Source organism: Kitasatospora sp. NPDC059648 (assembly GCF_042734825.1).
Taxonomy (GTDB): Bacteria; Actinomycetota; Actinomycetes; order Streptomycetales; family Streptomycetaceae; genus Kitasatospora.
Genome location: NZ_JBHWDU010000024.1, coordinates 57,672 through 99,852, shown reverse-complemented (window position 1 = coordinate 99,852; position 42,181 = coordinate 57,672). Strand labels below are relative to the sequence as shown.

At 72.8% G+C, this 42,181-nt stretch carries 37 protein-coding genes, 3 tRNA genes and 1 pseudogene; 31 read left to right on the top strand and 10 right to left on the bottom strand.

Annotated features, from left to right (window positions below; all coding sequences use genetic code 11):
* Positions 1–92, bottom strand: a pseudogene (locus ACFV1W_RS17255) (roadblock/LC7 domain-containing protein); the annotation flags it as partial.
* Positions 93–102: 10 nt separating this feature from the next.
* On the bottom strand, positions 103–3,813 hold the full coding sequence (locus tag ACFV1W_RS17250) for a nitrate- and nitrite sensing domain-containing protein (protein WP_380417349.1): 3,711 nt from the start codon (positions 3,811–3,813) through the stop codon (positions 103–105).
* A 590-nt stretch (positions 3,814–4,403) separates the two neighbouring features.
* Here ACFV1W_RS17250 and ACFV1W_RS17245 point away from each other — a divergent pair.
* The 6 genes from ACFV1W_RS17245 to ACFV1W_RS17220 all read left to right on the top strand — a co-directional run bounded on the left by ACFV1W_RS17245 (position 4,404) and on the right by ACFV1W_RS17220 (position 7,829).
* Entirely contained in the window at positions 4,404–4,670 is a 267-nt protein-coding gene (locus ACFV1W_RS17245) for a hypothetical protein (protein WP_380417347.1), read from the top strand.
* Positions 4,671–4,945: 275 nt separating this feature from the next.
* Positions 4,946–5,746, top strand: a complete 801-nt coding sequence (locus tag ACFV1W_RS17240; RefSeq protein ID WP_380417345.1) for a fumarylacetoacetate hydrolase family protein — start codon at positions 4,946–4,948, stop codon at positions 5,744–5,746.
* The gene (gltX, locus tag ACFV1W_RS17235) at positions 5,739–7,262 is read left to right on the top strand and encodes a glutamate--tRNA ligase (protein WP_380417343.1); all 1,524 of its coding nucleotides are present in this window, start codon (positions 5,739–5,741) and stop codon (positions 7,260–7,262) included. The genes ACFV1W_RS17240 and gltX overlap by 8 nt, the downstream gene beginning before the upstream one ends.
* 250 nt (positions 7,263–7,512) lie before the next feature.
* A tRNA-Gln gene (locus ACFV1W_RS17230) sits at positions 7,513–7,584 on the top strand.
* A 48-nt stretch (positions 7,585–7,632) separates the two neighbouring features.
* Positions 7,633–7,705: transfer RNA gene (locus ACFV1W_RS17225), tRNA-Glu, on the top strand.
* A 49-nt stretch (positions 7,706–7,754) separates the two neighbouring features.
* Positions 7,755–7,829: transfer RNA gene (locus ACFV1W_RS17220), tRNA-Gln, on the top strand.
* A 140-nt stretch (positions 7,830–7,969) separates the two neighbouring features.
* Here the strand turns inward: ACFV1W_RS17220 and ACFV1W_RS17215 are convergent.
* The gene (locus ACFV1W_RS17215; protein WP_030246527.1) at positions 7,970–8,683 is read right to left on the bottom strand and encodes an IclR family transcriptional regulator; all 714 of its coding nucleotides are present in this window, start codon (positions 8,681–8,683) and stop codon (positions 7,970–7,972) included.
* A 231-nt stretch (positions 8,684–8,914) separates the two neighbouring features.
* Between ACFV1W_RS17215 and leuC the strand changes: the two genes are divergently transcribed.
* The 4 genes from leuC (at position 8,915) to ACFV1W_RS17195 (ending at position 12,322) form a co-directional block, all read left to right on the top strand.
* Positions 8,915–10,345, top strand: a complete 1,431-nt coding sequence (gene leuC, locus ACFV1W_RS17210) for a 3-isopropylmalate dehydratase large subunit (protein WP_380417341.1) — start codon at positions 8,915–8,917, stop codon at positions 10,343–10,345.
* Positions 10,346–10,348: 3 nt separating this feature from the next.
* Positions 10,349–10,945: a 3-isopropylmalate dehydratase small subunit gene (gene leuD, locus ACFV1W_RS17205; protein ID WP_380417339.1), complete on the top strand. Its 597-nt coding sequence runs from the start codon at positions 10,349–10,351 to the stop codon at positions 10,943–10,945.
* 182 nt (positions 10,946–11,127) lie between these two features.
* Positions 11,128–11,478 carry a hypothetical protein gene (locus ACFV1W_RS17200; protein ID WP_380417337.1) on the top strand — a complete coding sequence of 117 codons (351 nt, stop codon included), beginning with the start codon at positions 11,128–11,130 and terminating at the stop codon, positions 11,476–11,478.
* 133 nt (positions 11,479–11,611) lie between these two features.
* Complete coding sequence (locus tag ACFV1W_RS17195; RefSeq protein WP_380417335.1) at positions 11,612–12,322, top strand: HU family DNA-binding protein; 711 nt, start codon at positions 11,612–11,614, stop codon at positions 12,320–12,322.
* Between the two features lie 225 nt (positions 12,323–12,547).
* Here the strand turns inward: ACFV1W_RS17195 and ACFV1W_RS17190 are convergent, their stop codons facing one another.
* Positions 12,548–12,772 carry a hypothetical protein gene (locus ACFV1W_RS17190; protein ID WP_380417334.1) on the bottom strand — a complete coding sequence of 75 codons (225 nt, stop codon included), beginning with the start codon at positions 12,770–12,772 and terminating at the stop codon, positions 12,548–12,550.
* Positions 12,773–12,854: 82 nt separating this feature from the next.
* Positions 12,855–13,538, bottom strand: a complete 684-nt coding sequence (cofC, locus tag ACFV1W_RS17185; protein WP_380417332.1) for a 2-phospho-L-lactate guanylyltransferase — start codon at positions 13,536–13,538, stop codon at positions 12,855–12,857.
* A 230-nt stretch (positions 13,539–13,768) separates the two neighbouring features.
* Here cofC and ACFV1W_RS17180 point away from each other — a divergent pair, with 230 nt between their 5' ends.
* From ACFV1W_RS17180 to ACFV1W_RS17170, 3 genes are all read left to right on the top strand, one after another.
* Entirely contained in the window at positions 13,769–14,602 is an 834-nt protein-coding gene (locus ACFV1W_RS17180) for a lysophospholipid acyltransferase family protein (RefSeq protein WP_380417331.1), read from the top strand.
* Between the two features lie 14 nt (positions 14,603–14,616).
* Positions 14,617–15,600, top strand: coding sequence for an NAD(P)H-dependent glycerol-3-phosphate dehydrogenase (locus ACFV1W_RS17175; RefSeq protein WP_380417361.1), 984 nt, complete (start codon positions 14,617–14,619; stop codon positions 15,598–15,600).
* A 163-nt stretch (positions 15,601–15,763) separates the two neighbouring features.
* Entirely contained in the window at positions 15,764–16,909 is a 1,146-nt protein-coding gene (locus ACFV1W_RS17170) for a D-alanine--D-alanine ligase family protein (protein WP_380417329.1), read from the top strand.
* Between the two features lie 75 nt (positions 16,910–16,984).
* On the opposite strand, the gene ACFV1W_RS17165 is transcribed toward ACFV1W_RS17170, so the two are convergent.
* Both ACFV1W_RS17165 and ACFV1W_RS17160 read right to left on the bottom strand, forming a co-directional pair.
* Positions 16,985–17,503, bottom strand: a complete 519-nt coding sequence (locus ACFV1W_RS17165) for a DUF3515 domain-containing protein (protein WP_380417327.1) — start codon at positions 17,501–17,503, stop codon at positions 16,985–16,987.
* Between the two features lie 19 nt (positions 17,504–17,522).
* Positions 17,523–17,756 (bottom strand): Lrp/AsnC family transcriptional regulator, encoded by a 234-nt coding sequence (locus ACFV1W_RS17160; RefSeq protein WP_380417325.1) that lies wholly within the window; start codon positions 17,754–17,756, stop codon positions 17,523–17,525.
* A 229-nt stretch (positions 17,757–17,985) separates the two neighbouring features.
* Between ACFV1W_RS17160 and ACFV1W_RS17155 the strand changes: the two genes are divergently transcribed.
* The 3 genes from ACFV1W_RS17155 to thiD all read left to right on the top strand — a co-directional run bounded on the left by ACFV1W_RS17155 (position 17,986) and on the right by thiD (position 20,983).
* On the top strand, positions 17,986–18,951 hold the full coding sequence (locus ACFV1W_RS17155; RefSeq protein ID WP_380417323.1) for a thiamine-phosphate kinase: 966 nt from the start codon (positions 17,986–17,988) through the stop codon (positions 18,949–18,951).
* 184 nt (positions 18,952–19,135) lie between these two features.
* Positions 19,136–20,161 (top strand): ATP-dependent 6-phosphofructokinase, encoded by a 1,026-nt coding sequence (locus ACFV1W_RS17150; protein WP_380417321.1) that lies wholly within the window; start codon positions 19,136–19,138, stop codon positions 20,159–20,161.
* Between the two features lie 24 nt (positions 20,162–20,185).
* The gene (gene thiD, locus ACFV1W_RS17145) at positions 20,186–20,983 is read left to right on the top strand and encodes a bifunctional hydroxymethylpyrimidine kinase/phosphomethylpyrimidine kinase (RefSeq protein ID WP_380417320.1); all 798 of its coding nucleotides are present in this window, start codon (positions 20,186–20,188) and stop codon (positions 20,981–20,983) included.
* 201 nt (positions 20,984–21,184) lie between these two features.
* Here thiD and rpmB read toward each other — a convergent pair whose 3' ends face one another.
* Entirely contained in the window at positions 21,185–21,370 is a 186-nt protein-coding gene (gene rpmB / locus ACFV1W_RS17140) for a 50S ribosomal protein L28 (protein ID WP_014138233.1), read from the bottom strand.
* Between the two features lie 249 nt (positions 21,371–21,619).
* On the opposite strand from rpmB, the gene ACFV1W_RS17135 reads away from it, so the two are divergent.
* From ACFV1W_RS17135 to mutM, 10 genes are all read left to right on the top strand, one after another.
* Positions 21,620–23,302, top strand: a complete 1,683-nt coding sequence (locus ACFV1W_RS17135) for a DAK2 domain-containing protein (RefSeq protein ID WP_380417319.1) — start codon at positions 21,620–21,622, stop codon at positions 23,300–23,302.
* 70 nt (positions 23,303–23,372) lie between these two features.
* Entirely contained in the window at positions 23,373–25,598 is a 2,226-nt protein-coding gene (gene recG, locus ACFV1W_RS17130) for an ATP-dependent DNA helicase RecG (protein ID WP_380417317.1), read from the top strand.
* Positions 25,599–25,701: 103 nt separating this feature from the next.
* Complete coding sequence (locus ACFV1W_RS17125) at positions 25,702–26,235, top strand: hypothetical protein (RefSeq protein WP_380417316.1); 534 nt, start codon at positions 25,702–25,704, stop codon at positions 26,233–26,235.
* A 337-nt stretch (positions 26,236–26,572) separates the two neighbouring features.
* Positions 26,573–27,157, top strand: coding sequence for a 16S rRNA (guanine(966)-N(2))-methyltransferase RsmD (rsmD, locus tag ACFV1W_RS17120; protein WP_380417314.1), 585 nt, complete (start codon positions 26,573–26,575; stop codon positions 27,155–27,157).
* Between the two features lie 49 nt (positions 27,158–27,206).
* Entirely contained in the window at positions 27,207–27,698 is a 492-nt protein-coding gene (gene coaD, locus ACFV1W_RS17115) for a pantetheine-phosphate adenylyltransferase (protein ID WP_380417312.1), read from the top strand.
* Positions 27,699–27,905: 207 nt separating this feature from the next.
* Positions 27,906–29,135 carry an ATP synthase F0 subunit B gene (locus ACFV1W_RS17110; RefSeq protein WP_380417311.1) on the top strand — a complete coding sequence of 410 codons (1,230 nt, stop codon included), beginning with the start codon at positions 27,906–27,908 and terminating at the stop codon, positions 29,133–29,135.
* A gap of 173 nt (positions 29,136–29,308) precedes the next feature.
* Positions 29,309–29,977 carry a YceD family protein gene (locus ACFV1W_RS17105; RefSeq protein WP_380417309.1) on the top strand — a complete coding sequence of 223 codons (669 nt, stop codon included), beginning with the start codon at positions 29,309–29,311 and terminating at the stop codon, positions 29,975–29,977.
* Between the two features lie 2 nt (positions 29,978–29,979).
* Positions 29,980–30,153 carry a 50S ribosomal protein L32 gene (rpmF, locus tag ACFV1W_RS17100; RefSeq protein ID WP_030056747.1) on the top strand — a complete coding sequence of 58 codons (174 nt, stop codon included), beginning with the start codon at positions 29,980–29,982 and terminating at the stop codon, positions 30,151–30,153.
* Between the two features lie 20 nt (positions 30,154–30,173).
* Positions 30,174–30,962 carry a ribonuclease III gene (gene rnc, locus ACFV1W_RS17095; RefSeq protein ID WP_380417307.1) on the top strand — a complete coding sequence of 263 codons (789 nt, stop codon included), beginning with the start codon at positions 30,174–30,176 and terminating at the stop codon, positions 30,960–30,962.
* A 54-nt stretch (positions 30,963–31,016) separates the two neighbouring features.
* Positions 31,017–31,895, top strand: a complete 879-nt coding sequence (gene mutM / locus ACFV1W_RS17090; RefSeq protein WP_380417305.1) for a bifunctional DNA-formamidopyrimidine glycosylase/DNA-(apurinic or apyrimidinic site) lyase — start codon at positions 31,017–31,019, stop codon at positions 31,893–31,895.
* 23 nt (positions 31,896–31,918) lie between these two features.
* Here mutM and ACFV1W_RS17085 read toward each other — a convergent pair whose 3' ends face one another.
* Positions 31,919–32,839: a hypothetical protein gene (locus tag ACFV1W_RS17085; RefSeq protein WP_380417304.1), complete on the bottom strand. Its 921-nt coding sequence runs from the start codon at positions 32,837–32,839 to the stop codon at positions 31,919–31,921.
* Between the two features lie 313 nt (positions 32,840–33,152).
* On the opposite strand from ACFV1W_RS17085, the gene ACFV1W_RS17080 reads away from it, so the two are divergent.
* The 5 genes from ACFV1W_RS17080 to ftsY all read left to right on the top strand — a co-directional run bounded on the left by ACFV1W_RS17080 (position 33,153) and on the right by ftsY (position 40,810).
* A complete protein-coding gene (locus ACFV1W_RS17080) occupies positions 33,153–34,505 on the top strand; it encodes a hypothetical protein (RefSeq protein ID WP_380417302.1) in 1,353 nt (450 codons plus the stop codon).
* A 319-nt stretch (positions 34,506–34,824) separates the two neighbouring features.
* Positions 34,825–35,124 carry an acylphosphatase gene (locus tag ACFV1W_RS17075; RefSeq protein ID WP_380417300.1) on the top strand — a complete coding sequence of 100 codons (300 nt, stop codon included), beginning with the start codon at positions 34,825–34,827 and terminating at the stop codon, positions 35,122–35,124.
* A gap of 411 nt (positions 35,125–35,535) precedes the next feature.
* Positions 35,536–35,739 (top strand): hypothetical protein, encoded by a 204-nt coding sequence (locus tag ACFV1W_RS17070; RefSeq protein ID WP_270143783.1) that lies wholly within the window; start codon positions 35,536–35,538, stop codon positions 35,737–35,739.
* Positions 35,740–35,897: 158 nt separating this feature from the next.
* Positions 35,898–39,509 (top strand): chromosome segregation protein SMC, encoded by a 3,612-nt coding sequence (smc, locus tag ACFV1W_RS17065; protein WP_380417299.1) that lies wholly within the window; start codon positions 35,898–35,900, stop codon positions 39,507–39,509.
* Between the two features lie 56 nt (positions 39,510–39,565).
* Complete coding sequence (gene ftsY / locus ACFV1W_RS17060) at positions 39,566–40,810, top strand: signal recognition particle-docking protein FtsY (protein ID WP_380417297.1); 1,245 nt, start codon at positions 39,566–39,568, stop codon at positions 40,808–40,810.
* Positions 40,811–41,009: 199 nt separating this feature from the next.
* Here ftsY and ACFV1W_RS17055 read toward each other — a convergent pair whose 3' ends face one another.
* Positions 41,010–41,684 (bottom strand): bifunctional DNA primase/polymerase, encoded by a 675-nt coding sequence (locus ACFV1W_RS17055; protein ID WP_380417296.1) that lies wholly within the window; start codon positions 41,682–41,684, stop codon positions 41,010–41,012.
* Positions 41,685–42,181: the final 497 nt, after the last annotated feature.

Below are 42,181 nucleotides of genomic sequence, written 5' to 3'. Positions count from 1 at the left end.
TCCGCGGAGACCACCACGGTGTGGGACACCCCGGGGGTGTTGTCCACGAAATTGGTGATCAGCCAGTTCAGGTTCTGTGCGGCCTGGCTCATCTGGTTCAACTCAACGCTCCTGGTGATCTGCGCCGTTGCCGTCGGTCCGGCCACCGAAACTATCGAATCCGGACGGCTGGGCACCATGCTGGAAGCCCGGCGGGTTGGCGGCCTGCTCGGCCCCGGCCCGGCGGCCCTGCTGGATGCCGCGGCGCAGGTTGGTCAGGCGGCCGCGGACCTCCTCGGGGGCCCGGGAGACCTGGGGACCGGTCAGCGGTGAGGCCTCGGCGGTGCCGGAGACCAGGTTGGCCTGCGGGGTCCGCCGGGGGAGGCCGGACATGGTGACACCGCTGGTCGAGGGCTCGCGGACCTGCTCGGCCCGGCGCCAGCGCTCGTCGTTCGCGGACGGGCGCCACGGCGCGTCACCGGCGCCCGGCTGCGGCTGGCCCTGCGGGGCCTGCTGCTGCGGGGCCTGGGGCTGAGCCTGCTGCGGCCGGTCCTCCTGCTGGAACTCCGGCGCGGTGGTGCCGGGCCGACGCGGCTGGTACGGCCGGGGCCGGGCCTGCTGCGGGCCCTCGGCCTGCTGCGGGTACCAGGGCTGCTGGCCGGTGGCCTCGGACGGACCGGTCGGCAGCGCCATCGGCTCCTGCCGCTGCTGCTGGACCGCCTGCTGCTGGACCGGCTGCGGCTGGGCCGGGTTCGGCACGTTCGGCAGCACCGGCTCCACCAGGCCGAGGCCCAGCGGGTCACGGGGGTCGATCTGGCTGGCCTCGAAGCGCGGCCGGGCGAACTGCTGGGTGCTCTCCGCCGGCGCCGGCTCGGCCGACGGCAGCGGCTGGGGCTGCTGCTGCGGGGGCAGCTGCTGCTGGCGGCCCTGCTGCGGCGCGTTCGGACCGGGCTGCTGCGGGCGGCGCTGGCCCGGCTGGCCCTGCGGGCCCTGCCCCTGACGGACCGGGGCACCGGGGCCCTGACGGCCGGGGGCGCGCTGCGGCAGGCCGTCCTGCGGACGGTTGCCCGGACGGGCACCCTGCTGCGGGGCGCCGGGCCCGCCCGGACGGCCGTGCTGCGGCTGCTCGCCGGTCTGCGGGACCGGGGCACCCGGACCGGCGTCGGGGCGCGGGCGCTCCTGGCCGGGGCGGCCCTGGCCACGGCGCGGCAGACCGTTCGGGCCGCCCTGCGGCGGCCCCTGTCGGCCGGGGGCGCGCTGCGGCAGACCGCCCTGCGCCGACTGCTGCGGCTGTCCCTGCGGAGCCTGCTGCTGCGGGGCCTGCTGCTGCGGAGCCTGCTGGGTCTGGCGCGGCTGCGGCTGCGGCTGTCCCGGCTGGCCGGGCGCCTGCTGGCCCTGGCCGCGCCGGCCGGGCAGACCGGCGCCCTGGCCGCGGCCCTGCTCCTGCTGGCCCGCCGACATCGGGTTCTCGCGCAGCGACTGGCCGACCCTGCGGGTCGGCAGTCCGCCCAGCCCGCCGGCGCGGCCGCCGGGCGCACCCGGGCCGGTCGGCGCGGCAGGGCCCGCGGGAGCGGCCGGGGCGGCGGGACCGCCCTGGCCGAGCTGCGGACGGCCGCCCTGAGGGGCACCGCCGGACGGACCCTGGCCGAGCGCGGCCGGACCGTTCTGACGGCCGGGCGGCACCTGGCGCTGCTGACGCGGCGTCGGGGCGACCCCGCGCTGCTGCTTGCCCGGGCCGCCGGAGCCCGCACGGCCGGGGGCCCGGCGCTCGGCGGAGTTGGTGACGTCGACCGGGAGCATGACCAGCGCGGTGGTGCCGCCGGAGTCGCTCGGGCGCAGCTGGATCCGGATGCCGTGTCGCAGGGACAGGCGGCCGACCACGAAGAGGCCCATGCGGCGGGAGACGGAGACGTCCACCGTCGGCGGGTTGGCCAGGCGCTCGTTGATGTCGGCGAGGTCGTCGGGGCTGAGGCCGATGCCGGTGTCGTGGATCTCGACCAGCACCCGGCCGTCGGGCAGGGCGTGACCGGTGACCCGGACGCGGGTCTGCGGGCTGGAGAACGAGGTGGCGTTCTCCAGCAGCTCGGCGAGCAGGTGGACGAGGTCGTTGACGACGCGGCCGGCGACCTCGGCCGACGGCACGGCGGCGAGTTCGATGCGCTCGTACTGCTCCACCTCGGAGGCGGCGGCACGGAGCACGTCGACCAGCGGGACGGGGCGGGTCCAGCGGCGGCCCGGGTCCTCACCCGCGAGGACGAGGAGGTTCTCACCGTTGCGGCGCATGCGGGTCGCGAGGTGGTCCAGCTTGAACAGGTTGGCCAGCTGGTCCGGGTCCGCCTCGCGGCTCTCCAGCTCGGAGATCAGCGACAGCTGGCGCTGGATGAGGCCCTGGCTACGGCGCGAGAGGTTGGTGAACATCGCGTTGATGTTGCCTCGCAGGAGGGCCTGCTCGGCGGCGAGGCGGACGGCCTCGCTGTGCACCATGTCGAACGCGTGGGCCACGTGGCCGATCTCGTCGGTCGAGTCGACGGCGACCGGCTCGACCGTGGTGTCGACGTCGTGCGGGTCGCTCTCGGAGAGCGTCTTGACCAGCTCGGGCAGGCGCCGCTCGGCGACGTCCTCGGCCGCGGTCTGCAGACGGGTCAGCGAGCGCACCATCGAGCGGGCGATCAGACCGGCGCCGCCGAGGGCGACGAGCAGGGTCAGGGCGACGGCGGCACCGATGATCAGGGCCTCGGTGTCGGCCTGGGACTGCAGGTCCTGGGCCTTTCCGTCGAGGTCCTCGATCAGCTTGGACTCGATCCGGCGCTCGGCGGTGATCTTGGTGCTGGCCTTCTCGTACCAGTCCTTGTACGTGACCGGCTCGGTCTGGTGGATGCCGCCGGGCTGGAGGATCGAGCGCGAGTAGCGGTCGGCCTCGGCGATCACCGTGTTGTAGCTCAGCTGGCCGCGCAGGTTGTCCAGGTCGTGCGCGGAGTAGATGTTGTTGAAGCCGTTGAGCGCGTTGTCGTACGTGGTGCGCAGGCGGATGCCGAAGGACTCGTCGCTCGCGCTCAGGTCCGGGCTCTTGGGATTGGCCAGACCGGCGCTGATCAGCGCGCGCTGCTGGGAGGTGGCGTCCTTGGCCAGCGAGAACTGCTGCAGGGCGCGGGTGGAGACCAGCAGGTCCTTGTTGTCGGAGGCGAGCGCGATGTCCTGGGTGATGTCCAGCAGGTCGCGGATGATCACGTCGTACGCGGTGATCGTCGCCTGGATGTTCTGGTTGTTCTGGTACGGCGTGTTGCGCGCGTCCGCGATCGAGTTCAGGTCCTTGCGGATCTGGAACAGCAGCGCCTTCCCGCCGGAGAGTTCGAGGTTCTCGAACTTGTCCGAGGAGGTGGTGAAGGTGCGGCTGAGGTCGTCGGTCGCCTTGCGGGCGGCGACGATCTCGTCGTCCAGCGGGTCGTTCGGCTTGTTCGTGATGTAGCCGGCGCTGATGTCGCGCTCGGTCTGCAGGGCGTCCGCGAGGTTGGTCGCCTTCTTGGCCAGGTCGGACAGGTTGGCCATCTGGGCGAGTTGCTGCGAGTTCTCCAGCGAGGTCTGGATGCGCAGCCCACCGAGGACCAGCGAGACCAGGACGGGCAGCGCGAGCAGGGCGATCAGTCGGGTGCGGATGCGCCAGTTGCGCATCGCGAGCCGGCTCAGACCGGTGGCGCGGCGCCTGGTCAAGGTCGTCCGGAGCTTGTCCCGGGCGGACTTGCGCTCCTGGCCGTCATCCTCCGGGCGGCCTGGGGCCTCGGGCGCCATCGGGTCGGTCGGACCACCGGCGGCCGCCGCCTGCTGAGGGGCTGCCACAGGCTCGCGCGACTCCGGGTCACCCGCGGCGCCGCTACCCCTTTTGAAACGTCCCTGCACTGGCGTCGCAACCTCTGGACCGGGCGTCCCGCCGCGTCGCCACGGCCTGGACGGTGTCGAGTTTCCATCCGCACCCCGGCCGGTCCGGGAGAGCGGGTCGCCGGGGTGGACTGCTCCCTACCCACGGTCCGTGGCATTCCAGCACAGCGAGGGAATCCCAACAAGGGCCGCCGGAACCGACCGCCGGGTACTACCGAACGCACGCGGGGTCTCACTGACTGTGGGGTAACCGGACCGGAATACCACCTTTTTCGGACACTCGCCGGATACATGCCAACGTAGCCCGAGATCGAAAAGAGTCGCAGACCTGCCGGAATAACCGTTCCGCGTGGAATGTCGGGAATTTCCGGTGCGGCGGAATGTCGGATATAAGTGATTTGCGCATCAATTTGTGAGCAATGTCACAGACGAATGTGTAGCTTTGGTCACGGCGTCTGTGGAATGAGATCTCGTAACCTGGCTGTCTCCGGAGCACGGCCCTGATCAGCCTGCCCAGAACCCCTCCGAATCAATCGGAATCACTCCGGCCGGTGCAGATCCCTGGCGGTCCGCCCGGCCACGACCACGAGGTGCTCTCGATGTCCCTGGCGAAGAAGGCCACCAAGTCCACGCTGTCCTGCCGCTCGACGGCGAACCCGCGCCGGACCACGCTGGCCTCGGTCGAGGACTTCAGCAAGATCCCGGGTGCCCGCAAGCCCGAGGACGTCGTCACCTACGGCACGGAGCTGCCGGCCGTCACGGCCAACCCGCGCCGCACCCAGCTGATGGTCGCCCCGGTCGTCACCGTCCTGGACTGATCCGGCCAGCGCTCCGCCGAGGGCGCCGTGGACCCGCACCGCCGTGGTCCACGGCGCCCTCGGTCGTTGCTCGCCCGCTCGCCTCCGGCCGCTCCTGGACCGGCGGCCCGGGGCGGGTCCTCCCCAACCGGGGTGAACAGGGGCAAAGCGGTCGCGAGGGGCCCCACGCGATAGCCTGGACGTCGATTGACGGGGCCGCGCCCGGTGCGGGCGAGGCGCCCGAGCAGCGCCCGGGGGCGCCCCGGGCGGCCGACGAAGCGAGGGGTAGCCCAGCCGTGCGCATTGCCAGGTTTTCCGTCCGGGAAGGGAGCCCTGCCGCCGGCAGCGTCTCCTTCGGCGTGGTCGAGGGGGACCCTTCCCAGCCCGACTCGCTGGTCGTCCACGAGCTGGCCGGCCACCCGTTCGGCCAACCCCAGCCCACCGGCGAGAGCTATCGATTCCAGGACGTCAGGCTGCTCAGCCCGATGCTCCCCAACAAGATCGTGGCGGTCGGCCGCAACTACGCGGCGCACGCGGCCGAGCTGGGCAACGACGTCCCGGACGTCCCGCTCACCTTCTTCAAGCCCTCCACCTCGGTGATCGGCCCGACCGAGAACATCGCGTACCCGCCGTTCTCCTCGGACGTCCACCACGAGGCCGAACTCGCCGTGGTGATCGGCCGGATGTGCCGCGAGGTGCCGCTGGACCGGGTGCCCGAGGTGATCCTCGGCTACACCTGCGCCAACGACGTCACCGCGCGGGACGTCCAGCAGCGCGAGGGCCAGTGGGCGAGGGCCAAGGGCTTCGACACCGCCTGCCCGCTGGGGCCGTGGATCGAGACCGACCTCGACCCGGGCGACCTCGCCATCACCTGCACGGTCAACGGCGAGCTCCGCCAGACCGGCCGCACCTCCCTGATGATCCGCTCGGTCGCCGAGCTGATCGTCCACATCTCCGAGGCCATGACGCTGCTGCCCGGCGACGTCATCCTCACCGGCACGCCCGCAGGGGTGGGCCCGCTCAACGTCGGCGACGAGGTCGCCGTCTCCATCGAAGGCATCGGCACTCTCACCAACAAGGTGATCAAGCGTGGCTAGTGAAAACCTCAGCGGCTCCGCCGCGGGCAACCCGGCCGTCCGGGTTCGCTTCTGTCCGTCCCCGACCGGCAACCCCCACGTGGGCCTGGTCCGCACCGCCCTCTTCAACTGGGCCTTCGCCCGTCACAACGGCGGCACGCTGGTCTTCCGGATCGAGGACACCGACTCCGCCCGCGACTCCGAGGAGTCGTACAACCAGCTGCTCGACGCCATGCGCTGGCTCGGCTTCGACTGGGACGAGGGCCCGGAGGTCGGCGGCCCGCACGCGCCGTACCGCCAGTCGCAGCGGATGGACATCTACGCCGACGTCGCCCGCCGCCTGCACGAGGCCGGCCACGCGTACCACTGCTACTGCAGCACCGAGGAGCTGGACGCCCGCCGCGAGGCCGCCCGCGCGGCCGGCAAGCCCTCCGGCTACGACGGGCACTGCCGCGACCTGACCGACGACCAGCTCGCGGTCTTCAAGCTGGAGAAGCGCGAGCCGATCCTGCGCTTCCGGATGCCCGACAGGACCATCTCCTTCGACGACCTGGTCCGCGGCACCCTGACCTTCGAGCCGGAGAACGTGCCGGACTACGGCATCGTCCGGGCCAACGGCGCCCCGCTGTACACCCTGGTCAACCCGGTGGACGACGCCCTGATGGGCATCACCCACGTGCTGCGCGGCGAGGACCTGCTCTCCTCCACCCCGCGGCAGATCGCGCTGTACGCCGCCCTCGCCGAGATCGGCGTCGGCAACGGCACCACCCCGCGCTTCGGCCACCTGCCGTACGTGATGGGCGAGGGCAACAAGAAGCTCTCCAAGCGCGACCCGCAGTCCTCGCTCAACCTGTACCGCGAGCGCGGCTTCATCCCCGAGGGACTGCTCAACTACCTGTCCCTGCTGGGCTGGTCGCTGGCCGAGGACCGTGACATCTTCGCCATCGACGAGATGGTCGCCGCCTTCGACATCGCCAAGGTCAACGCCAACCCGGCCCGCTTCGACCTGAAGAAGTGCGAGGCGATCAACGCCGAGCACGTCCGCAAGCTGGCCCCGGAGGACTTCGCCCGCCGCCTGGTGCCGTTCCTCCGGACCGCCGGCCTGCTGCCGGCCGAGCCGACCGCCGAGCAGCTGGACCTGCTCGCCCGGATCGCGCCGCTCACCCAGGAGCGGATGGTCGTGCTGAGCGAGATCGTGAACATGGCCGGCTTCCTGTTCGTCGACCCGGCCGACTTCACCGTCGACCCGGACGACGCCGCCAAGGTGCTGACCGCCGACGCCCGCCCGGTGCTGGAGGCCAGCGTCAAGGCGCTGGAGGAGCTCGCGGAGTTCACCCCCGAGCCCATCCAGGCCGCGCTGCGCGAGGCGCTGGTGGAGGGGCTGGGCATCAAGCCCAAGTTCGCCTTCACGCCGCTGCGGGTGGCCGTCACGGGCCGACGGGTCTCGCCGCCGCTGTTCGAGTCGATGGAACTGCTCGGCCGCCCCGAGACGCTCCGCCGGCTGCGCTCCGCCCTGGACGCCCTGCCGGCCGCCTGAGACCGTCAGGAAGGGCCGCCGAGCAGCCCGCGGGCCCGGCTCCGTGCCGGGCCCGCGGCGCACCCGGGAGCCATCGGACGGCCTCCCGGCCGCTGCCTGCGGTTATCGATTTTGGAGCCAGGGCAGACGTCGGGTAATGTTCTTTCTGCGCCGCCCGGGAGGGAACGGACGAGGGAGCGAAAGCCCCTCGGAACGGGACCGACCGAGAGGCGCGACACCTGAGAAGGCCCTCGTCGGGGTTCAACTCTGGTGGGGTATGGTGTAATTGGCAGCACGACTGATTCTGGTTCAGTTAGTCTAGGTTCGAGTCCTGGTACCCCAGCGCTGTACGATCGGCAACGGTCGGACCGCAGTACAAATGAAGACCCAAGCCCCCGTTGTGTAGCGGCCTAGCACGCTGCCCTCTCACGGCAGTAGCGCCGGTTCGAATCCGGTCGGGGGTACTTCAGAGCAGGAAGCCGATGGGCTCGCCCATCGGCCCTTGCTTTGTGTTGGGGTATGGTGTAATTGGCAGCACGAGTGATTCTGGTTCATTTAGTCTAGGTTCGAGTCCTGGTACCCCAGCCAGTAAATGAAAGGCCCCGCCCGGCGGGGTCTTTTTGGTTCTGCCCCCGGAATGCTTTCGAAGGCCCCGCTCGGAGTCGAGCGGGGCCCTTTCGTTTTCGGTGGGGGAGTGGGGGACGGAATGGGTGGGGGAGTCGGCCGGGTCAGCTCCGGCGCAGCGCCTCGGTGAGCCGGTTCGCGGCCTCGATGATGGCCTGGGCGTGCAGCCGGCCCGGGTGGCGGGTCAGGCGCTCGATGGGGCCGGAGACGGAGACGGCGGCCACCACGCGGTTGGAGGGGCCGCGCACGGGCGCGGAGACGGACGCGACGCCCGGCTCCCGCTCGCCGATCGACTGGGCCCAGCCGCGCCGCCGGACGCCGCTCAGCGCGGTGGCGGTGAAGCGGGCGCCCTGGAGGCCGCGGTGGAGCCGCTCGGGCTCCTCCCAGGCCAGCAGGACCTGGGCGGCCGAGCCGGCCTTCATCGGCAGGGTGCTGCCGACCGGGACGGTGTCCCGCAGGCCGGAGAGCCGCTCGGCGGCGGCTACGCAGATCCGCATCTCGCCCTGGCGGCGGTAGAGCTGTGCGCTCTCGCCCGTGACGTCGCGCAGGTGGGTCAGGACCGGGCCCGCGGTGGCGAGCAGCCGGTCCTCGCCCGCCGCGGCGGAGAGTTCGGACAGACGGGGGCCGAGGATGAAGCGCCCCTGCATGTCCCTGGTGACCAGACGGTGGTGTTCGAGTGCGACGGCGAGTCTGTGGGCCGTGGGGCGCGCCAGACCGGTGGCGGCGACCAGCCCCGCCAACGTGGCGGGGCCCGACTCCAGTGCGCTCAGCACCAGAGCGGCCTTGTCGAGAACGCCGACGCCGCTAGTGTTGTCCATGCCCTAAGACTGCAGTCTCATTCCGCGAGACGCAAGTTCAATCTTCCGGGAAAAGCGCCACTCTGGATGCAGCAGCCCGGGAGACATCCAGGATCGGACCTCTTCGGAGTGTCCGCATCGTGGACAGCGATCCGGCGTGCAGGTCTCGCGCACGCGCTCCGCACGGACGGCGCACGCAGTGACCCCGACGACACGAGAAGGCCGGCAACGCGGCCGGCTGGAGGGAATCCGATGGGACGGACACTCGCAGAGAAGGTCTGGGACGACCACGTCGTGCGGCGCGCGGAGGGCGAGCCCGACCTCCTGTTCATCGACCTGCACCTGCTCCACGAGGTCACCAGCCCGCAGGCCTTCGACGGGCTGCGGCTGGCCGGCCGCAAGGTCCGCCGCACCGATCTGACGATCGCCACCGAGGACCACAACACCCCGACCCTGGACATCGACAAGCCGATCGCCGACCCGGTCTCCCGGGTGCAGCTGGAGACCCTGCGCCGCAACGCGGCCGAGTTCGGCGTCCGGATCCACTCGCTCGGCGACGTCGAGCAGGGCGTCGTGCACGTGGTCGGCCCCCAGCTCGGCCTGACCCAGCCCGGCACCACCGTGGTCTGCGGCGACTCCCACACCTCCACCCACGGTGCCTTCGGCGCGCTGGCGTTCGGCATCGGCACCAGCCAGGTCGAGCACGTGCTGGCCACCCAGACCCTGCCGCTGGCGCCGTTCCGGACCATGGCGATCACCGTCGAGGGCGAACTGCCCGAGGGCGTCACGGCCAAGGACCTGATCCTCGCCGTCATCGCGAAGATCGGCACCGGCGGCGGCCAGGGCTACGTCCTGGAGTACCGCGGTTCGGCGATCCGGAGCCTGTCGATGGAGGCCCGGATGACCGTCTGCAACATGTCCATCGAGGCGGGCGCCCGGGCCGGCATGATCGCTCCGGACGAGACCACCTTCGCCTACCTCAAGGGCCGCCCGCACGCCCCGCGGGGCGAGGACTGGGACGCCGCCGTCGAGTACTGGCGGACCCTGGTCACCGACGAGGACGCGGTCTTCGACCACGAGGTGTTCATCGACGCGAGCGAGCTGACCCCGTTCGTCACCTGGGGCACCAACCCCGGCCAGGGCGCCCCGCTCGGCTCGAACGTCCCCCACCCTGAGGACTTCGCCGACCCGCAGGAGCGCGCGGCCGCCGAGAACGCCCTGGAGTACATGGGCCTTGAGGCCGGCACCCCGCTGCGCGAGGTCGCCGTCGACGCCGTCTTCGTCGGCTCCTGCACCAACGGCCGGATCGAGGACCTGCGCGCCGCCGCCGCCGTCCTGGAGGGCCGCAAGGTCGCCGACCGGGTACGGATGCTGGTCGTCCCCGGATCCGTCCGGGTCGCCCTGCAGGCCGTCGAGGAGGGACTGGACAAGGTGTTCACCGCCGCGGGAGCCGAATGGCGGCACGCCGGCTGTTCGATGTGCCTGGGCATGAACCCGGACCAGCTCGCCCCCGGCGAGCGCTGCGCCTCCACCTCGAACCGCAACTTCGAGGGCCGCCAGGGCAAGGGCGGCCGCACCCACCTCGTCTCCCCGCAGGTCGCCGCCGCGACCGCCGTCCTGGGCCGCCTGGCCTCCCCGTCCGACCTGTCCGACCGTTTCGCCGACGTCGCCGTGGAGGCCTGAGCCATGGAGAAGTTCACCACCCACACCGGCCGGGCCGTCCCGCTGCGCCGCAGCAACGTGGACACCGACCAGATCATCCCGGCCCACTGGCTCAAGAAGGTCACCCGATCCGGTTTCGAGGACGGACTGTTCGAAGCCTGGCGCAAGGACGAGTCGTTCATCCTGAACCGGCCCGAGCGCCGGGGCGCAACCGTCCTGGTGGCCGGCCCCGAGTTCGGCACCGGCTCCTCCCGCGAGCACGCCGTCTGGGCGCTGCAGAACTACGGCTTCCACGCGGTCATCTCCTCGCGCTTCGCCGACATCTTCCGCGGCAACTCGCTGAAGAACGGCCTGCTGACCGTCGTACTGCCCCAGGAGACCGTGGAACGGCTCTGGTCGCTCACCGAGAGTGACCCTTCGGCCGAGATCACCGTTGATCTGGAGAAGCGGGAAGTCCGGGCCGAAGGCGTCACCGCGTCCTTCGAACTGGACGACAACGTCCGGTGGCGGCTGCTCAACGGCCTGGACGACATCAGCATCACCCTGCAGAACGAGGCCGACATCGCCGCCTACGAGGCGACCCGTCCGGCGTTCAAGCCCCGTACTCTGCCGGTCTCCTGAGTTCCCCTCAGAACAAGCATTCTGACGATCCACCGGATGGCCCGCGCTCCCCCTCGGGGGGGCCGGGCCATCCGGCGTTCCGGAGCACGAGTTAGCGCCGGGCCCTCCCCGGATTGCCCATTCGGCTTTGCGGAAGAGGGCCCCGCGCAAGTACAACTGCGGGTAGATGGCACAATCAGTACATGCACCGGCACCATGAACCTCCGTACGCGGGCGGCGAACCCGCGTCCGAGGAGTCCATGGGCCGGGGATCCGAACGCCGAATTGACGATCGGCCGGACGTCACCTCCGCAACACCAGCTGAGGCGCCGGACGACCCGGAAGTCGCAGCGCTCTACGCGCTCGTGGCCGAGCGGTTGAAGCAAGCTCACGCCCGCGTGCATGCGCTGAACGTGTCTGTCGATGCAAAGACCGCTCTCACCCGTCAACTGCTCATCGTCACCGAGACCGCCAAGCGCGATCTTCCGGAGGCGGCAAGGCGGTTGAGTCGCTTTGTACATGACCTCGACGAGGGGCGCCCGCCGCTCGACTGAGGTCGCGGACGCGCAAATCCATTGCGACACTAGGGTGATTCGCGCGTTTGGTAATTGAAAGTCCGCAGATACATACCTAACGTGCGAAAAGAACGGATGGAATCATCCGGCGCCCGTTTCCGAAGGGGAAGACGTGAACAAGGCTCAGCTTGTCGAAGCGGTGGCCGAGCAGCTGGGCGGTCGCAAGGCTGCCGCAGAGGCCGTCGACGCAGTGCTCGACACCATGGTCCGTGCCGTTGTGGCCGGTGACCGGGTTTCGGTCACCGGTTTCGGCACCTTCGAGAAGGTGGAGCGCTCCGCGCGCTTCGCCCGCAACCCGCAGACCGGCGAGCGGGTCAAGGTCAAGAAGACCTCGGTCCCCCGCTTCCGCCCGGGCCAGGGCTTCAAGGACCTGGTCAGCGGCAGCAAGAAGCTGCCGAAGGAAGGCCCCTCGGTGAAGAAGGCCCCCAAGGGTTCCCTCACCCCGGGCAAGACCGGTGTCGCCGCGACCCCGGCCGCCAAGCGTGCCGCCACCAAGCGCGCCGCCACCGCTGCCGCCGCCCCGGCCGCGACCAAGAAGGCCGCCGCCAAGAAGGCGACCACCACGGCTGCCGCCAAGAAGACCACGGCCACCGCCGCGAAGAAGGCGACCGCCACCAAGAAGGCGACCACCACGGCTGCCGCCAAGAAGGCCACGGCCACCGCGACCAAGAAGACGGCCGCCACCAAGAAGGCGACCACCCCCGCCGCCGCCAAGAAGACCACGGCCACCGCCAAGAAGGCGACCGCCACGGCCAAGAAGACGGCGCCCGCGAAGAAGACCGCCACCCGCAAGACCACCGCGCGCAAGACCTCCGCCAAGTAGGTCCCGCGCGACGTCCTCGGACGGCCTTCGGCCAGGAGCCGCGGCACCCCCTTCCGCGAACGCGGAGACCGGGTGGCCGCGGCTCTCTCGATTTCCGGGCGCTCAGTCAGGATTCGGCGGCAGCCGTCGGCCGGGCGCGGAGAACCGCGGGACCAGCGAGAACGCCGGTGCCGCCGGTGTCGGCGTATCGGCGGTATCGGGTGGGGGAGCCGGTACCCGGCGGGGTCAGCGCCCCTCGGCGGGGTCGGGGAAGGTCTGCAGGGTCACGAAGACCACCCGGCGGGCCTCGCCGGTGCCCTCGGTGCGGATCCGCACCCGCTGGCCGGGCCGCAGCAGCCGCAGGCCGCCGGCCTCGAAGGCGGCCGCGTCGAACGGCACCGGGGTCCCGTCGTCGAGCAGCACGGAGCCGGCCCGGGTGGCGGGGTCGAAGGTGAACGCGGTGGCCTGCATGCCAGCAGCATAGCGAGCGGCCCGCACGGGTCCGCCGGTCAGGAGCGCCCCGGGAACGGGTGCGCAAGGCGTCGGGCGGGGATCAGGAACGACTCATCCGGGCGAACAGCGCACGGGTGTACGGGCCGAGACCGAGCGCCGCCGCCTCGTCGAGGTCGGTGCCGGTGTCGACGTCCCGGCGCACGGACTCCACGCCCGTCAGGCGCAGTTCGAGCGCCCCGCCGGCCGCGTGCCGGGCCCGTGAGCCGTCTCCGAAGGCGGGCGAGAGCGGACGGCCGGGGGCGCTGGCCAGCAGGGTGGTGCCCAGGCCGGGGGAGTCGGGCAGGAAGGCCCGCCCGTCCGTCGGCACCGCGCCCAGCACCCTGGCGAGTTCGGCCGGGCGCAGGGCCGGCAGGTCGGCCGAGAGGACGGCCAGCGGTGCCCGCGGGGCGAGCGCCACAGCGGCCGAGGCGCCGTGCGCCAGCGCCCGGTTGAGGCCGCCGCCGGGCTCGTCCGCGACGACCACGGCGCCGAGCGCGGCCAGCCGGGCGCCGGCGGCGGCGTCCCGGGTGACCACCAGGACGCGCGCGACGCCAGGGGTCGCCAGCGCGGCGGTGACCGTGTCGAGGGCGAAGGACAGGGCCAGACCGGCCCGGTGCGGCCCCGCGTACGGGGCCAGTCGGCTCTTCGCCAGGGCGAGTGGCTTGAGCGGCAGCACCAGCGACCAGTCGGCGGCGGGTGCGGCGGGCGCGACGGTCACGCTGGGGCGTACGGTGTCCTGGGTCATCGGCGTCATTGTGACGCCGGTCCCGGAGCCCTCGCCAGGCCGTCCGAGCTGTGCGGACGTGCGTTTGATCACGCCCGCCCGGCGGGTTGGCGAGGCCGCTCGACAGCCGGTGAGCAGGCGGGCGACACTGTTCCGCGCCCGTGCGCCGGGCCCCGGTCGCAGTGGTGCGAGGCACCGGGAGGCTATGACCGCGGCACCCCACGTGCCGCATCGAAAGAGAAGGAGCTGGGGTGGCCCGCCGCTCGTACGCCAAGTTCGGCAACGCCGACTACGGCATCTGGTACCGCTTCGCGGCCGTGCTGGTGAAGCCGGTGACGACCGCCCTGGTGAAGCCCGACTGGCGGGGCTGGGAGCACATTCCGAAGGACGGCGGCTTCATCGCCGCGGTGAACCACAATTCGATCATCGACCCGGTGATCTACGCGCACTGGCAGTACAACAGCGGGCGTCCGCCGCGGATTCTCGGGAAGTCCTCGCTGTTCTCGATTCCCTTCATCGGATTCATGCTCCGCAAGACCGGCCAGATTCCGGTGTTCCGCGAGTCCACCGACGCCGCGCAGGCATTCCGGGCCGCGATCGACGCCGTCAACAACGGCCAGTGCGTGCAGTTCTACCCGGAGGGAACGCTCACCCGGGATCCGGACCTGTGGCCGATGACCGGCAAGAACGGCGTCGCCCGGGTCGCGCTGATGACCGGTGCGCCGGTCATCCCGGTCGCGCACTGGGGCGCCCACGAGATCATCCCGCCGTACGGCCGGGCCGGTTACGGCAAGGGCAAGTTCAACCTCTTCCCGCGGCACCGGGTGACCGTGGCGGCCGGGCCGGCGGTGGACCTGAGCAAGTACCAGGGCCAGGAGCTCACCGCCCAGGTGCTCAACGACGCCACCGAGGACATCATGGCGGCGATCACCGCCGTACTGGCCGGGATCCGCGGCGAGCAGCCGCCGGCCGAGCGCTACGACATGCGCAAGGCCGCCCGCGAACGGGCCGCCGCCGCGCTGGCCGAGCGCCGCCGGGCCAAGGGCGGCCCGGGCGACAACGACGGTGAGGGGGTGGGCCGGTGACCCGCTGCGCCGTGATGGGGACCGGCTCGTGGGGCACCGCGTTCGCGATGGTGCTGGCCGACGCGGGCTGCGAGGTCGTGCTGTGGGCCCGCCGCCAGGAGCTGGTGGACGCCGTCAACACCACCCACGAGAACCCGGACTACCTGCCGGGCGTCCGGCTGCCCGACTCCGTCCGGGCCACCACCGACGCCGCCGAGGCGCTGGCCGGGGCCGATTTCGCGGTGCTCGTGGTGCCCTCGCAGACGCTGCGCGACAACCTGGCCGCCTGGGCGCCGCTGATCGAGCCGCAGACCGTGCTGGTGAGCCTGATGAAGGGCATCGAACTCGGCACCGCCAAGCGGATGAGCGAGGTCATCGACGAGGTCACCAAGGTCGGCCCGGAGCGGGTCGCGGTGGTCAGCGGGCCCAACCTGGCCAAGGAAATCGCCAACCGGCAGCCCGCCGCCAGCGTGGTGGCCTGCACCGACGAGTCGGTCGCCAAGCGGCTCCAGGCGGCCTGCCACACGCCGTACTTCCGGCCGTACACCAACACCGACGTGGTCGGCTGCGAACTCGGCGGCGCGGTCAAGAACGTGATCGGCCTGGCCGTCGGCATGGCGGCCGGCATGGGGCTCGGCGACAACACCAAGGCGACGCTGATCACCCGCGGGCTGGCCGAGACCACCCGGCTCGGCGAGGTGCTCGGCGCCGACCCGCACACCTTCGCGGGGCTGGCCGGGATGGGCGACCTGGTCGCCACCTGCTCCTCGCCGCTGTCGCGCAACAACACCTTCGGCATGAACCTGGGCCGGGGCATGTCGCTGGCCGAGACCATCGCGGCCACCCGGCAGACCGCGGAGGGCGTCAAGTCCTGCGAGTCGGTGCTGGACCTGGCCCGCCGCAGCGGAGTCGACATGCCGATCGTCGAGGCCGTGGTGGACGTGGTGCACAACGGGCGGCCGACCCAGGAGGCGCTGCAGGCGCTGATGTCGCGCTCGGCCAAGGCGGAGCGGCGCTGAGGCGGAGCGGCGCCGAGGGGGAGCGGCACCGAGGCGGTCGCGGGGCCGAGGCGGTCGCGGGGCCGGGGGCGTCGCCGTGCGGACCCCCGGCCGTGACGCCTCGGCCCCTCCGGCCGGGCGTTGACTTCCCGGAAACACGTCGCACGGTAGTCTCAAACCCGATATGAGCATCGAACAGACCTCCCCGAACCCGTCCGCCCGGAAGCCGCGCGTGGCGCTGGTCTTCGGCGGGCGCAGCTCCGAGCACGCGATCTCGGTCTCGACCGCGGGCAGCGTTCTGCGGGCGATCGACCGCGAGAAGTACGACGTGCTGCCGATCGGCATCACCCACGAGGGCCGCTGGGCGCTGACCAGCGACGAGCCGGCCCGGATGGCGATCACCGACGGCAGGCTGCCGGACGTGGCGCACGTCGCCGAGGCCGTCGACGGGCAGGTCGCGCTGCCGGTCTCCCCGGGCAGCCGTGAGGTGCTGCTGAGCGAGCCGGGAAGCGCCCCCAAGGCCCTCGGCGAGGTCGACGTGGTGTTCCCGCTGCTACACGGCCCCTGGGGCGAGGACGGCACCCTCCAGGGCCTGCTGGAGCTCTCCGGCGTCCCGTACGTCGGCAACGGCGTGCTGGCCAGCGCGGCCGGCATGGACAAGGAGTTCGCCAAGCGGATCCTGGCCTCGCACGGCCTGGGCGTCGGCCACTACACGGTCGTGCGGCCGCGCGAGTGGGAGACCGAGCAGGGCCGTGCCGACGTGCGCGAGCGGGTCGCCGAGCTCGGCCTGCCGGTGTTCGTGAAGCCCTGCCGGGCCGGTTCCAGCATCGGCATCACCAAGGTCCGGGACCTGGCCGAGCTGGACGCCGCGATCGAGGAGGCCCGCCGCCACGACCCCAAGCTGATCATCGAGGCGGGTGTCTCCGGCCGCGAGATCGAGTGCGGCGTGCTGGAGTTCGAGGACGGCCCGCGGGCCAGCGTCCCGGCCGAGGTGCTGGTCGGCGAGGGCTTCGACTTCTACGACTTCGAGGCCAAGTACATCGACTCCTCCGAGGTCCGGATCCCGGCCGAGCTGACCGCCGAGGAGGTCGCGGAGATCCGGCGCCAGGCGGTGGCCGCGTTCGAGGCCTTCGGCTGCGAGGGCCTGGCCCGGGTGGACTTCTTCCTGCTGGAGGACGGCAGCTGGATGATCAACGAGATCAACACCATGCCGGGCTTCACCCCGATCTCCGCCTATCCGAAGATGTGGGAGGCCAGCGGGGTCTCGTACGCGGAGCTGATCGACCGGCTGCTGCAGAGCGCGCTGCGCCGCTCGACCGGCCTCCGGTAGCGCGTCGCGGGGCGGGCCGGACTCCCGGGCCGCCCCGTCGTCCGCCGGTGCGCCCCTCCGGCTCGGGGCGGGTGCTCAGCCGGGGATGCTGGCCTTGACGACCGGGGTCAGCGCGGCGGCCGGGTCGAAGGCGTTCTGCGCGGCTCCGGCCGGGACGGTCACCTCGACGTACGCGGCGCGCATGGTCGTCACGAAGCGGTAGCCGCCGTCGCCCAGCTTCTGCGACCACCAGGTGACGCCGTCGACGGTCGGGGACCAGTCCGCGGCGTGCGGGCCGTCCAGCTCCTCCGGCCGGTCGACTCCGCAGCGCAGCACCGTCCGGGGCGAGTTGCCCCAGGCGGCCACGTACGGCGAGGCGGGCGACGGGTCCCGGCGGGCGTGGCCGAGCAGTTCCCGGGGCAGCGCGGCGGCCAAGGCCCGGCAGTAGCCGGCCGCCCGGCCGGAGGGCTGCGGCACCTCGACGGCCGGGTCGGCCGAACTCCAACTGCCGACCAGCGCCACCACGGTGCAGGTCAGCGCCACGGGCACGGCCAGCCAGCGGACCGGCGCGGGAAGCGCGGTCAACGCCTTGGGGATGCGGAGTTCTCTGGCCACCCGCCGATGGTAGCCGGGGCTACAGGTGGACCACCGGACAGGTGAGGGTGCGGGTGATGCCCTCCACCTTCTGGACCTTGGCGACCACCATGCGGCCCAGGTCGTCCACCGTCTCGGCCTCGGCCTTGACGATCACGTCGTACGGCCCGGTGACGTCCTCGGCCGTGAGCACGCCGGGGATTTTCGAGATGGTCTCGGCCACCGCGGTGGCCTTCCCTACCTCGGTCTGGATCAGGATGTATGCCTGTACCACGGGTGACCTCCCGGCGGCCGGTTTGGGGGGATCGCCGCCGTATCGCCCGGTCTGGCGCAGGGGTGGATGCGGGCTCACCGGCAGGCTGATCACCACGCTACCGCGCAGCGGGCCGGGGAGGGGAGACTTCCGCACCTCCGAAGGGCGTACGCTGCGCGCGGGGGGGAGCGACGGGGGCTGGATTCCGGACGGCGGTGCCGTCCGGGGAGGAAAGGCGAGAGGACGGCAGATGCAGGGGACCGTGGGCGAGCTCGGCGAGTTCGGCCTCATCAGGGAGCTGACCGCCCGGGTACCGCTCACCGACGCGGTCGACCTCGGCCCCGGGGACGACGCCGCGGTGGTGAAGGCCCCGGACGGTCGGGTGGTGGCCACCACGGACGTCCTGATCGAGAACCGGCACTTCCGCCGGGACTGGTCCACGGCCTACGACGTGGGCCGCAAGGCCGCCGCCCAGAACCTCGCCGACGTGGCCGCGATGGGCGCGGTGCCGACCGCGATACTGCTCGGACTGGTCGCCCCGGCAGACCTGCCGACCACCTGGGCCACCGAGCTGATGGACGGGCTGCGCGACGAGTGCCAGGTCGCCGGGGCGACGGTGGTCGGCGGCGACGTGGTGCGCGGCGACACCGTCACGCTGGCGATCACGGCGCTCGGCGACCTCCAGGGGCGCGCGGCGGTGACGCGCTCCGGCGCCCAGGTCGGCGACGTGGTCGCGGTGAGCGGCTGGCTGGGCTGGTCGGCGGCCGGACTGACCGTGCTGCAGCGCGGCTTCCGCTCGCCGCGCGCCTTCGTCGAGGCGCACCGCCGGCCCGAGCCGCCGTACCACGCGGGCCCGGCCGGGGCCGAGTTGGGCGCGACCTCGATGATCGACGTGAGCGACGGGCTGGTCGCCGACCTCGGCCACGTGGCCCGGGCCAGCGAGGTGGACATCGACCTCAAGGCCGCCGACTTCGACGTCCCGGCGCAGATGGCCGACATCGGACAGGCGGTCGGGGTGGACCCGTTGGTCTGGGTGCTGTCCGGCGGCGAGGACCACGCGATCGTGGCGACCTTCCCGCGGGGGATCCAACTCCCCTCCCGCTGGCGGGTGGTGGGTGAGGTGACCGGCCGCCCTCGGGGCTCGCGCAGCGGCCGGGTGACGGTCGACGGCGCACCCTGGGACCGGGTCGGCGGCTGGGACCACTTCTCCGAGTGACGCACTTCGCCGAGCGGGGTACGGCGTACGGCTGACGGGTCGTGGACGCCGGTACGGCGCGTGGCGCTCCGGGCGTTGCGGCGGCGGGCTTCCAGGAAGCGTTTTGCGTAGGCTTGCGGCATCCGAGCCCGCCCGCCGTCCGGTGCGGGCGGTCCGATCCCCTGCGAGCGGGAGCACACCACACATGCGCATCGGTGTACTGACCAGCGGCGGCGACTGCCCAGGCCTCAACGCGGTGATCCGCTCGGTCGTGCATCGGGGCACGGACGTCCACGGCGACGAGATCGTGGGCATCCAGGACGGCTTCCTCGGCCTGATCGAGGGCCGCACCCGGCCGGTCTCGCACGACGACGTCACCGGTCTGCTCACCCTCGGCGGCACCATCCTGGGCTCGGCCCGGGTGCAGCGCGACCGGATCGCCTGGGCGGTGGAGAACGCCAGGACGCTGGCCCGGGACGTCGGCATCGACGCGCTGATCGCGATCGGCGGCGAGGGGACGCTGACCGCCGCCAAGATGTTCAGCGACGCCGGGCTGCCGGTCGTCGCGGTGCCCAAGACCATCGACAACGACATTGAGGCCACCGACGTCACCTTCGGCTTCGACACCGCGGTGCACGTGGCGACCGAGGCGATCGACCGGCTGAAGACCACCGCCGAGTCCCACCAGCGCGTCATGGTGGTGGAGTTGATGGGACGGCACACCGGCTGGATCACCCTCACCGCGGGCATGGCCGGCGGCGCCCACGGCATCCTGATCCCGGAGAAGCCCTTCGACATCGAGGCGGTGGCCAGGATGGTCGAGGACCGCTTCGACCGCGGCAAGAAGTTCGCCATCATCGCCGTCGCGGAGGGCGCCGCCCCGATGCCCGGCACCATGCGCTTCGACCACGGCGGCGTCGACCAGTACGGCCACCGCACCTTCGGCGGGATCGGCAACCGGCTCGCCCACGAACTGGAGGACCTGCTCGGCAAGGAGGCCCGCCCGGTCATCCTCGGCCACACCCAGCGCGGCGGCACCCCGATCGCCCGGGACCGGGTGCTCGCCACCCGCTTCGGCTGGCACGCGGTGGAGGCCGTCCACCAGGGCGCGTTCGGGCACTTCACCGCGCTGCGCCGGACCGGCATCGAGCTGCTGCCGATCGGCCGGGCGGTGACCCGGCTGAAGACCGTGCCGGAGGACCGCTGGGTGGAATCCGAGGCCGTGCTCTGAACCGCCGCAGGTAGGTTGGGGTACATGGTTTCCACTGCACCCCCGCGCGTCCTCACCGTCGCCGGTTCCGACTCCGGCGGCGGCGCCGGCATCCAGGCCGACCTCAAGGCGATGCTCGCCCTCGGCGTCCACGGCATGAGCGTGATCACCGCCGTCACCGCGCAGAACTCGCTCGGCGTCCAGGGCTACTGGGAACTGCCCGCCGAGGCCGTCCGGGCGCAGTTCCGCAGCGTGGTGGACGACATCGGGGTGCAGGCCGTGAAGACCGGCATGCTCGCCTCGATCGAACTGGTCGAGACCGTGGCCGACCTGCTCTCCGGCGTGGACGCCCCGGTGGTGGTCGACCCGGTCGGCGTCTCCAAGCACGGGGACGCGCTGCTGGCCGCCGAGGCGGTGGCCACCGTCCGGGAGAGGCTGCTGCCGGTCGCCACCGTGGTCACCCCCAACCTGCACGAGGTGACCCAGCTCACCGGCCGGACCGTCGAGGACGAGTCCCAGATGCTGGCCGCCGCCGCCGCGCTGCTGGACCTCGGGCCGCGCTGGGTGCTGGTCAAGGGCGGCCACCTGGCGGGCGAGGCCGCCGACCTGCTGTACGGGGGGCCCGGCGAGGTCCACTGGTACCGCGCGCCGCGCTACGACAACCGGCACACCCACGGCACCGGCTGCACCCTGGCCAGCTCGATCGCGGCCGGCCTGGCCAAGGGCGAGTCGCTGCCCGAGGCGGTGGGCTCGGCCAAGGAGTACATCACCGGTGCGATCGCCGGGGGCTTCGCCCTGGGCGCCGGGATCGGTCCGGTCGACCACGCCTGGCGCTGGCGCTGAGGGCGCGCCTCGCGGGTTCCGGCGGCCCCGGCGAGGAAGCACACGACACGCCCGAGCCGGAACGCAGCGATGGGCGGGCCCCTGGAGGGGGTCCGCCCATCACCGGTGCGTCCGGAAAGCGTGACCGGCCCCGGAAACAGCGAAGCCGGCCCATCCGGGGATGAACCGACTCACTGGAGGACCGGCATGCCGGTCTGCGCGTCAGCGCGAGACCTTACCGGCCTTGATGCACGAGGTGCAGACGTTGAGCCGCTTCGGCGTCCGCCCAATCACAGCGCGCACCGTCTGGATGTTGGGGTTCCAACGACGGGGGGTACGGCGGTGAGAGTGGGAGATGCTGTTGCCGAAGCCCGGCCCCTTGCCGCAGACGTCGCAGTTGGCAGCCACAGGAGTCACTCCAAGACTTCAGATCAGTTACTTTCGAAAACCCCGCCCACCCACCGGAGCACTCGCGTGAACCAGACCGGACCAGGGGGGTGAGCCTGGACGGTTCCAGGCAACCGGAAGAGCATACAACGCTTGCTTCCGTCCCACGAAACTACCATGACCGGCCGAGTGATCGCTTCGGTCGCCGGTCCGGGCACCCCTGCCCGGCCCCCGATAACCTGCGGGTACCACCCCCCGCCGCTGCATTCGATGTGCTGCAGCTCCACAGGCCATATCGGCGACCCATCCGGAGGAGACCTGGTGCTGCACACGCTCGACGCCCCGGCCGTGCGCACCTGGTGCCAGCTCGCCCTGCGCGCGCTCGGCCAGGCCCGCGAGGAGATCGACGCGCTCAACGTCTACCCGGTCCCGGACGGCGACACCGGCACCAACCTCTACCTGACCGTCGAGTCCGCCGCCGCCGAGGTGGAGAGCCGCTTCGCCGGCGCCGGGGCCGACCCGGCTCCCGGACTGGCCGACACCGTCCGGGCGATGGCCCGCGGCGCGCTGGTCGGCGCCCGCGGCAACTCCGGGGTGATCCTCGCCCAGTGGCTGCGCGGCACCGCCGAGAAGCTCGCCGAGGGCGGCGGCGCCGACCAACTGCGGGCCGCCCTGCAGCAGGCCGCCGACTCCGCGTACCAGGCCGTCGCGGAGCCCGTCGAGGGCACCCTGCTCACCGTCGCCCGGGTCGCCGCCCGCGAGGCGGTACGGGCCGGGGACGGGCTCGCGCAGGTCGCCGACACCGCCCACCGGGCCGCCCGGGACGCGCTGCGGCACACCCCCGAGCAGCTCGCCGTGCTGGCCGAGAACGGGGTGGTGGACGCCGGCGGGCGCGGTCTGGTGGCCGTCCTCGGCGCGCTCGCCGACGCCGTCGCCGGGCAGCAGCCGATGGGGCCGGTCGCGCTGCGCGGAGACGTCCGAGTGGCGGAGAGCTGCGAGGTGCACCTGCGCCCTTCCGGCCCCGGCCACCCCGCCTTCGAGGTCATCTACCTGCTGGACGCGCCCGACGCGGCGTTGCCCGGGCTTCGCGAGCGGCTCGGCCGGCTCGGCGACTCGCTGGTGATCGGCGGCGGCGACGGCCTGTGGAACGTGCACGTCCACGTGGACGACGCGGGCGCCGCCGTGGAGGCCGGGGTCGAGGCCGGGCGCCCGCACCAGATCCGGATCACCCACTTCGCGGAGGCCGCCGCCCGGGCGGGCAGCGCCGCCGAGCGCGGCGAACGCGAGGAGCGGGCCCGCGCGGTGCTCTCCGTGGTCTCCGGCGACGGGCTGGCCGAACTGTGCGAACAGGCCGGCGCCGTCGTCCTGCACGCCGACCCGGACCGCCGGCCGGCCAGCGCCGAACTCGCCGACGCGGTGCGGGGTTCGGCCGCCCGCGAGGTGGTGCTGCTGCTCAACGACCCCGAACTGCGCGCCGCCGCCGGGGCCGCCGCCGACCAACTGCGCGAGGAGGGCGTGAGGATCGCCGTACTGCCCACCCGCTCGCCGGTGCAGGGCCTCGCCGCACTCGCCGTGCACGAGGGCGGCCGGCGCTTCGACGAGGACGTGGTCGCCATGACCTCCGCCGCCGGGGCCACCCGGTACGCCGAACTGGCCGTCGCCGAGGGGGAGTCCTGGACCATGGCCGGGGTCTGCCAGGCCGGTGACGTGCTCGGCCTGATCGACGGCGACGTCGCGGTGATCGGCGCCGGGCTCGCCGAGGTCGGCGAGAGCGTGCTGGACCGGATGCTCGGCGCGGGCGGCGAACTCGTCACCCTGATCCTCGGCGAGGGAGCCGACCGGGCGCTCGCCGACCGGCTGGTGGCGCACGTCCGCCAGCAGCGGCCGGAGGTGGACTCGGTGGTGTTCCACGGGGGCCAGGAGTCCACGCCGCTGCTCATCGGGGTCGAGTGAGCCGCCCCGATGGCGAGCGGGCGGGTGAGAGCGCCCGGTTCGTCGGTGCCGTGGTGTAAACAAGGGCCTGATGGGCGCTCTCGATGAACCACTGACCAAACTCGTCGGCGACCGCACCGCGAAGGTGCTCGCCGACAGCCTCAAGCTGCGCACGGTCGGGGACCTGCTGCACCACTACCCGCGCCGCTACGTCGAACGCGGCCAGCTCACCAGCCTGGACGAGCTGGAGACCGACGAGCACGTCACGGTGCTGGCCCGGATCGAGAAGGTCACCCTGATCCCCTTCCGCGGCCGCAAGGGCGACCGGCTGGAGGTCGTCGTCACCGACGGCCGCAGCCGGCTCTCGCTGGTCTTCTTCAACCAAGGCTGGCGGCAGAAGGAGCTCAGGGCCGGCGCCCAGGGCCTGTTCGCGGGCAAGGTCGGCGTCTTCAACCGCACCCGCCAGCTGGTCTCGCCCGACTACCAGCTGCTCGACGAGGACGCCGGTTCGGACGCGGCCGAGCAGTTCGCCGGCCGTCTCATCCCGGTGTACGGCGCCAGCGCGCAGATGCCCAGCTGGAAGCTGTCCATCTGCATCGAGACCGCGCTCACCAAGCACCTCGGCGACGTCGGCGAGCCGCTGCCCGCCGAACTGCGCGAGCGGCACGACCTGATCCCGCTGCCCGAGGCGCTAGAGCTGATCCACCGCCCGCGCAGCCAGGCCGACCGCGAACGCGCCCAGAGCCGGCTGCGCTGGGACGAGGCCTTCGTCCTCCAGGTCGCCCTCGCGCAGCGCCGGGCCGCCGACTCCGCCCTGCCCGCCAAGCCGCGCAGGGCCCGTGCGGGCGGACTGCTGGACGCCTTCGACGCCCGGCTGCCGTTCACCCTCACCGAGGGCCAGCGGAAGGTCTCCGCCGAGATCGCCGCCGACCTGGCGACCGAGCACCCGATGCACCGGCTGCTCCAGGGCGAGGTCGGCTCCGGCAAGACCCTGGTCGCGCTGCGTGCCATGCTCGCCGTGGTGGACGCCGGCGGCCAGGCCGTCCTGCTCGCGCCCACCGAGGTGCTCGCCCAGCAGCACCACCGCTCGATCGTCGAGATGATGGGCGACCTCGCCGAGGGCGGCATGCTCGGCGGCTCCGACCTCGGCACCCGGGTGGTGCTGCTGACCGGCTCGATGGGCGTCCCGGCCCGCCGCCAGGCGCTGCTGGACATGGCCTGCGGGGACGCCGGGATCGCCATCGGAACCCACGCGCTGATCGAGGACAAGGTCCAGTTCCAGGACCTCGGCCTGGTCGTGGTGGACGAGCAGCACCGCTTCGGCGTCGAGCAGCGGGACGCGCTGCGCGCCAAGGGCGAGCAGCCGCCGCACCTGCTGGTGATGACCGCCACCCCGATCCCGCGCACCGTCGCGATGACCGTCTTCGGGGACCTGGAGACCTCCGTCCTGGACCAGCTGCCGGCCGGCCGCTCGCCGATCTCCACCCACGTCGTGCCCGCGCTGGAGAAGCCCAACTTCCTCACCCGGGCATGGGAGCGGGTCCGGGAGGAGGTCGGCAAGGGCCACCAGGCGTACGTGGTCTGCCCCCGGATCGGGGACGAGGAGCCGGCCGCCCCGGCGAAGGACGGCAGGAAGAAGCGCAGGGCGGCCGAGGAGGACTTCGAGGAGGTCGCGGACGCCGGCGCCGCGAGCGACGAACGGCGGCCCCCGCTCTCGGTGGTGGAGACCGCCGAGATGCTCGTGAGGGGACCGCTGAGCGGCCTGCGGGTGGAGATCCTGCACGGCCGGCTCGCCCCGGAGGCCAAGGACGAGGTGATGCGCCGGTTCGCGGCGGGGGAGGTGGACGTCCTGGTCGCCACCACCGTCATCGAGGTCGGCGTGAACGTCCCCAACTCCACCGTGATGGTCATCATGGACGCCGACCGCTTCGGCGTCTCCCAGCTCCACCAGCTGCGCGGCCGGGTCGGCCGGGGCAGCGCGGCGGGCCTGTGCCTGCTGGTCAGCGAGATGCCCGGGGGCAGCGCCGCCCGGGGCCGGCTGGACGCGGTGGCCGGCACCCTGGACGGTTTCGAGCTCTCCCGGATCGACCTCGAACAGCGCCGCGAGGGCGATGTGCTGGGCCAGGCGCAGTCCGGGGTGAAGTCCTCGCTCAAGGTGCTCTCGGTGCTGGAGGACGAGGAGGTCATCCTCACCGCCCGGACCGAGGCCACCCGGCTGGTCGCCGAGGACCCGGACCTGGCCGCCCACCCGGAGCTGCGCACCGCGCTGGAGAGCCTGCTCGACGAGGACCGCGCGGCCTACATGGAGAAGGGCTGAGCGGCCTCGGCGAGGCCGGACTGTCAGACCCCCGCGAGAGAATGTAGTTGTTCAGGGCGCACCCTCAAGGTGCGTACCTGGCGCGACACTTGGGGGTCCTGCCATGGCATTCCGTCATCTCAACGAGCTCCCGCTGGGCGACAAGGTCTTCCGGATCGAACTCGCCAGCGACGACGACCGCGAGGTCACCCTCACCCTGGCCGGCTGGCGCGAGGGGGCGGCCGCCACGCCGCTCGCCTCCGGCAGGCTCCGCCTGCCGGTCGAGGACGTCGCCTCGCTGCGGATCGCGCTGAACCGCGCGCTGCGGGCGCTGGCGATCGTCGCCGACGTCTCCGAGCCCATCCCCGACCGCGACGTGCTGCGCGAGCTGTACCCCGGCCACGGCGCCCCCTGGGTGCCGCAGCACGAGGAGGAGTTGGTCCGGCGCTTCCACGACGGCGAGACCGTCGCCCGGATCGCCGCCCGCTTCGGCCGCACCCCCGACTCCGTCCGGACCAAGCTGCGCGAGCTCGGGCACGACCCGCGCCGCCCCGAGTTCTGCCCGCCCGACGGCTGCCTGTCCTGGTCCCGCTACGCCTCGCCGGCCCTGCTCGGCGCGGCGGTCCCGGCCCAGTCGGCGGGCTCCGAGGCGAGCTGACGCGCTGACCCCCGGGGCCCCGCCGCTCCACCGGTGGGGCTTCGGGGCCTGCTGCTCGCCCGCTCGCCTCCGGGGCGCTCGGACCCGGTGTCGACGGTCGGCGCTCCCTCGCTCCTCCGTCGCTCCCTCGTTTCTCCCTTTCGGTACCGGCGCGCCCCTTCGGCTCGGGACCCGCTGCTCGCCCGCTCGCCTCCGGGGCGCTCGGACCCGGTGTCGACGGTCGGCGCTCCCTTGCTCCTCCGTCGCTCCCTCGCTTCTCCCTTTCGGCACCGGCGCGCCCCTTCGGCTCGGGGCGGGATAGCGTGGTCGGGCAGCGACGAAAGGACCTTCCACCACCATGACCCGCGTGATCGCCGGGTCGGCCGGCGGCCGCCGGCTGGCCGTACCGCCCGGCCGGGGCACCCGTCCGACCTCCGACAAGGCCCGGGAGGCGATGTTCTCCACGCTGGAGGCCTTCCGCGGCACCCTGCACGGGGCCCGGATGCTGGACCTGTTCGGCGGCTCGGGCGCGGTCGGCCTGGAGGCGCTGTCGCGCGGCGCCGAGCACGTCCTGCTGGTCGAGGCGGACGGCCAGGCGGCCCGGGTGATCCGGGAGAACGTCCGGACGATCGGCCTGCCGGGCGCCGAGGTGCGGGCCGCCAAGGCGGAGAAGGTGATCGCCGGGCCGCCTCCGCAGGCCCCCTACGACCTGGTCTTCCTCGACCCGCCGTATGCCGTGACGGACGCGGAGGTGCGCGAGATGCTGATCACACTGTCGGCTGGGGGCTGGCTCGCGGAGGACGCACTCGTCACCGTGGAGCGCAGCACCCGTGGCGGCGAGTTCGGCTGGCCCGAGGGCTTCGAGGTGCTGCGCTCGCGCCGTTACGGCGAGGGCACGCTCTGGTACGGTCGCGCCGCCGCCGAGGCCAGCGATCACGAGTAGCGGGCCGCGGCCCGCAGCAGCCGTCACCCCACGAGGGAGCACACACGCCATGCGCCGAGCCGTCTGCCCCGGTTCGTTCGACCCGATCCACAACGGCCACCTCGAAGTCATCGAGCGGGCCTCGAAGCTCTACGACGTGGTGCATGTCGCGGTCCTGATCAACCGGAACAAGCAGGGCATGTTCACCATCGAGGAGCGGATCGCCCTGATCGAGGAGGTCACCGCCCAGTTCGGGAACGTGGTGGTCGAGTCGCACCACGGCCTGCTGGTGGACTTCTGCCGGGAGCGCGGCATCCCCGCGATCATCAAGGGCCTGCGCGCGGTCAGCGACTTCGACTACGAGCTGCAGATGGCCCAGATGAACCACGGCCTGACCGGCGTGGAGACGCTGTTCCTGCCGACCTCCCCGACGTACAGCTTCCTCTCCTCGACGCTGGTCAAGGAGGTCGCCTCGTACGGCGGCGACGTCTCGCACCTACTGCCCGAGACGGTGCACCGCCGGCTGGTCGAGCGGATCGCGGAGCGCAAGGCCGAGCAGTAGGGGGAGCGGCGGGGCCGGACTGCGGGGTTCGTCCTTTTCTGCTGGTTCGTCACTGTTTGTCCGCGGACGCGGAGGCGGGATCGGCTCAGGCGTTGTGAGGTCGCCGCACGGGGGCCGTAAAGTCTGTATTCCTGCCCTGCGGTGAGGTCCACCGCGCCGGGCCTGCCTCCGCCGGACCGTCGGCGGCACACGGAAAGACGAAGCCCCGTGGACGTGCAGAACAAGGTCGACGAGATCGTGGCGGCGGTCGAGAACGCCCGCTCGATGCCGATGTCGGCCTCCTGCGTGGTGAACCGGGCCGAACTGATCGGCCTGCTCAACGACCTCAAGGCGGCCCTGCCCGCCGAACTCGCCCAGGCCCAGTCGGTGATGGCCGACCACGAGCAGGTGGTGGCCGGCGCCCAGGCCGAGGCGGACCGGATCATCCAGGGTGCGCACGCCGAGCGCGGTTCGCTGATCTCCGACACCGAGGTGGTCCGCCGGGCCCAGGCCGAGGCCGACCGGATCCTGGCCGAGGCCCGCGCCGACGTCGAGACCCAGCGCGCCGAGGCCGACGACTACGTGGACAGCAAGCTCGCCAACTTCGAGGTCGTGCTGACCAAGACGCTCGGCGCGGTCGGCCGCGGCCGGACCAAGCTGCGCGGCGACGCCGGCGCCTTCGAGGCCGAGGGCGAGAGCGACGGCGAGGAGTTCCGGCCGCAGCGGACCAGCCCGAGCCCCGAGGTCGACGAGTACGTCGACGTGAAGCTGGCCACCCTGGAGAACGTGCTCAGCGCCACCCTGGAGGCGGTCGGCAAGGGCCGCGACAAGCTGCTCGGCAAGAAGCCGATCGATGAGCTGGGTGCGTACCTGGCCGCCGCCGACGAGGCCCAGCAGGCCAAGGAGCGCGCCGAGGCGGTGGCCGCCGGCTTCGCCGCGGAGGCCGAGGCCGACGGCTCCGACATCGCCTGGTACCGCGAGGACGTCCCGCAGCAGCAGACCTGGCCCGAGCAGACCCCGGACGCGGCCGGCTGGCAGGCCCCCGGTGCCGACCAGTACGCGGCCGCCGCCCAGCACCAGGGCGGGCAGCCCCACGACGGCGGGCACCAGACCGGGCAGCACCAGGTCGGGCAGTACGCCGAGGTGTACGGCGGCGGCTTCGACCCGGCCGTCCAGGGCGATCCGTACAACACCCAATGGGGCCACCAGCAGGGCGGCTACCCGCAGCAGCAGCCCCACTACGAGGGCCAGCAGCACCAGGGCCAGCAGCAGGGCGGCTACGGCTATCCGCAGCAGCAGGACGGCTACGCGGCCCAGCCGTACGACGGCTACAACTACCCGCAGCAGCCCGCCCTGCCCCCGGCCGTGCCGCCGCAGCAGCAGGGCCTGGACGAGACCAGCTTCTTCGACACCAGCATGATCGACATGACCCGGCTGCGGGAGCTCGGCGGCCGCTGAGCAACCCCGGGGGGGCCGGGCGGGAGTCTCCTGACGGGCCCGAAGTTGGGCCTGGCGGGAGACTCCGGTAGTCTGACCACTCCGGCATCCCCATGTCCGGCTGTCGGCTTGCCCGCGCAAGGTCGACTGGTGATGGGGACCACAGCGTTGATTCCTATGGAAGTCAGGACACCTTGAACCGCCTCGACCACCGCGACCCCCTCGTGTTCGACACGCACGAGCTGGGCCGTCGTCCGGGCGCGATGCGCAAGGTGAGCCGGACCCTGGAGGCCCCCGAGGGCTTCGGGATCATCGACGTGATCGGCGTCCCGGAGAAGAGCCCGATCGAGCTGGAGCTCCGCCTGGAGTCCGTGGTCGAGGGCGTGCTGGTCACCGGCACCGCCGAAGCCCACGTCGAGGGCGAGTGCGTCCGGTGCCTGGAGCCCGTCGAGTTCGACGTCGACGTGGACTTCCAGGAGCTGTACTACTACCCGGAGTCCGACGAGCGTCACCGCGCCCGGACCACCGGGACCGAGGACCTCGACGAGGACTCGGAAGAAGAGACTTACCGTCTGGAGGGCGACTTCTTCGACCTCCGGCCGGTGCTGCGTGACGCGGTGGTGCTCGCACTGCCGCTGCAGCCGGTGTGCCAGGAAGACTGCCTGGGCCTGTGCTCCGAGTGCGGAGCGCGCCTGAGCGACGACCCGGCGCACCACCACGACGCCGTCGACCCCCGGTGGGCGGCTCTGCAGGGACTCTCCGCCGACTCCGGCGACGAGGCCCGTGGCGAAGCCGCTGATCTGCGGCGGGGAATCAAGAACAGCGACACCCGTGAGGGTCTCGCCGAGAACCAGGAGAAGTAGCCGTGGCTGTTCCGAAGCGGAAGATGTCGCGCAGCAACACGCGCCACCGCCGGTCCAACTGGAAGGCCGTCGTTCCGGCCCTCGTGGCGTGCGACCGCTGCCACGAGCCGAAGCTGGGCCACATCGCGTGCCCGAGCTGCGGCACGTACAACCGTCGCCAGGTCCTCTCGGTCTGATCGGCGGGGTGCACGGATCGATGTCGGACGGTAACTCCACCCGCAAGGCGTCCTCTGCCTCGAAGGGTTCTTCGGGCAGCGGCAAGGCCGGCGGGCCGGCTTCGACCGAATACGACGTCCTGGAAGGGCGCCTCGGGTACACGCTTGAGCGCGCCCTTCTGGTACGTGCCCTGACCCACCGCTCGTACGCGTACGAGAACGGTGGTCTGCCCACCAACGAGCGCCTGGAGTTCCTCGGCGACTCGGTGCTGGGCCTCGTGGTGACCGACACCCTCTACCGCGTCCACCCGGACGTCCCGGAGGGCACGCTCGCCAAGCTGCGCGCCGCGGTCGTCAACTCCCGCGCGCTCGCGGACGTCGGCCGGGGTCTGGACCTCGGCGCGTTCATCCGGCTCGGCAAGGGCGAGGAGGGCACCGGCGGCCGCGACAAGTCGTCGATCCTCGCCGACACCGTCGAGGCCGTGATCGGGGCCATCTACCTGGACCGCGGTCTGGAGGCGGCGACCGAGTTCGTCCACCGGCTGTTCGACCCGCTGATCGAGGAGTCCTCTCAGCTGGGCGCAGGCCTGGACTGGAAGACCAGCCTCCAGGAGCTCACCGCCTCGGTGGGCATCGGAGTGCCCGAGTACGTGGTCATGGAGTCCGGCCCGGACCACGAGAAGACCTTCACCGCGGCGGCCCGGGTGGCCGGCGAGGACTTCGGAAGCGGCATCGGCCGCTCGAAGAAGGAAGCCGAGCAGAAGGCCGCCGAGAGCGCCTGGCGTGCGATCAAGGAGAAGTACGCCGACCGGCTGCCCGCGGGCGCCTGACGAAGAAGTAGCCTTCACTCCTGCCGATCCCTTCGAAGCAGGAGGCCCCTTCCCGTGCCCGAACTCCCCGAGGTCGAGGTCGTCCGCCGCGGTCTGGCGAACTGGGTCGCCGGGCGGACCGTCGGCGACGTCCAGGTGCTGCACCCGCGCGCGGTGCGCCGCCAGCCGGCCGGCGCCGCCGACTTCACGGCCCGGCTGACCGGCACCACCCTCGGCACCGCCCAGCGCCGCGGCAAGTACCTCTGGGTGCCGCTCGGCGGCAGCGGTACGGGCTTCTCGCTGATCGGCCACCTCGGGATGAGCGGCCAACTCCTCGTCCAGGACCCGTCGGCACCGGACGAGACCCACCTGCGGGTCCGGCTCCGCTTCACCGACGGCGGGCGCGAGCTGCGCTTCGTCGACCAGCGGACCTTCGGCGGCCTGGCCGTCGAGGAGGCCGAGGAGGGCGACCCGGAGGGCACGCCCGTCTCCATCGCGCACATCGCCCGCGACCCGCTCGACCCGCGCTTCGACGACGCGGCCTTCGTGGCCGCGCTGCGCGCCAGGCGCACCACCGTCAAACGCGCGCTGCTCGACCAGACCCTGATCAGCGGCGTCGGCAACATCTACGCCGACGAGGCGCTGTGGCGCTCCAGGCTGCACTACGACCGGCCGACCGCGACCGTCACGCGCCCGCAGGCCGCGCTGCTGCTGGCCAACGCCCGGGACGTGATGACGGCGGCGCTGGCCGTGGGCGGCACCAGCTTCGACAGCCTGTACGTCAACGTGAACGGCGAGAGCGGCTACTTCTCCCGGGACCTCGACGCCTACGGCCGGGAGCACGAGCCCTGCCGCCGTTGTGGCACCGCGATCCGGCGGGCCGCCTGGATGAACCGTTCCAGCTACTTCTGCCCCCGCTGCCAGCCCGTGCCGCGGCCGCGCGGCGGGGGCTGAGCGGCGGGGGCCGAGGGGCCGCGCTACTTGTGGGCGAGCTCCGGGTGGTCGGCGGCCGCCTCGCCCAGGGCGCCGTGGTCGCTCTGGCCGAAGTAGGCGACGCCTACCGCCGAGACCACGGCGAGCAGGAAGCCGACCACGCCGAGCCAGCCCATGCCCGCCTTGGAGGAGTCCCCGAGCCAGAGCACGCCGACCACGCCGGGCAGCACCGTCTCGCCGACCACCAGCGCGGCGGTGGCGCCGTTGACCGACCCGATCTGCAGCGCCACGGTGTGCACGTACATGCCGCCGAGGCCGCCGATCAGGACGGCGTACAGCGCCGGGTCGGAGAGCAGCGTGCCGAGCTGGAAGGGGTCGAGGCCGTCCAGGATCCGCACGCCGACGCCCAGGGCGCCGAAGCCGAGACCGGAGAGCAGACCGGCGACGATCGCACCCTTGGACCCCATCCGGCGCACCAGCAGGCTGCCGCCGGCCAGCAGCACGGTGGTGATGACCAGCAGGCCCCAGTGGAAGGCCGTCGACGCGTGGTGGCCGCCCTCGGGGCCGGCCGAGACGGCCAGCAGCACCAGCGCCGAGCAGAGCACGCCGATGGAGGCCCACTCCAGCTGCTTGAGCCGGATGCCCAGCAGCTTGATGCTCAGCACCGCGGTGATCACCAGGTTGGCGCTGATGATGGTCTGGGAGAGGAACAGCGGCAGCAGACGGGCGGCCAGCGCTCCGAGCCCGAAGCCGATCAGATCGAGCACCGTGCCGAGGATGAACTCCCAGGTGACGGCGGCCTTGGCGGTGGAGGACAGGCTCGGCCCGCCGTGTTCGGTGGTCGAGGTGGTGGCGCCCTTGGCCGCCTCCTCCCGGGCCGAGCGGCGGGATCCGACGGCCTGCAGGACCGAGCCGGTGCCGTAGCAGGCGGATGCCGCCACGGCCGTGACGAGGCCGATGATCACCGAGCGCTCCGATCGGGTTGGGTCAAGAAAAGGCAATGGACCGGCGGTCCGGGTCCAGTGTGCCCGTTCGCGCGGTAGCGTCGGGACGCCCCCTCGGCCGCCCCGCTCGGCCGCCCCCCAACCGCCCGCGCCCGCCGGGACGTACGTCCGGCCGCCACCCGCGGTTCCCGCCTCCCAGCCGTCTCAGGGTTCACCCGGGGAAATCTCATCCGCGAGGAGGGGAGCCGACCCGGCGGACGGCGGGGAATCTTGTCACAACCAGTATGCGAAGGGTATGCCGTGCTCTGCCGCCGGTCACGGTAGCGTCGGGGACATGAGAACCCTTGCACGACGTTCCCGGGGCGCCGGGCCACTTGCCCTGGTGGCGGCGCTGCTCGGGCTGCTGATGCTGTTCGCCCCCGCGGCCTCTGCCGCCGGCGGGCTGAGCGACGCCGCGGCCACTCTGAAGAAGGGCCAGGTCTACGTCGCCCCCACGATGCAGGACCGCTTCAGTCAGGCCCAGGCGGACGCGCTGACCAAGAAGATCGAGAAGGCCGACAAGCCGATCTTCATCGCGGTCGTCCCCGACGCCGCCAACAAGGACACCGTCCTCACGGACCTGCGCACCCTGGTGGGCATCGACGGCGTCTACGGCGTGTGGCGCGGCACCAGCGGCTTCATGGCCCGCTCCGACCGCGGCGCGATGGGCGCCGGCGTCGCGGACCGGATCGGGGGCGCCGTCTCCCGCGCCGACAAGGGCGACATCGACGCCACCCTGAACGACTTCGTCGACCAGGCCGCCCCGCAGACCAAGGGCACCGGCGTCAACCACAGCACCTCGATCGCCTGGGTCGTCATCCCGGTCGCGCTGGTGGCCCTAGCCGGTGCCGGCGTCTTCTTCCTCTTCCGCCGCGCCAAGAAGCGCAAGGAGGAGCAGGCCCGCGCCGAGCTGGAGCAGCTGCGCCGCGTGGTGGACGAGGACATCACCGCCTTCGGCGTGGAGCTGGAACGGCTCGACTTCAACCCGGGCGCCCCCGACGCGGACGACGCCCAGCGCACCGACTACAGCCACGCGCTGGACTCCTACGAGAAGTCCAAGCGGCTGATGGGCGAGGCGAGGAAGCCCGAGGACGTCAAGCAGGTCACCGAGGCGATCGAGGACGGCCGGTTCCAGTTGGCCACCCTGGCGGCCCGGCGTGAGAAGCGCCCGCTGCCCGAGCGCCGTCCCCCGTGCTTCATGGACCCGCGGCACGGCCCGTCCGTCAAGGACGTCGACTGGGCCCCGGTCGGCGGCTCCGCCCGTCCCGTTCCGGTCTGCCAGGCCGACGCGGACCGGGTGGCGGCCGGCCTCGACCCGGCGGTGCGCACCGTCGACACCGAGCACGGCCCGCAGCCGTACTGGAACGCCGGCCCGGCCTACGCGCCGTACGCGGGCGGCTACTACAGCGGCTTCGGCGGCGGCGGTCTGCTGCCGGGCCTGCTGGTCGGCACCATGCTCGGCTCGATGATGAGCAGCCCGGCCTACGCCGCGGCGCCGATGATGGACGGCGGCCACGGCGGCCACGGCGGCTACCAGGACCAGTACGAGGGCGGCGACTACACCGGGGCCGACTTCAACGCCGCCGACTTCAGCGGCAGCGACTGGAGCGGCGGCGGAGACTTCGGCGGCGGTGGCGACGATTGGTGATCCGCTGATCCGAGCCTGATCCGACGGCCCCGCCGGTTCCTCCGGCGGGGCCGTTCGCAGTCCTCGGGCGGGGCCGGGCGACGGGTGGCACTGCAGGTGGCCGGTGAGAAGGGGGCGCTGCCGGCGGGGCGCGAACTGGTCTGTGCGCGAGCTGGTCTGTGCGCGAGCTGGTCTGCGGCAACCGCCCCTTCGTCCGGCCCGGGTCTGCCGCACCTGCGCCCGGAGGCCCACGGCGGCGAGCCGCACGCCGGGTCCACACCCCGGCCGGACGGTCGGGGGCCCGGTGGAGCCGTGACCGGACAGGCCCTAGGGTCGGGGCATGCACGGTCGCGATGCCCACAGTGATGAACCGGTCCGGGTGACCGCCTGGGTCCGGGGAAGGGTCCAGCAGGTCGGGTTCCGCTGGTGGACCAGGGCGAGGGCGCTGGAGATCGGCCTGACCGGCTACGCCAGCAACCTCGGCGACGGCCGGGTCCAGGTGGTGGCCGAGGGCCTGGCCGCCGACTGCGAGCTGTTGCTGGCCCTGCTGCGCGGCCCCGACACGCCCGGTGCGGTGAGCGGTGTGACCGAGATCTGGACCGCCGTCGGCGCAGGTTACGACGGTTTCGAGATCCGCTGAGCCCCGGTTTCCAGGCCCCACGCCGGAGCCTCGCGGAAATGATCGGCAACCGCCGGTGTCATACGGTTGCCATTCGGGCAGACTCGTGGTTGACTCCGCATCGAACGATGATCCACGAGCACGTGGTGGACCCGGGCCCGAGACCCCCAGGCGTGACGACACCGCCGGGCAGGTGACAGGGGCGCGGTAGCGTGCGGTGATCGTGTTGACCCGTACCGTCTTTGGTGAGACGCTTGAAGCCCGCGCACACGATCGCGTTCTCCGGCAGGCGCATGCCCTCGTGAGCCCAGCTCACGGTGGTTGTGCCGTAGTGCCCAGCCAGCACTCCGGGTGCGCGCCGCGCGTGCGTCCCCCTTCCCCCTAGACCTGTACCGTTCCGGTTCGGTCACTCAGCGTGGAGGACCATTCATCATGGCAAAGGCGCTTCTCGGGTACGTCGGCGGCCCCGACCCGCGAATGCTCTCCGAGATGCGGCGGCTTCAGCAGCGCGTCCAGGACCTTGAAGCCGAGCTCCTTCGGATGCAGGCTGAGAACGACGCTCTGACCGCTGTCGCTGGCGAGCACTCGCTGCTCAACAGCATCGATCTGGATCAGCGGGAGCCGGCTCTGACCTGAGCCCCGCTCCCGGTCCTCACAGATCGACGCCGCTGTGCACTGAGCCGCCCCGAAAGGGACGCAGCTTTGCAAGGGACGCCCTGATGTGGCGTCCCTTCGTCGTGTCGGACTCCGGATACAGTCGGTTCCCGTCGTGAGCGATTGAGGAGACCGGCCGCGTGCACCTGAAGAGTCTGACGCTGCGCGGATTCAAGTCCTTCGCCTCCAGTACCACCCTCCGCTTCGAGCCGGGCATCACCTGCGTGGTCGGGCCGAACGGCTCCGGCAAGTCCAACGTGGTGGACGCGCTGTCCTGGGTGATGGGCGAGCAGGGGGCCAAGTCGCTGCGCGGCGGCAAGATGGAGGACGTCATCTTCGCCGGGACCAGCGGGCGCGCCCCTCTCGGCCGCGCCGAGGTCAGCCTCACCATCGACAACAGCGACGGCGCCCTGCCGATCGACTACGCCGAGGTGACGATCACCCGGACCATGTTCCGCAACGGCGGCAGCGAGTACGCCCTCAACGGCGAGACCTGCCGCCTGCTGGACATCCAGGAACTGCTCTCCGACTCCGGCATCGGCCGCGAGATGCACGTCATCGTCGGACAGGGCCAGCTCGACTCCGTCCTGCACGCCGACCCGATGGGCCGGCGTGCCTTCATCGAGGAGGCGGCCGGCGTCCTCAAGCACCGCAAGCGCAAGGAGAAGGCGCTGCGGAAGCTGGACGCGATGCAGGCCAACCTCAACCGAGTCCAGGACCTGGTGGGCGAACTGCGCCGCCAGCTCGGGCCGCTCGGCCGGCAGGCCCGGATCGCCCGCCGTGCCGCCGGCATCCAGGCCGACCTGCGCGACGCCCGGCTGCGGCTGCTCGCCGACGACCTGCTCACCCTCCGCCGGGCCGTCGAGGCCGAGGTCGCCGACGAGCTCGCGCTGCGGCTTCGCCGCACCACCGTCGAACAGGAACTGGCCCGCGCGGTGCAGCGCGAGCGGGTCCTGGAGGCGCAGGTCCAGCAGCTCGGCCCGAGCCTGGAGGCGGCCCGACAGACCTGGTACCGGCTCTCCGCGCTCGCCGAACGCACCCGCGGCACGGTCGGGCTGGCCGAGGCCCGGGCCCGGCACGCCGTCGCCGGCGGCACGGCCGAGGAGCGGCGCGGCCGGGACCCGGAGGAGCTGGAACGGGAGGCCGAGCGGGTCCGCGAGGAGGAGGCCGCCCTCGCCGAGGCGCTGGAGGAGGCCCAGTACGCGCTGGCCGAGGCCGTCGAACGCAAGGGCGAGCTGGAGCGCGGGCTGGCCGCCGAGGAACGCCGGCTGCGGGACGCCGCCCGGGCCATCGCGGACCGCCGCGAGGGACTGGCCCGGCTGCAGGGGCAGGCGGCCGCCGCCCGCTCCCGGGCCGGCTCGGCCGAGGCCGAGATCGGCCGACTCACCGAGGCCAGAGACGAGGCGCTGCTGCGGGCCGAGGCCGCTCAGGGCGAACTGGACGAGCTCCAGCAGCAGGTGGACGGCCTGGCCGGGGAGGACGAGCAGGCCGAGGCCGGGCACCGGCAGGCCCGGGCCCGGCTGGCCGAGGTCGAACGGGAACTGGCCGCCGCCCGGGACGAGGCCGGGGCGGTCGAGCGCGAGCGGGCCGGGCTCACCGCGCGGCACGAGGCGCTCTCGCTCGGGCTGCGCCGCAAGGACGGCACCGGTGCCCTGCTGGACGCGGGGGAGCGGCTGACCGGGCTGCTCGGGCCGGCCGCCGCGCTGCTGCGTATCGAGACCGGGTACGAGGTGCCGGTCGCCGCCGCGCTCGGGGCGGCCGCCGACGCGGTGGCCGTCGACTCTCCGGACGCCGCAGCAGCGGCGCTGCGGCTGCTGCGCGCCCAGGACGCCGGGCGGGCCGCGCTGTTGGTCGCGGGCGCGCCGGAAGTCCCGCGCGACAACGGCGAGTTGCCAGCTGGAGCCCGCTGGGCCGCCGAACTGGTGGACGGTCCGGCCGAGTTGATCGCCGCCGTGCGCCACCGGCTGGCCGGGGTGGCGGTGGTCGCGGACCTGGACCACGCCCTGCGGCTGGTCGCCGAACGCCCCGGGCTGTCCGCCGTCACCGCCGAGGGCGACCGGCTCGGTGCCGGCTTCGCCCAGGGCGGCTCCGGAGGCGCTCCCAGCCTGCTGGAGACCCAGGCGGCGGTGGACCAGGCGGCCCGGGCGATCGACGAACTCACCGTGCGCTGCGTCGAGTCGGCCGAGCGGCTGGTCGAACTCACCGAACTGCGGCGGGAGTCGGCGGCCGAGGTCGAGCGTCTCGGCGAGCTGCGGCGGCAGGCGGAGAAGGACCGGGCCCAGGTCGCGGGCGCCCTCGGCCGGCTCGGCGGCCAGGCCCGCGCCGCCGCCGGGGAGGCCGAGCGGCTGGCGGCCGCCGCCGCCCGGGCCGAGCAGGGCCTGGCCGAACTTCTCGCCGCCGCCGAGGAGCTGGCCGAACGGCTGGCGGTGGCCGAGGAGTCGGCCGACGCGGGGGAGGACGAGCCGGACCGGGCCGAGCAGCAGCGCCTCGCCGAGGCGGCCTCCGCCGCTCGGCAGGCCGAACTGGAGGCCCGGCTCGCGGTGCGCACCCACGAGGAGCGGGTCCGTGCCCTGGTCGGCCGGGCCGACCAGCTGGACCGGGCCGCCCGGGCCGAACGCGAGGCGCGCGCCCGGGCCGCCGAGCGTCGCCGGCGCGCCGAGCACGACGCCCGGGTGGCGAACGCCGTCGCGGCGGGCGCCCGGCAGCTGCTGGCCTGCCTGGAGGTGTCGCTGGCCCGCGCCGACGCCGGGCGCGCGGCCGTCGAGCAGGCGCTCGCGGAGCGGGAGACCGAGCTGCGGGAGCACCGCGAGCACGGTCGCGGTCTCAAGGAGGAGCTGGACAAGCTGGTCGATGCCGGGCACCGGGACGAGGTGCTGCGGGCGGAGAAGCGGCTGCGGATCGAACAGCTGGAGGCCCGCGCGCTGGAGGAGTTCGGCATCGACGGGGGCGAGCTGCTGGCCTCGTACGGGCCGGACCAGCCCGTCCCGCCGTCCACCCCTGAGGAGGGGCAGGAGCCGGGGAAGCCGTACCCGTACGTCCGGGCCGAGCAGGAGAAGCGGCTGACGGCCGCCGAGAAGGCGTACCAGCAGCTCGGCAAGGTCAACCCGCTGGCACTGGAGGAGTTCGCCGCGCTGGAGGAGCGCCACCAGTTCCTCGGCGAGCAACTGGACGACCTCAAGCGCAGCCGGCGCGACCTGCTGGACATCGTCCGGGACGTCGACCAGCGGGTCGAGCAGCTGTTCACCTCGGCCTACCACGACACCGCCGCCCAGTTCGAGGGCGTCTTCGCCCGGCTCTTCCCGGGCGGCGAGGGGCGGCTGGTGCTGACCGACCCGGACAACATGCTCACCACCGGGGTCGAGGTGGAGGCCCGGCCGCCGGGCAAGAAGGTCAAGCGGCTGTCGCTGCTCTCCGGCGGCGAGCGCTCGCTGACCGCGGTGGCCCTGCTGGTGGCGATCTTCAAGGCCCGGCCCAGCCCGTTCTACGTCATGGACGAGGTGGAGGCGGCCCTGGACGAGACCAACCTGCGCCGGCTGGTCGGGATCATGGAGGAGCTGCGGGAGAGCTCCCAGCTGATCGTGATCACCCACCAGAAGCTGACCATGGAGTCCGCCGACGCGCTGTACGGCGTGACCATGAAGGGCGACGGGATCTCCCAGGTGATCAGCCAGCGACTGCGGGTGGGGGCACCTCCCGGCCGCCAGGCTGGGGAGAGCACGAGGAACGGCGGCGTTCGGGCGTCCGTACGGTGACGGGCTAGGCCCGGCTGCGGTCCGGAACGGCTCCGGTCACCGATACTGGAGCAGTTATGGAATACGTGATCCTTGCCGTAGTCATCGCCGTGGTCGCCATCGGCGCGATCGCGGGCCTCGTCGTTTCCGGCAGACGACGCCAGCAGCTGCCCCCGAAGTCGCAGGCGCCGGTCATCACGGCGCCGAAGACCCCGCAGGAGCCCCAGGTCGGCGAGGAGGCCGCGCCGCCGACCGAGGAGCCGCGCCGCACCGTCGAGGAGGTGCCGCTTCCCGAGGCCCCCGAGGTCCCGGAGGTCCCGGAGGCCCCCGAGGCCGTCGAGGCCGTCGAGATCGAGGCTCCGGCCGAGGCCGAGGTGGCGCCCGCCATCGAGGTCCCCGAGCCCACCGCCGGCCGGCTGGTCCGGCTGCGCTCCCGGCTCTCCCGCTCGCAGAACTCGCTCGGCAAGGGCCTGCTCTCGCTGCTCTCCCGCGAGCACCTGGACGAGGACACCTGGGAGGAGATCGAGGAGACCCTGCTCACCGCGGACGTCGGCGTCGCCCCCACCCAGGAGCTGGTCGAGCGGCTGCGCACCCGGGTGAAGGTGCTCGGCACCCGCACGCCGGACGAGCTGCGCGGCCTGCTGCGCGAGGAGCTGGTCGAGCTGGTCGGCAAGGACGCCGACCGCACCGTCCGCTCGACCAAGCACGAGGAGGGCCCGGCCGTGGTCCTGGTCGTCGGCGTCAACGGCGTCGGCAAAACCACCACCACCGGCAAGCTGGCCCGGGTGCTGGTCGCCGACGGCCGCAAGGTGGTGCTCGGCGCGGCCGACACCTTCCGGGCCGCCGCCGCGGACCAGCTGCAGACCTGGGGCGAGCGGGTCGGTGCGCGCACCGTGCGCGGCCCGGAGGGCGGCGACCCGGCTTCGATCGCCTTCGACGCGGTCAAGGAGGGCATCGCCGAGGCCGCGGACACCGTGCTGATCGACACCGCGGGCCGACTGCACACCAAGACCGGCCTGATGGACGAGCTGGGCAAGGTCAAGCGGGTCGTCGAGAAGCACGGCCCGGTGGACGAGGTGCTGCTGGTGCTGGACGCCACCACCGGTCAGAACGGCCTGATCCAGGCCCGGGTGTTCGCCGAGGTGGTGGACATCAGCGGCATCGTGCTGACCAAGCTGGACGGCACCGCCAAGGGCGGCATCGTGGTCGCGGTGCAGCGCGAGCTGGGCGTACCGGTCAAGCTGATCGGTCTGGGCGAGGGCGCGGACGACCTGGCGCCGTTCGAGCCGGGTGCGTTCGTGGACGCGCTGATCGGGGACTGACCGGGGCATCCCCGTCGGCGAGGGTCCGCTCCTTCGGGGGCGGGCCCTTTCTCCTGCCCGGGAAGCCGCTCTTCAGGGGCCCCGCCCCGAACCGACGGGGCGCGCCGGTGCCGAAAGGGAGGAGCGACAGGCGGGGGACGGGCGCCGGGGCGACGACAGTCGGCGTCGGATCAGAGCGTCCCGGGAGTGAGCGGGCGGGTCACGAGGCGATCCAGGCGGGTTCGGCGGTGCGCTCGCGGCTGCGGTGGCAGGCGTAGGCGAGGGTGCCGAGCAGCAGCCGGGCCTCGGGCGGGCAGCCGGCGTTGTCGCGGGTGGGGCGGCGCAGCCAGCGGACCGGGCCGTGCCCTCCTAGGACGGTGGGCGGGGCGGCGACGTAGCTGCCCTCGCCGTGGCAGGTGAGGTCGAGCGCGGCGTCGTCCCAGCCCATCCGGTACAGCAGGTCGGGCAGGCGGCGGGCGGTGCCGGCGGCGACCAGGAACTGCATCCGGCCGGTGGGCGGGGCGAGCACGGGGCCGACCTGGGTGCCCATCCGCTCCAGCCGGACCAGCGCCTGGAGGCCGGCCTGCTCGGGGACGTCCAGCACGTCGAAGGCGCGGCCGGTGGGGAACAGCACCGAGCCCTCGGGGCTGGCGGCGGTCCGGCCCGCGGTGCCCGGCACGGGGTGCAGGCCGGGCGCGGCGCAGCGGTGGGAGCCGCAGGGACAGCGGGTCGGGGCGGTGGCGCCGGCGCCCGGGGCGCCGGTGGCGACCGTCCAGCCCCAGCGGCCGGTGTACTCCGCAGCGGCCTGGGACGCGGTGACCTTGGTGCGGCGGCGCGCGCCCAGCGGTGCCAGCCGCAGGTGCCCCAGTCGAAGTTCGCCGAACAGGTTGTCCATGCCTCCCCCAACAGGTTCTCGTTGCCGATGGTTACGGGATGGTGACTGTGTGTTGATTGTCCGTTGCGTGGTGCGTGGTGCGGTGGCGGCGCGCAGCGCTTGGCGTGCGCCTGTTGCGATGGTGTGCCTCGGGCGCCGCCTTGTGGGGGCGGCGCCGATGCCGGATCGTCGGGTGCGAGAGGCGGTTGCCGTCCCGAGTGGACGGCGAAATCGCTTGTGACTGCGGTGGATTGCGGAGTCTGCCGGGCCTTCCGGGGTTGGCCGGGGGACTTGGCGGCCCGCATATGCCGGACCGTCGCGCCTATCCAGTGAAGCGTGTGCCCCCTTGCTTCGGTTCACTCCTGGGGGTGGCGAAAGGTGGCGTTTCGCCAGGGCCGCTCCCACGGGTGCCTCCAGGGGCACTACGTTCAGCACACGGACGTCGCCGGGTTCCGTTCCGGCCCGTCGGGGAACGGGAGTTGGGGATCTGACGCACCGTCCACGACGATGGCACACCA

Excerpts from the sequence above, each read along its gene's own strand:
- ACFV1W_RS17215 (WP_030246527.1), bottom strand. The coding sequence starts at position 8,683 with ATGGACAACACTAGCGGCGTCGGCGTTCTCGACAAGGCCGCTCTGGTG.
- leuC (WP_380417341.1), top strand. The coding sequence starts at position 8,915 with ATGGGACGGACACTCGCAGAGAAGGTCTGGGACGACCACGTCGTGCGG.
- leuD (WP_380417339.1), top strand. The coding sequence starts at position 10,349 with ATGGAGAAGTTCACCACCCACACCGGCCGGGCCGTCCCGCTGCGCCGC.
- ACFV1W_RS17200 (WP_380417337.1), top strand. The coding sequence starts at position 11,128 with ATGCACCGGCACCATGAACCTCCGTACGCGGGCGGCGAACCCGCGTCC.
- ACFV1W_RS17190 (WP_380417334.1), bottom strand. The coding sequence starts at position 12,772 with ATGCAGGCCACCGCGTTCACCTTCGACCCCGCCACCCGGGCCGGCTCC.
- cofC (WP_380417332.1), bottom strand. The coding sequence starts at position 13,538 with ATGACCCAGGACACCGTACGCCCCAGCGTGACCGTCGCGCCCGCCGCA.
- ACFV1W_RS17175 (WP_380417361.1), top strand. The coding sequence starts at position 14,617 with ATGGGGACCGGCTCGTGGGGCACCGCGTTCGCGATGGTGCTGGCCGAC.
- ACFV1W_RS17170 (WP_380417329.1), top strand. The coding sequence starts at position 15,764 with ATGAGCATCGAACAGACCTCCCCGAACCCGTCCGCCCGGAAGCCGCGC.
- ACFV1W_RS17155 (WP_380417323.1), top strand. The coding sequence starts at position 17,986 with ATGCAGGGGACCGTGGGCGAGCTCGGCGAGTTCGGCCTCATCAGGGAG.
- ACFV1W_RS17150 (WP_380417321.1), top strand. The coding sequence starts at position 19,136 with ATGCGCATCGGTGTACTGACCAGCGGCGGCGACTGCCCAGGCCTCAAC.
- thiD (WP_380417320.1), top strand. The coding sequence starts at position 20,186 with ATGGTTTCCACTGCACCCCCGCGCGTCCTCACCGTCGCCGGTTCCGAC.
- ACFV1W_RS17135 (WP_380417319.1), top strand. The coding sequence starts at position 21,620 with ATGTGCTGCAGCTCCACAGGCCATATCGGCGACCCATCCGGAGGAGAC.
- recG (WP_380417317.1), top strand. The coding sequence starts at position 23,373 with ATGGGCGCTCTCGATGAACCACTGACCAAACTCGTCGGCGACCGCACC.
- ACFV1W_RS17125 (WP_380417316.1), top strand. The coding sequence starts at position 25,702 with ATGGCATTCCGTCATCTCAACGAGCTCCCGCTGGGCGACAAGGTCTTC.
- rsmD (WP_380417314.1), top strand. The coding sequence starts at position 26,573 with ATGACCCGCGTGATCGCCGGGTCGGCCGGCGGCCGCCGGCTGGCCGTA.
- coaD (WP_380417312.1), top strand. The coding sequence starts at position 27,207 with ATGCGCCGAGCCGTCTGCCCCGGTTCGTTCGACCCGATCCACAACGGC.
- rnc (WP_380417307.1), top strand. The coding sequence starts at position 30,174 with ATGTCGGACGGTAACTCCACCCGCAAGGCGTCCTCTGCCTCGAAGGGT.
- ACFV1W_RS17080 (WP_380417302.1), top strand. The coding sequence starts at position 33,153 with ATGAGAACCCTTGCACGACGTTCCCGGGGCGCCGGGCCACTTGCCCTG.
- ACFV1W_RS17075 (WP_380417300.1), top strand. The coding sequence starts at position 34,825 with ATGCACGGTCGCGATGCCCACAGTGATGAACCGGTCCGGGTGACCGCC.
- ACFV1W_RS17070 (WP_270143783.1), top strand. The coding sequence starts at position 35,536 with ATGGCAAAGGCGCTTCTCGGGTACGTCGGCGGCCCCGACCCGCGAATG.
- ftsY (WP_380417297.1), top strand. The coding sequence starts at position 39,566 with ATGGAATACGTGATCCTTGCCGTAGTCATCGCCGTGGTCGCCATCGGC.
- ACFV1W_RS17055 (WP_380417296.1), bottom strand. The coding sequence starts at position 41,684 with ATGGACAACCTGTTCGGCGAACTTCGACTGGGGCACCTGCGGCTGGCA.